The sequence below is a fragment of the Paenibacillus sp. J31P13 genome (assembly GCF_056269295.1).
Genome location: NZ_JBWDNR010000001.1, coordinates 115,344 through 173,014 on the forward strand (window position 1 = coordinate 115,344; position 57,671 = coordinate 173,014).

At 46.1% G+C, this 57,671-nt stretch carries 37 protein-coding genes and 1 other annotated feature (1 of these 38 only partly in view); of the genes, 33 read left to right on the top strand and 4 right to left on the bottom strand.

Features of this window, described 5'->3' with window-relative positions:
* Positions 1-187 precede the first annotated feature (187 nt).
* The 22 genes from AC0YOD_RS00410 to AC0YOD_RS00515 all read left to right on the top strand — a co-directional run bounded on the left by AC0YOD_RS00410 (position 188) and on the right by AC0YOD_RS00515 (position 34,291).
* The gene (locus AC0YOD_RS00410; protein ID WP_475798318.1) at positions 188-1,579 is read left to right on the top strand and encodes an ABC transporter substrate-binding protein; all 1,392 of its coding nucleotides are present in this window, start codon (positions 188-190) and stop codon (positions 1,577-1,579) included.
* A 133-nt stretch (positions 1,580-1,712) separates the two neighbouring features.
* On the top strand, positions 1,713-4,616 hold the full coding sequence (locus AC0YOD_RS00415) for an extracellular solute-binding protein (protein ID WP_475798319.1): 2,904 nt from the start codon (positions 1,713-1,715) through the stop codon (positions 4,614-4,616).
* A gap of 42 nt (positions 4,617-4,658) precedes the next feature.
* A complete protein-coding gene (locus AC0YOD_RS00420; protein ID WP_475798320.1) occupies positions 4,659-5,594 on the top strand; it encodes a carbohydrate ABC transporter permease in 936 nt (311 codons plus the stop codon).
* Positions 5,595-5,599: 5 nt separating this feature from the next.
* Positions 5,600-6,463, top strand: a complete 864-nt coding sequence (locus AC0YOD_RS00425; RefSeq protein WP_475797286.1) for a carbohydrate ABC transporter permease — start codon at positions 5,600-5,602, stop codon at positions 6,461-6,463.
* Between the two features lie 20 nt (positions 6,464-6,483).
* Entirely contained in the window at positions 6,484-7,902 is a 1,419-nt protein-coding gene (locus AC0YOD_RS00430) for a gluconolactonase (protein ID WP_475797287.1), read from the top strand.
* 6 nt (positions 7,903-7,908) lie between these two features.
* Positions 7,909-8,532, top strand: a complete 624-nt coding sequence (locus AC0YOD_RS00435) for a Yip1 family protein (protein ID WP_475797288.1) — start codon at positions 7,909-7,911, stop codon at positions 8,530-8,532.
* A 16-nt stretch (positions 8,533-8,548) separates the two neighbouring features.
* On the top strand, positions 8,549-11,131 hold the full coding sequence (locus AC0YOD_RS00440) for a DUF5696 domain-containing protein (RefSeq protein ID WP_475797289.1): 2,583 nt from the start codon (positions 8,549-8,551) through the stop codon (positions 11,129-11,131).
* The gene (locus AC0YOD_RS00445; protein ID WP_475797290.1) at positions 11,128-12,027 is read left to right on the top strand and encodes a carbohydrate ABC transporter permease; all 900 of its coding nucleotides are present in this window, start codon (positions 11,128-11,130) and stop codon (positions 12,025-12,027) included. Before AC0YOD_RS00440 ends, AC0YOD_RS00445 begins: the two co-directional genes overlap by 4 nt.
* A gap of 63 nt (positions 12,028-12,090) precedes the next feature.
* Entirely contained in the window at positions 12,091-13,107 is a 1,017-nt protein-coding gene (locus AC0YOD_RS00450) for a carbohydrate ABC transporter permease (protein ID WP_475797291.1), read from the top strand.
* Positions 13,108-13,116: 9 nt separating this feature from the next.
* Entirely contained in the window at positions 13,117-16,065 is a 2,949-nt protein-coding gene (locus AC0YOD_RS00455; protein ID WP_475797292.1) for a glycoside hydrolase, read from the top strand.
* Between the two features lie 245 nt (positions 16,066-16,310).
* Entirely contained in the window at positions 16,311-16,604 is a 294-nt protein-coding gene (locus AC0YOD_RS00460) for a hypothetical protein (RefSeq protein WP_475797293.1), read from the top strand.
* Between the two features lie 325 nt (positions 16,605-16,929).
* Complete coding sequence (locus tag AC0YOD_RS00465; protein WP_475797294.1) at positions 16,930-19,380, top strand: discoidin domain-containing protein; 2,451 nt, start codon at positions 16,930-16,932, stop codon at positions 19,378-19,380.
* 292 nt (positions 19,381-19,672) lie between these two features.
* On the top strand, positions 19,673-22,066 hold the full coding sequence (locus AC0YOD_RS00470; protein ID WP_475798321.1) for a glycoside hydrolase family 95 protein: 2,394 nt from the start codon (positions 19,673-19,675) through the stop codon (positions 22,064-22,066).
* A 180-nt stretch (positions 22,067-22,246) separates the two neighbouring features.
* Positions 22,247-23,140 carry an ABC transporter permease gene (locus AC0YOD_RS00475; protein WP_475798322.1) on the top strand — a complete coding sequence of 298 codons (894 nt, stop codon included), beginning with the start codon at positions 22,247-22,249 and terminating at the stop codon, positions 23,138-23,140.
* A gap of 19 nt (positions 23,141-23,159) precedes the next feature.
* Positions 23,160-24,023 (top strand): carbohydrate ABC transporter permease, encoded by an 864-nt coding sequence (locus tag AC0YOD_RS00480; RefSeq protein WP_475797295.1) that lies wholly within the window; start codon positions 23,160-23,162, stop codon positions 24,021-24,023.
* A gap of 230 nt (positions 24,024-24,253) precedes the next feature.
* A complete protein-coding gene (locus AC0YOD_RS00485) occupies positions 24,254-25,264 on the top strand; it encodes a response regulator transcription factor (RefSeq protein ID WP_475797296.1) in 1,011 nt (336 codons plus the stop codon).
* Positions 25,264-27,132 carry a cache domain-containing sensor histidine kinase gene (locus AC0YOD_RS00490; RefSeq protein WP_475797297.1) on the top strand — a complete coding sequence of 623 codons (1,869 nt, stop codon included), beginning with the start codon at positions 25,264-25,266 and terminating at the stop codon, positions 27,130-27,132. The genes AC0YOD_RS00485 and AC0YOD_RS00490 overlap by 1 nt, the downstream gene beginning before the upstream one ends.
* A 215-nt stretch (positions 27,133-27,347) precedes the next feature.
* Entirely contained in the window at positions 27,348-28,907 is a 1,560-nt protein-coding gene (locus tag AC0YOD_RS00495; protein ID WP_475797298.1) for an extracellular solute-binding protein, read from the top strand.
* A gap of 62 nt (positions 28,908-28,969) precedes the next feature.
* Complete coding sequence (locus AC0YOD_RS00500; RefSeq protein ID WP_475797299.1) at positions 28,970-30,169, top strand: glucuronate isomerase; 1,200 nt, start codon at positions 28,970-28,972, stop codon at positions 30,167-30,169.
* Between the two features lie 16 nt (positions 30,170-30,185).
* Positions 30,186-31,217, top strand: coding sequence for a glycoside hydrolase family protein (locus AC0YOD_RS00505; protein WP_475797300.1), 1,032 nt, complete (start codon positions 30,186-30,188; stop codon positions 31,215-31,217).
* A 47-nt stretch (positions 31,218-31,264) separates the two neighbouring features.
* Entirely contained in the window at positions 31,265-32,431 is a 1,167-nt protein-coding gene (locus tag AC0YOD_RS00510) for a glycoside hydrolase family 88 protein (RefSeq protein WP_475797301.1), read from the top strand.
* Positions 32,432-32,476: 45 nt separating this feature from the next.
* The gene (locus AC0YOD_RS00515) at positions 32,477-34,291 is read left to right on the top strand and encodes an alpha-L-fucosidase (protein ID WP_475797302.1); all 1,815 of its coding nucleotides are present in this window, start codon (positions 32,477-32,479) and stop codon (positions 34,289-34,291) included.
* A gap of 308 nt (positions 34,292-34,599) precedes the next feature.
* Here AC0YOD_RS00515 and AC0YOD_RS00520 read toward each other — a convergent pair whose 3' ends face one another.
* Both AC0YOD_RS00520 and AC0YOD_RS00525 read right to left on the bottom strand, forming a co-directional pair.
* Complete coding sequence (locus AC0YOD_RS00520) at positions 34,600-35,661, bottom strand: NAD(P)-dependent alcohol dehydrogenase (protein WP_475797303.1); 1,062 nt, start codon at positions 35,659-35,661, stop codon at positions 34,600-34,602.
* Positions 35,662-35,712: 51 nt separating this feature from the next.
* Complete coding sequence (locus AC0YOD_RS00525; protein WP_475797304.1) at positions 35,713-36,504, bottom strand: Nif3-like dinuclear metal center hexameric protein; 792 nt, start codon at positions 36,502-36,504, stop codon at positions 35,713-35,715.
* A gap of 425 nt (positions 36,505-36,929) precedes the next feature.
* Between AC0YOD_RS00525 and AC0YOD_RS00530 the strand changes: the two genes are divergently transcribed.
* The gene (locus AC0YOD_RS00530) at positions 36,930-40,352 is read left to right on the top strand and encodes a glycoside hydrolase family 2 TIM barrel-domain containing protein (RefSeq protein WP_475797305.1); all 3,423 of its coding nucleotides are present in this window, start codon (positions 36,930-36,932) and stop codon (positions 40,350-40,352) included.
* A gap of 309 nt (positions 40,353-40,661) precedes the next feature.
* Entirely contained in the window at positions 40,662-42,062 is a 1,401-nt protein-coding gene (locus AC0YOD_RS00535; RefSeq protein ID WP_475797306.1) for an alanine/glycine:cation symporter family protein, read from the top strand.
* 105 nt (positions 42,063-42,167) lie between these two features.
* Here AC0YOD_RS00535 and AC0YOD_RS00540 read toward each other — a convergent pair whose 3' ends face one another.
* Positions 42,168-43,067 (bottom strand): AraC family transcriptional regulator, encoded by a 900-nt coding sequence (locus AC0YOD_RS00540; protein ID WP_475797307.1) that lies wholly within the window; start codon positions 43,065-43,067, stop codon positions 42,168-42,170.
* 183 nt (positions 43,068-43,250) lie between these two features.
* On the opposite strand from AC0YOD_RS00540, the gene AC0YOD_RS00545 reads away from it, so the two are divergent.
* From AC0YOD_RS00545 to tyrS, 6 genes are all read left to right on the top strand, one after another.
* Positions 43,251-44,636, top strand: coding sequence for an alpha-L-fucosidase (locus AC0YOD_RS00545; RefSeq protein ID WP_475797308.1), 1,386 nt, complete (start codon positions 43,251-43,253; stop codon positions 44,634-44,636).
* Between the two features lie 408 nt (positions 44,637-45,044).
* Complete coding sequence (locus AC0YOD_RS00550; protein WP_475797309.1) at positions 45,045-45,992, top strand: glycoside hydrolase family 43 protein; 948 nt, start codon at positions 45,045-45,047, stop codon at positions 45,990-45,992.
* Entirely contained in the window at positions 45,985-46,896 is a 912-nt protein-coding gene (locus AC0YOD_RS00555; RefSeq protein ID WP_475797310.1) for a family 43 glycosylhydrolase, read from the top strand. The genes AC0YOD_RS00550 and AC0YOD_RS00555 overlap by 8 nt, the downstream gene beginning before the upstream one ends.
* Positions 46,889-49,285, top strand: a complete 2,397-nt coding sequence (locus tag AC0YOD_RS00560) for an alpha-L-arabinofuranosidase C-terminal domain-containing protein (RefSeq protein WP_475797311.1) — start codon at positions 46,889-46,891, stop codon at positions 49,283-49,285. Before AC0YOD_RS00555 ends, AC0YOD_RS00560 begins: the two co-directional genes overlap by 8 nt.
* A gap of 134 nt (positions 49,286-49,419) precedes the next feature.
* On the top strand, positions 49,420-50,814 hold the full coding sequence (locus tag AC0YOD_RS00565) for an alanine/glycine:cation symporter family protein (protein WP_475797312.1): 1,395 nt from the start codon (positions 49,420-49,422) through the stop codon (positions 50,812-50,814).
* An 80-nt stretch (positions 50,815-50,894) separates the two neighbouring features.
* Positions 50,895-51,118: a binding site (T-box leader), on the top strand.
* A gap of 118 nt (positions 51,119-51,236) precedes the next feature.
* Positions 51,237-52,496 carry a tyrosine--tRNA ligase gene (gene tyrS, locus AC0YOD_RS00570; protein WP_475797313.1) on the top strand — a complete coding sequence of 420 codons (1,260 nt, stop codon included), beginning with the start codon at positions 51,237-51,239 and terminating at the stop codon, positions 52,494-52,496.
* Between the two features lie 106 nt (positions 52,497-52,602).
* Here tyrS and AC0YOD_RS00575 read toward each other — a convergent pair whose 3' ends face one another.
* Positions 52,603-53,550, bottom strand: coding sequence for a helix-turn-helix domain-containing protein (locus AC0YOD_RS00575; RefSeq protein WP_475797314.1), 948 nt, complete (start codon positions 53,548-53,550; stop codon positions 52,603-52,605).
* 210 nt (positions 53,551-53,760) lie between these two features.
* On the opposite strand from AC0YOD_RS00575, the gene AC0YOD_RS00580 reads away from it, so the two are divergent.
* From AC0YOD_RS00580 to AC0YOD_RS00590, 3 genes are all read left to right on the top strand, one after another.
* The gene (locus tag AC0YOD_RS00580; protein WP_475797315.1) at positions 53,761-54,492 is read left to right on the top strand and encodes a ThuA domain-containing protein; all 732 of its coding nucleotides are present in this window, start codon (positions 53,761-53,763) and stop codon (positions 54,490-54,492) included.
* 204 nt (positions 54,493-54,696) lie between these two features.
* Positions 54,697-56,958, top strand: coding sequence for a helix-turn-helix domain-containing protein (locus tag AC0YOD_RS00585; protein ID WP_475797316.1), 2,262 nt, complete (start codon positions 54,697-54,699; stop codon positions 56,956-56,958).
* Positions 56,959-57,255: 297 nt separating this feature from the next.
* Positions 57,256-57,671: the 5' portion of an ABC transporter permease gene (locus AC0YOD_RS00590; RefSeq protein WP_475798323.1), read on the top strand. Its footprint extends 502 nt past the window's final position; 416 of the gene's 918 nt are visible here — the first part of the coding sequence; it begins with the start codon at positions 57,256-57,258; its stop codon lies off the right edge, out of view.

Genomic DNA, 57,671 nt, shown 5'->3' on the forward strand with positions numbered 1-57,671 from the left:
TTTATTATTGACCAGTAATTGGAATCGAGCTATAATGAAATGGGTTTCATGAAAACCCTTTCATAACCGAGTTAGCGATCAGGATGTGCTGTTTTGGGAGGAGGATAGAATCGAATTTTTAACCGAAACGTCTTGTTTTTATTCGTTTAATCATTCATTAAGGGGAGTGTGTTTAACAGTGAAACAGATGAAAAAAGTGAAACCGATGTTGATAGTTTTATTAACAGCCATGTTGATGATTATGTCTGCATGCAGTAGCAACAGCGGAGGAAATACACCGGCAACCAAGGCACCGGCAACTGAAGCACCAGCTGTAACCGAAGCGCCGAGCGAAGAGCCTGAACCGTCTGCCCCTGATTTGGGCGGCAGAGAAATTCGGATTTCGCATTGGTGGGATGCAACACCAGTCGGAGATTCGGAAGCGGATGAATTAGCGCGCGAAAGAATCAAAAAGGTCGAAGAGAAATACAACGTCAAAATTAAATATCTAAACACGGAATACTGGTCGACTTCTGAGAAACTGTCGTCCTCCGTTATGGCCAACGATCCTTTTGCGGAAATCGTCCGCTTGCCTGACGGATTCATATGGGGACTTATGAATGGCGGATTCCTAACGCCATTGGAAGATTACCTGAATAATACGCGTGTTGCCCCGGACGTAATCGATTCCATGCGTTTTGGCGGTGAGCATGTATTCGGTCTAGAAGGCTGGTTCAACGCCAACGATTCCGGCATGTACTACAACAAACGTATCTTCAAGGAAGCTGGCTTAAAAGATCCTCAACAATTGCTGGACGAGGAGAACTGGAACTGGACGACAATGCTTGATGCTGCGAAGAAACTAACTGTAGACAATAACGGTGACGGCAAAATTGACCAATATGGTCTTGCTGGCGCACATTATATTTTCTCGGAGCAGTTGATCGCAAGCAACGGCGGCCTTATCTACGATGAAGCTTCCAAAAAAGTAGCTTTTGATTCTCCAGCTGCGATGGAAGCGCTTAATTTCGAGTACGAGCTGTACAACACACATAAAGTTGTGAAAGAGAACGAAGGAAATGACTGGGAAGATCCGGCGAAATATTTCGCGGAAGGCAAAATTGCTATGTACCCAGGCGGTCTGTGGGAAATCGAGGGACGTCTGACAGATAAGATGAAGGATGAGTGGGGTTACGTTTACTTCCCTAAATCACCGAATGCAGTATCCTATACAGATCCGCTCGGACAAACAGCTGCTTATGTCATCCCTAAAGGCGTCAAGGATGCGGAAGCTATCGTGAGAATTTGGGAAGAGCTGCAAGATTTCGATAACTGGCAGCCAAATCGCCAGCTTTGGCTTGAAAATGTGCTGCCGGATGAAACCTCCATTGCCAATGCAATGAATGAAGCTGGCAAGGTACAACGGGTATTCGGCGGACGCTTCGGTGGTTTGGGCGTTAAAGATCTGCTCGATTCCGTGACAGGCAAGTTCGTTAAAGGTGAAATTACACCGTCGACGGGTATCGCTCAAGTTATCGGACCCGCACAAGCGGCTGCTGATAAGGTGTTAAGAGGTGAAGTTGAAGAGAAGAAAGAGTAGATTCAAAAAATAATAAAAGTGTACAGGCAGACTGCCCGGTTTTCCAACTACGGACGACCGGGTGGCTGCTGACAAAATAAGATTCCGCTAGTTTGCAAAAGGGGGAAATTAGGTGAAAATCGCCTTTTCCAGAATGACCGTCTCTTGGCTGATTGTCATCACTATGCTGATCTCGATATTGGTTTTCCCTATACCTCAGTCCAACGCGGCAGGTACTGGGGCCGCAACAAATACAGAAGCCGATGCAATCATCGATCAGAACGCCTTGAAGAACGCATCGGAGAAAAGCTACGACCATTATTTGCAGCAGTACAAAGATGAAGAACGGCCGAGTGATGAGGTCGTGATCCAAGGAGCGGACTATACAAGCGCTAATGAAATGAACCCCGAAATCGTAAGCGAGCTAGGCGGAATATCGGGCGATTTCGTCAAGACGGGGGAAAGCGGTTCAATCGGGTGGGAACTCGAGGTACCGAGATCGGGTTTATATCATATCGCCATTCGCTATTTTCCGATAGAAGGCAAAAGCTCCGCAATCGAAAGGGAGTTGTTGATCGATGGAGAGTTTCCGTTCTCCAGTGCCAAAAACCTGACTTTTAACCGCGTATGGAAAAACGAGAGCGAGCAAATCGAGCAAGATAACAGGGGCAATGAGCTGCGGCCGCGCCAAATCGAATCGCCGATGTGGCAGGAATCGCTGCTAAGAGATACAGAGGGATATTACGAAGATCCGTACATGTTCTATTTCTCAGCTGGCAAGCACACGTTGACACTCGTGTCTTCCAGAGAACCGATGGCAATCGACCACATCAAATTGTATCGATATGATGCGCCTGCTGCTTACGAAGAGGTGAAGGCTGACTATGACTCTAAAGGTTATAAACAGACTAGCGGGCATCTGATCAAAGTTCAGGGCGAGAACGCCATATACAAATCATCTCCGACTTTATATCCCATTCCCGACCGTTCCAGTCCGTCTACAGAACCTTATGACGTGTCGAAGATCAGAATGAATACGATCGGCGGCAACAACTGGCGAGTGCCAGGTCAATGGATCACTTGGGAAATCGAGGCACCGGAGGACGGATTATACCGCATTGCTCTTAAGAGCAGACAAGAATTGCTGCGGGGTATTTACTCCACACGCTCGCTATGGATTGACGGGGAAATCCCGTTTAAGGAAATGACGCAAATTCCGTTTTATTACGACTCGGATTGGCAGATGAACGTGCTTAGCAGCGAAGAAGAGCCTTATTTATTCTATTTGACCAAAGGTAAGCACGAACTGAAGCTTGAGGTAAGTCTAGGTGCGGTCGCATCACTGATTCGCCAAGTAGAGGCAAGCGTGCTCGAAATTAATGCCATGTATCGAAAAATCTTGATGATTACCGGTAATGTGCCAGATCCTTACCGAGATTATCAATTAGATAAACAAATTCCCGACATGGTTGAAGTGTTTAAGAAACAAAGCGACATTTTGTATGCCGTGTCGAAAGAGCTAGTACGCTTAACGGGCGAGAAGAGCGACAAAACCGCTGTATTGAACAAAACGGCTTATCAGCTGGCAGATTTGGCGAAAAAACCGGATACGGTTCAAAAGCGGCTGGGTCAATTCAAAATCAATGTAGGCAGCGTCGGTGCCTGGCTTCTCGAAGTTAGAGAGCAGCCTCTCGAAATTGATTATCTGCTTCTTGCTTCATCTGACAAAAAGCTGCCTAAAGCGAATGCTTCTTTTGGCAAAAAAGTCGTTCACGAGGTATCGTCTTTCTTCCATTCCTTTTTTGAAGATTACAATACGATCGGAAACACGGCTGAAGATCAGGAGTCCATAACGGTATGGATCGGAACGGGACGCGATCAGGCGCAAGTGCTGAAAGCGATGATTGACGATTCGTTTACACCGCTTACCGGAATTGGCGTAAATCTTAAGCTGGTTAATCAGGATGTACTTCTTCGTGCGTCGCTCGCGGGTGAAGGCCCCGATGTGGGCATGCAGGTTGGAAACGATGTGCCGGTCAATTTCGGTATGCGGAGTGCAGCGGAGGATTTGACGAAATTTCCGGACTACGAGACGGTTGTGAAACAGTTCAGAGACAGTGCGACTGTTCCTTACCAGTTTGAGGGTCAAGTATTTGGTCTGCCTGAGCAGCAAATCTTTAATATGCTCTTTTACCGGAAAGACATTTTGGAGGAGCTGAATTTGGACCCGCCGCAAACGTGGGAGGATGTATATGCGATGATCCCGGTTCTGCAGAAAAATCACATGGATTTCGCCCTTCCGGTTGCACAGACAACGGGTGTGCCCGTGCTGGAGGCGAACCGTGCCTATGCGATGATGTTATACCAGATGGACGGATCGTTCTACTTGAACAACGGTGCCAAGAGCGGTCTGGATACGGAGATTGGGTTAAGCGCATTCAAGAAATGGACCGACTTCTATACGAGCTACAAGCTTCCGTTGATCTTTGATTTTCCAATGCGTTTCCGGACGGGCGAAATGCCGGTTGGCATTCAGGATTACACCTTCTACAACTATTTGACTGTATCTGCGCCGGAAATCAAGGGCTTATGGGAATTCATTCCAGTTCCGGGATTGAAGCAACCTGACGGTACCATTCGCCGAGATGTCGCCAGCAGCGGAACAGCCGCGATTATGCTCCAGGGGGCCAAGAACAAGGATGCGGCCTGGGAGTTTATGAAATGGTGGGTAAGCAAGGACGCGCAGGTACGCTTCGGCAGAGAGATGGAAGGGCTGATGGGCGCCGCAGCGCGTTATCCAACGGCCAATATCGAAGCGCTCAAGGAGCTGCCGTGGCCGGCTCGCGATTATCTCAATCTCGAAGAGCAATGGCAATGGGTGCAGGGTGTGCCAGAGGTGCCGGGCGGTTATTTCACAGGAAGGCATCTCGACAACGCGCTTCGCGAAGTGATCAACAACGGTACGAACACGGCCGACGCCTTGTATGACTATGTTCAGGAAATCGACTATGAGATCACGGAAAAACGTAACGAGTTCAAGTTGGACGGGAAGGACTAGGGAGGGACTCTTTTGCAAAAAACGAAAATCGCGGCCGAGATTATGATGCAGCCGAAGGGCCGCTCTGCTCGGTTGCAAGGGAAGTGGGAGTTGTTTGTCAAGGACATAAAGCGGGATCGGCATGCTTACGTCCTGCTGGCTCCATATGTGCTATTGTTCCTGTTATTTACCGTACTCCCTGTCGTTATATCGATTTTTTTCAGCTTTACGAGTTTCAATATGCTGGAGGCTCCCCGCTGGATTGGCTGGGAGAACTACTCCAAGCTGTTGTGGAATGATGACGTATTCCTGATCGGGCTGAAAAATACGATGATCTTTGCCGTTATTACCGGACCGGTCAGCTATATTGCCTGTTTCGTCTTTGCCTGGCTCATTAATGAGCTTAAACCGAAGGTCAGAGCATTTATGACGCTCGTATTTTTTGCGCCATCGATATCAGGCAACGTGTTCTTTATATGGCAAATTATTTTTTCCGGCGATTCATACGGTATCTTGAACGGATTGCTGATGAAGATCGGGATCATCTATGAGCCTATTCTATGGCTTCAGAATACCAAATACATGCTTGGGATCATTATTATCGTCCAATTGTGGCTGAGTCTGGGCACCAGCTTTCTGGCGTTCATTGCCGGCTTGCAGACCGTTGATCGTACGTTGTACGAGGCGGGGGCGGTGGACGGAGTCAAAAACCGCTGGCAAGAGCTTTGGTTTATTACGCTTCCTTCGATGCGGCCTCAGTTGATGTTCGGCGCCGTCATCCAGATCACGTCCTCCCTTGCAGTAGCGGACGTCGCGATGGCTCTAGCGGGTTTTCCGAGCGTGCAGTATGGAGCTCATACGATCGTTACCCACTTGGTGGATTACGGTACGATTCGGTTCGAAATGGGTTATGCATCCGCCATTGCAACGGTGCTGTTTATTCTGATGCTAGGCTCAAATCTGGCCGTTCAAAAGTTGCTGAAGAGGGTGGGGGAATAGGCTAGATGAAACTGGCAGTGCGTCTCAAAAAAAGGGTGAACCGCTCCTGGCAAGTAGATATCATGCTGTTCCTTTTGCTGGGCTTGTTCGGTGCCTTTATGGCAGTCCCGTTGATATATGTCATTAATAATGCATTCAAACCACTGGATGAGTTGTTTGTATTCCCGCCTACGTTATTTGTGAGGAATGCGACACTCGATAACTTCTTGGATTTGTTTCAAGTGATGAAAAGTTCTTGGGTTCCATTTTCCAGATATATTTTCAATACATTTTTTATTACGGCGGCAGGCACCGCAGGACATATTCTGCTCGCTTCGGCTGCGGCTTACCCGCTGGCCAAGATCAGATTCCGTGGTCATAAAGTACTGTTCACGGTCATTGTCCTTTCGCTGATGTTCTCTCCGCATGTAACGGCTATTCCGAACTATATGATCATGTCTGTCTTGGGATGGATTGATTCGTATCAGGCTGTCATCGTTCCGGCGTTCGCGTATCCGCTCGGCTTATATTTAATGAAGCAATTCATGGAGCAAATACCGGATGCGCTGCTGGAAGCGGCGAAGATCGACGGTGCCAGCGAATACCGTATTTTCTGGCAGGTCGTCATGCCGCTCGTCAAGCCAGCTTGGTTGACGCTGCTCATCCTGATGATGCAAATGCTGTGGGGAACGGATGGAGGCAGTTTTATTTATAGCGAGCAGCTTAAGACGATGCACTACGCCATGGGACAAATTGTTCAAGGCGGTATCGCCCGCGCAGGGGTGGGAGCCGCAGTTGCGGTTATTATCATGACGGTGCCGATCGTAACGTTTGTTTTGTCTCAAAGCAATGTGATTCAAACGATGGCTTCGTCCGGCATGAAGGACTAAAGCGATGGAGGCGTATAGGTTTGATTATTAAGCGATCGATTCTGATCCTAGCAGCAGCGATGATTATATTCGGCCTAAGTCCGAAGCCGGCTCAAGCATCGCCGTATGAGGGATATACCTATTCGTATTGGGGAGATGACGTTAAATCGCCGATTGCTTATCTTCCTTCCAGGGCGATAACGGGACAGGAATTAGGTATTGGACCATTGACGACGCCGAGCGATATGTTTGCGGCGTCAGACGGCAATTTGTACATTCTGGATTCTGGTAACGGACGGATTGTAGTGCTTAACAGCGAGTGGAAGGCGATCCGCCAAATTCAAGGCTTCGACAATAACGGCAAGCAGGATAGCTTCAACAAACCGGAAGGCATTTTCGTTAACGGTGGGGGACACATTTTTGTGGCGGATACCGAAAACAGGCGCGTAGTCGTACTGGACGGCAACGGAACGTTCATCAGAGAAATCGGCGCTCCGAAGTCGGAGGTACTTAGCGACAATTTCGAATACATCCCACGCAAGGTTATCGTAGATAAAGCCGGCCGTATCTACGTTGTCGCGAGAGGCGTCTTTGACGGCATTATCGAATTTGACAGTGAAGGTGACTTTACTGGTTTTATAGGAACAAATCCTGTGCAATTCGATCCAGTGGATTTGTTCTGGAAAACAGTATCAACCAAAGAACAGCGGGAGAAGATGATCCGGTTCGTCCCGATTGAATTTAATAATACGGATGTAGATGCAGATGGATTTATTTTTACGACTACGGCTGATAAGAAAACTTCAGTACCCGTCAAAAAGCTGAATCCGTCCGGCATTGATGTGCTTCGCGTAAACGGGGGATGGGGTCCAATAGGCGATTTCAGTAGAAACCGATCGGCTTTCATCGATATCGATGTCAGCAGCAATGGGGTGTACCGGACGCTTGATTGGACTAGAGGGCGAGTTTTTACTTACAACGAGGACGGCAATCTGTTGTACGTGGTCGGTCAACTCGGCAATCAACTCGGCACGTTCAAAACTCCGATCGCAATTGAAAGTTTCGGCAATCGAATTTTCGTTCTGGATCGCGATCTTGGAATGATAACCGAGTTTACCGCGACCAAATTCGGAAGCCTGGTTAACGAAGCGAACGGATTATACAGCATAGGGAAGCACGATGATGCGGCGAAGCTGTGGGAACAGGTGCTGAAGCTTGACGCGAATTACGAAATGGCTTATGTCGGAATCGGCAAATCGATGCTGCGTCAAGGCGAATACAAGCAAGCAATGAAATATCTGAAGCTTGGCAACGACAGAGAATATTATTCCAAAGCGTTAACGAAATACCGCAGGGAGTATATGCGCGAGTATTTTGGGATCTATATGACGATTATGATCGCATTCATAGTGGTCATAATGGCCGTGCGCCGGGGCCTGAGGCTTAGAAAGGGGGCATGAAACAGAATGCAGTTTCTCAAGGACGCTAAGTACACGCTGCACGTCGCTTTTCATCCCTTTGACGGTTTTTGGGATCTGAAATACGAGAATAAAGGGAAGCTTAGAATTGCGCTAACCATCTTGTTTGGCGTGACGGTTATGATGATACTAAAACGCCAGTATTCCGGCTATGTAGTCAACTTTAATTACCCGCTTGATTTAAACAGCATTGACGAGTTGAAATACATTGTCCTCCCATTCCTGCTCTGGTGCGTCGCGAATTGGTCGCTCACCACACTGATGGATGGGGAAGGGAAGTTTAAAGAAATTGTCATCGCCACAGGCTACGCGATGCTCCCTTTGATTCTGATCTATCTGCCTAATTTATTGCTTAGCAATGTCATTTCGCTGCGTGAGTCTTCGTTCTATTATTTGCTGGAATCAGTGGCTACCTTATGGTTTGTTTGGCTGCTGTTTATCGGAACGATGACGGTTCATCAATATACAGTTATGAAGACGATCATGACGATGTTGTTAACTGTCGTGGTTATGGGCGTCATCATCTTTTTGGGGCTGCTGTTCTTCAGCCTCATTCAACAAATCATTGGCTTTGTTTACACGATCTATCAGGAACTTTCATTGCGAGCATGAGAAAGGGGGCCAAGCGGTGAAGCGGAGACTTGCGATCATCATGACTGCAGTCATTATCGGCTGCTTGCTAATATCCCAAGGCACCAATTTCGCGGAACCTAAATCGGGGGCGGTGTCCGATTTAGAGGCAGAGGCGGTGTCCGCATCCACGCCAGGTGATGAGCAGACTGTTGAGGTTACGGCTGCGAGTGTCGATCCCGGCAAGGCGGCGAGTATAGCCGAAGGTATGGAAATGGCGGCAGAGAATGAATTTTTGATTTTGTACGTTAACACGGCAACGACGGAAATCGCTGTTCAGGACAAGCGCAGCGGAGTGATCTGGTATTCCAATCCGCAAGATCGCGAAGACGACAAGGTCGCTACCGGCTATAACAAAGCGAAGCTGAATGTGCAGGTCGAAATATCCTATTTGGACAGTACGGGAAATTCATTAAAGTATGACAATTATACACACAGTGTTCAAAACGGCCAATTTGGCTTAGAGAAGGTAAAAGACGGCTTGAACATCGATTATACGCTAGGGGAAGCAAAAAGCGATATCGACGCGATCCCTAAGTATATTAGCGAGGAAAGATTTCAAACGCTAATCCTAGACAAACTCGAAGATGAGGGAGAAAAAAAAGAAGTTGAAAAACGCTTTAAACACAATGAGCAAGAGAAGCATTATGAAAGAAGGGACTCCTCGCTCAAGGGAGTTGGATTAAAGAAGGTAACGGATGCTTTCGCAAAGGTCGGCTACAATGAAGAGCAGAAAGCGATTGATAACGCTGCGTTTGGCATAACCGCAGCCGACAATCTCACTGTTAAGATCCCCCTCCATTATCGGCTTGACGGAGAGCAGTTGAAGGTGACGATTGAGTCGGGCGGGATCGAATATCCAGAATCGCTGAAAATTCAATCGCTGTCCCTGCTGCCGTTCTTTGGCGCCAGTGGACGCGAGGATGAAGGCTATACGCTCGTTCCTGATGGTTCGGGTTCACTAATCCACTTTAACAATGACAAAACGTATGCGGCACCGTTCCGCAAAGAATTATATGGAACGGATTCGTCTATTAGCCAGCAGATCCGAATTCAGAATGATGAAGCTGCGCGATTGCCTGTATTCGGGATGAAATACGAGGACCGGGCATTCGTCGGTATCATTGAAGAGGGAGATGCGGTCGCATCAGTCGAGGCTGACATAAGCGGCAGGCTGAACGTCTATAACACGGTGTCCCCTAGTTTTACGCTCCGTAAACTTGAGGAGGTTACGCTCACGAACGGGTGGCGCTCCAGTACCGTTAAGAAGTTTCAAGCAGAGCCTTTCCAAGGTGATATTAGCATTCGATACGGATTTCTCGGAGCCGAGAATGCCAGCTACTCCGGGATGGCTGCGCATTACCGCGATTACTTGATCAAGCAAGCGGGACTAACAAGGCTTAAGGACGAAGAGGGTGTTCCGTTCTATGCTGAGCTTATAGGCGGGATACCGAAAAAGAAATTTTTCCTGGGCATTCCTTATAACGCCTATGAGCCGCTTACGACCTTTGATCAGGCCGAATCCCTATTAGGTCAAATGCTGGAATTAGGAATTGGCAACATCAAGCTGCGATATACGGGCTGGTTCAACGGTGGTATAAACCATGACCTTGCGAAATCCATATCCGTCGACAAGAAGCTTGGCGGAAGTAAAGGATTGAAAGAGCTGAAAGCTTATGCTGATGCGAACCGCATCTCACTGTTCCCTGATACAGCCTTCCTTGAAGCAGCACCGCAATCGGATGGTTTCAAAAAGTCGCAGGCTTCCCGATTTATTACGGGCAAGCTGGCAAAGGTCTATCCGTACAGCTTTGCCGATTTCAAAGAAGAAGACTATCTGGAGCCTGGTTATGTACTCAGTCCGAAGTCGCTTCCAGAAGTGGTAGGCGGATTTATGCATGATTACGAGAAGCTTCAGCTCACTGGATTGTCGCTTAGCGATCTTGGCAACAAGCTGAATTCCGACTATAACCGTGCCAACGTCATCGACCGCGAAGAAGCGAAGGGTATCGTCGATGAACAGCTGCAAAAAATAAGCGGCTCCGTCGAGGAAATATTGGTGGAAGGCGGTAACGCCTATGCAGCCTCCTATGCGCAGCATATCGTGGATGCGCCGATGACAAGCAGCAACTTTATCATTACCGATGAGTCCGTTCCCTTCTTTCAGTTGGTGTTTCACGGTTATGTTAATTACGCGGGAACGGCTTGGAATATGGCGGATGATCAGGATTCTACGTACAACTTCTTGAAGGCGCTCGAAACGGGCTCTGCTATGAACTATACATGGTTTAATGCTGATTCGTCGGCGATAAAGATGACGGCGTTCGATCATTTGTATTCCGCCGATTACCGCCTATGGATCGATGAAGCGGCACAAAGATATCGCGAACTAAACGATGTACTCCATGATGTACAGTCCCAAACGATTATCGATCATCGGCTGCTGGCGAGTGGTGTGTATCAAACGACATTCGAAAAAGGCAAAACGATTATCGTCAATTATAACGATAAGGAGTCGAATGTGGACGGCATTATCGTGGGGGCAAAGGATTATTGGGTTGGAGGTGAAATGCAGCGATGAGGTTCAAGAAGCTTTCGCTTGAACAAAAAAACAGATATTACGGACTATATTTCATACTTCCCTGGTTTATAGGCTTCTTGTTCCTGTTCATGATTCCGTTGCTGTCCTCTTTCCGGTACAGTTTAAGCAATCTGCAGATCACCGATGGGGGCTTCAGCCTGAAGTTTATCGGCTTGTCCAACTATCGGGAGGCCTTGCTGTCGCATGAATCATATGTCAGGATATTGACGGAATCCGTGATTAACATTGCGGTCAACACGCCGCTTATTATTATTTTCAGTTTATTTTTTGCGGTTCTTCTCAATCAGAAGTTTAGAGGACGGGTGCTCGCCCGGGCAATCTTCTTCCTTCCCGTTATTCTGGCATCGGGAATTATCGCCAGCATCGAGAACGGAGATTTGATGCAGTCCGTCGTTCGAAGCGCGAGCGATACGACCGGTGGCGGTTTGTCCGTTATGAAAAATTTGGAGCTGACCGTCATGCTCGTCGAATCCGGGATAAATATTACCTTTGTCGAGTACTTGACTGGGGCTGTCAGCCGAATCTATGAGATCGTCAGTCAATCCGGTGTCCAAATTTTGATTTTCCTAGCAGGGCTTCAGTCTATTTCTCCCTCCTTATACGAGGCTGCCAAGATCGAAGGCTCGACAGGTTATGAGGCTTTTTGGAAAATTACGTTCCCCATGATCAGCCCGCTGATTTTGACGAATCTGGTCTACACGATAATCGATAGCTTCATCAGCGATGATACCAGCCGGCTAGTGGTGGATACGGCATTCAAAAGCTTCGATTTTGGTCTCAGCGCCGCGATGGCTTGGATGTATTTTGCCGTCATTGCGCTTGTGCTGTGGATCACGACGTCAATTGTGTCGCGTAAGGTCTTTTACCAAGATTAGCTAGCGGTTTAGGTGAATGCTTACGAAGTATGTTTGCTCTGCAAACATTTAAGGAGAGATTACATGAAGACAGAAAACGCAGTGCAACAGCGGCAGGCGAGAGAAGATCGGATACATCGTATAGCTTCTACTGCCTATTGGGTTGAATTCGTAAAGAAATGGATATGGGTCATCGTCCGCTTTGTGCTTATTTTCGGCATATCGTTTGTCATCATCTACCCGATTCTGTTGAAGTTATCGATTGCGTTCAAAAGTATGGACGATTTATACGATTCCACCGTCATTTGGGTGCCAAAGGCGTTTACACTCGATAACTTCAAACTCGTGTTCAAAGCGATGAACTATCCGCGCGTTCTGCTCAATACGTTATTTCTATCTTCCGCAGTTATGCTGCTGCAAACGATAACCTGCGTGCTTGCCGGATACGGTTTTGCGAGAGTGAAGTTCAAAGGAAGCGGTCTTTTATTTGGGGCAGTTGTTTTTACGATTTTAGTACCGCCCAATACGATTATGATTCCGCTCTATTTAAATTTCAAAAATTTCGATTTGTTCGGAGTAATTGAGTTGATTAGCGGTCAATCCGCCAATTTAATCAACTCCTACTGGCCGTTTATTATTTCTGCGGTTCTCGGCATGGGCGTGAAGACGGGGTTGTATGTTTATATTTTTCGCCAGTTTTTTAAAGGGATTCCGCGAGAAATTGAAGAAGCCGCTTATGTTGACGGAGCGGGCTACTTTACAACTTTTAGTAGAGTTATTTTGCCCAATGCGATCCCTTCGATGGTGACGGTCATGTTGTTCTCTTTCGTATGGCAATGGAATGATTCCTTTTTTACAAACATGTACTTGAATGAACCGAAGATCATGTCTTCGATGATGTCTTCTTCCGGGTATGCAATCGCAACTTACCTTAGCGGAGGGGAACAGGCAGCAACGGCGTCCTACGTTCAGGATCCGTTCTTTATGTCCATGATGATGAATACCAGCGTCTTGATGGCTATACTGCCACTCATTATTTTATATTTGTTCGTACAAAGACATTTTGTGGAAAGTGTAGAGCGTTCAGGATTAGTAGGTTAGGAGAGGCGGATGAAGAAAAAATTGATAGTCATCACACTTGTTGCCTTTACATCAGTGCTCGGAATATATTTTGGATTCACATCGGGAGGCTCCGAGAGTCCTAATAAATCTAATAGCGTGAAAGAGACGGAGGAGCCCATGCAGCAGCCGGTCCCTCTGGACGCTAATGTAACGATCGATGGATCGGTACGTTATCAAACGATTGATAACTTCGGCGCATCCGACGCATGGTCAATGGAGCCTCTTGGAAAACATTGGACGGAAGATAATAAAAATCGCGTAGCGGATCTTCTTTTCTCAAGGGAGAAAGGGATCGGGCTATCGGCTTGGCGCTTCAATATCGGCGCTGGCTCGACGGAAACGGACAAGACGATTATTCCCGATCCGTGGCGGCGGGCGGAAGCGTTCAAGAATTCGGAGGATGAGGATTACGACTGGAGCAAGCAGGCAGGCCAGCAGTGGTTTCTGCAGGCAGCCAAGGCTCGCGGCGTGGATACCTTGATCGCATTCTCGAACAGTCCTCCAGTCTGGATGACGAAGAACGGACACGCTCAACCGGATCCAGATATCGGCTCCACCAATTTGAAGGATGGCTATGAGGATGAATTTGCAACTTATTTAATCGATGTCTTGGAACACTTTCGACAGGAAGGCCTGGCCTTCCAATATATAAGTCCCATTAACGAGCCGACCTGGGATTGGAACAAGGCGCAGCAGGAAGGGAACCGTTATAATAACGACGATCTAAAGCGTGTCATTCTCGAATTGCACCAGCAGTTAAAGGAAAGCAGTCTGGATGCGCAAATCAGCGCTCCGGACGGCGTGGAAGTTACTTCGCTGCTAGATGATGAATATTATCAAATGTTTGCGGGCGGCGGGCAATATTCGAGTGGGGCCAACAGTCTGGGAACGGGAAAATACCGCGAATATATTAAGGATTTGCTAGGCGACCCCGTTCTCAAGGAAGCGGTTGGCAATAAAATTGCCTCGCATTCCTATTGGTCCGATTACAGTAAGCCGGGTGACGACCGGTTGGGTAAGCTTAGAGAATTGCTGGATGCCAATTTGAAGAAATATGATGCGGAAGCAAAATATTGGGTCACGGAATATTGCATTCTTGGCGATTACGGTCCTGGCCGCGATCTCGGCATGGATCCCGCTTTACATGTAGCCCGTACCATTCATTTTGATTTGACTGAGGCGAATGCAGCCGCATGGCAGTGGTGGACAGCGGTATCCAAGGTCGATTATAAGGACGGACTAATCTATACCGATTATAAAGAAGCCGGAGACGAACAAAATATTTTGACTTCTAAAATCATGTGGGCTCTCGGCAATTACAGCAAATTTATACGTCCCGGCGCGGAGCGCATCTCGCTTGCGGGGCTGGATGAGAATTCACGGAACGGTTTGCTGGGATCGGCTTACGTTCATGTTGGAGAGCAGACGGTTACAGCCGTGTTCGTAAACGATAGTGAAGAGGATAAACATATTCAGATTTCACTCGACGGCGTGGACAAGAAACATGCCATTGCAGTCATGCAATCGTATACCACATCGGCTGGCAAAGACCTTGCCCGTGGAGAGGACGTACAAGTACGGGACGATCATTCGTTTGAAGCGGTTATTCCTGCAAAATCCGTTGTCACCTTGACGGGAGGCGGGACAGACGGTACAGTCGAAGCTAACGAACACAAGGAAAGTGATGTGACGACGGATATGGTTGATGAGCTTGGCAGCGATGACGTAGTGGTTCAACAGGTTAAAGAAGCGCTAACGGTATACAATATCGACAATGTGCGCGGAAACTTGACTTTGCCTGAGAAGGGGGATAATGGAACGTCGATAACTTGGCAATCCGATAACCCTGGTGTCATTGCGGCGTCTGGGGCAGTAACACGTCCCAAGCACGGCAGCGGAAACCTATCAGTGACGCTTACAGCGGCCATTACAAAGAATGACGTCATAGCGAAGAAAGAGTTCAAGGCAACGGTAATGGAGCGTCCGGCCAAGGAAGAGTATGCCGGTTACCTCTTCTCCTACTTTACGGGCGAAGGGACGCCGGATGGTGAGCAAGTCTACTTTGCGCTTAGTGAGGGGAACGATCCACTGCATTGGAAGGAGCTGAATGGCGGGAAGCCTGTACTTACATCCACCATGGGCGAAAAGGGTGTAAGGGATCCTTTTATCATCCGGTCCCCAGAAGGCGACAAGTTCTATATGATTGCCACTGATCTGAAAATAAACGGTGACTGGAACTGGGATCGAGCTCAAAAACAGGGAAGTCGCTCCATCATGGTTTGGGAATCGGACGATCTTCTGAAATGGTCGGACTCAAGAATGGTCGAGATTTCACCTGCTGAAGCTGGAAACACCTGGGCGCCCGAAGTGTTTTACGATGAGACGACGGGCGAATATATCGTATTTTGGGCTTCCAAGCTGTTTGCGGATGAAAGCCATGTCGGGGATGCTTATCAAAAAATCATGTACAGCAAAACCCGGGATTTCCATGTCTTTACGGAAGCGCAAGTATATATGGATTTCGGATATTCCATTATCGATACCACTATGATCTCTCATAAAGGGAAGATTTATAGGTTTACGAAAGATGAGAGAGACAATCAGCCTTTATCCGCTTACGGTAAAATGGTATTTCAGGAGGTATTAGGCTCCGTATTCGATCCCGGTTATAAAATGATCAAAGAAGGCGTCGGCAGCGTTACAGGCGTCGAAGGGCCAACCGTTTTCAAATCCAATAGGGAAGAGAAATGGTATTTGTTCGTCGATGAATTCGGCGGCAGAGGGTATGTTCCCTTGGAAACAACAGATCTCGACTCTGGCGTATGGAAGGTTTCTCCCGAATACGATTTGCCAAACAGTCCTCGCCACGGAACGGTTATTCCGATAACGAAAACCGAGTACGATGCGATTAATGCTAAATATTTTCTTAAGAGTTGATGGTTTAGAAAGATGGGTCTTAACAGACCTGTCTTTTTTTATGCGCTTGGAAGGTAATTGAGAGCTTTCAGTGGAAGGGTGCGAAGCTGGTGATTTTCAAGGTATGATGTATTGAGAATGAAATTTTATGCAATGTCACACAAATGTTAACGTTAAAAATTCTAAAAGCAATGGGAAAGCAGGACCAGTAATCATGGAAAAATAGCTTTCCTAAAAAATAAATTGAAGAAAACTGAGGTGGGAGAATGAGTGTATCGCATGATTGTTTAGCAGGGGATAAAATATATGTAATTGAGGGTTTTGTTGCGAAACTTATGTTTGATGAGGAAGGAAATTTTGATATAACAAATTCTATTAAGCTAGAAGTTGGAGAGGCTGTAGAATATGTTGATTGGTATGATGAGCATGTTGGGGATAATATATTTAAAAAAATAAAATATAAATACCATTTATCTGAAGAAATACTTTCTGCAGTAGAAAGTTATTTTGTTACTGAAGAAGTTTGGAATGGACTTATAGATTATTTTAATCAAAACTAAACCCTGTTCTTACTATTAAGTTATTGAAATTTTGGAGTATAACAACTCTGAAGTGACCTCTTACTATTAGAGATGTTATATAACGTTCTCCGTTTCTATAGGACTGTCTCAAAGGTCGCCAAACCTAAGAGACAGTCTTTTTTTACGATGAACCGTTCCAATAGAAACATGAAATACACAGATTGATTAAGAAAACACAATTCAATCGATAAAAATGACATGTTAATTCCGATAGAGGAAAGGTAATATGTATGCGATAAGCTGTGGTTTTTTAGTGGTTGGATAAATAAACCCGATGCCGAGGACAGAAAGGATGGTTATCAATTTGTCATTTTCCGTTGACTTAGGGAGCGAAGTAATCTTCAACAAAGTGATGTTTAAACTGAATCATGCCGACAACTTGAAGGGTTACCAGCTCATGTATTCGAATGACCAAACCATCTGGAATGAAGCTTGCAGCAAAAACAAAAATATGAGCGCAGAGGAAACAGTCAGCTTTGCCGCTGTAAGCGCTAGGTATCTTAAGCTGAAATTAAAACCGAGCAACGACTTAAGTGTTGAATTGTCTGAGCTCGCTATATACAACAATACGGAAGCGCCGGTACCGACAGATCTTGTACGTATCTTTATTGCGGATGCAGCGGGAGCAGAGTACCCGAACAACAGCGAGCTCCAGCTGAATAAAGGAGAGGAGGGTATGTTGTACCTGAAGGGGGAGCTGAAATCTGGCAGCATCGTTGACCTTCAGGACTTGGCAAAACTCTTTAAGTCTTCTACGAGGAACGTAGCGGTAGCCCCTTCAGGCAATGTTATGGCAAATCAGGCTGGGGCTTCATTGGTACAAGCGGAGGTACAAGCTCTCGAAACTCTAAAATCAAACTCTCTTTGGATTGTTGTGGATGATCCCGCAGCATTTCAGGATGAAGCTTATGTAGCCAATTCCATGCTGAAGCATCCACGGATGACTACGGAAATTGGATTGCCAGCGGTCCTCGAGCCGAAGGATATCTATCCGACGGTTTCCTTGACTTCGACCGTAAATGGACAGGTTGCCGGCGAGCTGATCTTTAATGAGACACAACTGGTTGCCAAGCTGCCGGATACCTCTTTAGTCAAAGGCCATGCGGTGCAATGGACGCCGTCCGGCTCGGCAATGAGGCAGGGCTCTTATGAGCTGCGCATGATCATTAAGCAGGAAGGAAAAGCCCTGAGTTATGATTCTTTCTATTTTACTGTGCTGGATCCTAAATGCATCCCCGAGGGACATAGCCAAATTGCCTTTCTGGGAAAAGACGGGAGAATGGTGTATATCTGCGATTATCGGGGCAATCGAATTTTGGACTTTTCTAATGCTGGTTATAAGGGAGGCGGCGTCAAAATTCCGCATGTGCCTGTAAAAGCGATCATTTCCCCGGCGGACGGTGACGCAACAGCACGGATTCAGGCGGCGATAGACGAGTTAGCCAAACTGCCGCTGGACAAGGACGGATTTCGCGGCGCGCTTTTGCTGGAAAACGGCAGGTATGATGTCGGAGGCACGTTGGTCGTCAAAGCGAGTGGAATTGTCCTGCGGGGTGAAAGCCAAGATGAAGGAGGAACACTCCTCTATGCTACTGGAGCGATTCCGCGAAACCTGATAGAGATCGGGAAAAACGTTGATCTCGTGCTCGATATCGGCTCAAAGCAGACCATTACAGATTTGTATGTGCCGTCTGGCTCGCGTACTTTCCATGTGGAGGACGGCAGTGCCTATAATGTTAACGACCAGATCATTATTCGCAGAATCGGGGATGAAAACTGGATTCACGAAATTAGCATGGACTACATTTACAATCGCCCGGGCGGCAGCGTAATCCAGTGGTCGCCGTTCAATTTGGATTTCGACAGGGTCATCACCGCCATTGAAGGGAATACGATTACGGTTGACGCGCCGCTGGCCACCGCGATCGAATTACGATGGGGCGGTGGTGAGGTCTATAAATATAGGGATTGTACCCGCATTCAACAGGTGGGTGTTGAGAATATGAGGGTAGAGTCTGATTATGACCCGAGGATCATCGATACAGCGGTTGATAGCGATACAACCGATCCTTATTATGCGGATGAGAATCATGCCGAGCGCTTTGTTGTGTTCAACAGCGTGAAAAACGGCTGGGTTCGGGATGTAACCGGCTATCACCTTTCTTATTCACTCGTTCAAATGAGCCGCCATTCCAAATGGATTACGATTCAAGACAGTCAAATGTACGATATGGTCAGCAAAATTATCGGCGGTCGCCGTTATGTCATCCACCAGATGGGCCAGCTAAATTTAGTGCAGCGGATTTACACGGAGACGGCGCGGCATGCCATTTCCGTGGATAGCTGGGTACCGGGTCCAAACGTATTTTTGGACTGCGAAGCCGTTAATAATTACAATACAAGTGAGCCGCATCACCGCTGGTCGGTGGGCGGTCTGTTCGATAATATCAAAGCTCCGATTTCCATTCGCGACCGGGCATGGCTGGGCACTGGACACGGCTGGTCAGGCGCGAACTATGTGACCTGGAATACGGAAGGAGAGCTCACTTCCCAACAGCCGCCAACCGCCCAAAACTATGCCATCGGCCATGTCGGACCAAAGGTGCCGGGACTGGTGCCGAATGACTATGATCCCCGTCCGCGCAGCGATGGGTATTGGGACAGCTGCGGCCGACATGTCATGTTGCAGAGCCTGTATAAGCAGCAGCTGATAGAACGATTGGGAAGACACGCGATCAATAATATAACAAAATAAATGCAGTAGAATTCACATTAATATATCATTCATTTGCAATATGGAAGCCATGAAGCTCCCGTCACTATCCTCTTAATGAGAATAGGACATCAGGGCAAGCATGGCTTTTTGATTTGACATCATAATAAAACACAACCTCCAGCAATCTATGCCATGGAGAGATCGCATGATCAGGGGTAGCATGGAGTCAGGAGTCAATTCCGAAATGACGGAGATGACGATCAAGGCGATCATTACTTAAGCGGAAATGTAGGAAAGGCCAGGTGAATAAGAGTTGATCGATAGAAAACAAATGGAACAAGAAGCAGCTTTACCAGCAGGCGAACGAGCAGCAGACCGGCTTCGATTATGGTTTACAAGTCCGGCGGCCGATTGGAATGAAGCTCTTCCCATCGGCAATGGGAGGCTCGGGGCTATGGTGTCCGGCGCAATTGAACAGGATAAAATTCAGCTCAATGAAGATTCCATATGGTATGGCGGCCCCGGACGGGCAGCCAATCCTGCGGCTCAGCCCTATTTGGAGGAGATCCGGAAGCTGCTGAAAGAGGGCAGGCAGACGGAGGCAGAACATTTGGCCCGAATGGCGATGACTTCTTCGCCAAAATATGAACAACCGTATCAACCGCTCGGCGATCTGATTCTAAAGTTTCTGGATGCCGGCGAGACCATAGAAGACTACGAGCGCGAGCTCGATTTGGAGCGTGCGATCGTTACAGTATCGTACCGTTCCCGAGGTGTCCGCTACTCTCGGCAGTATTTTGTAAGCGAGCCGAATGGCGTGCTGGTCATCCGATTGACGGCTGATGTGCCGAGGAAGCTCACGCTGGCTGCCAATCTCATGCGCCGTCCGCTCGATTCGGGATGCAAAATCGGTCCTTCCAATACCATTCTGATGAACGGGGAATGCGGAAGTGACGGAGTTCGTTTTTGCGCCGCATTTAGGGCGGTTATCCAAGGAGGCAGGCAAAGAGTGATCGGGGACTTTATCTCGATCGAAGGGGCGGATTCCGTAACCCTGCTGCTGGCAGGACAAAGCACCTTCCGTGTGGACCAGCCAGAAAAGGTTTGTTTAGATCAACTGGAACAGGCAGCAGCTCAGCCGTTTGAAGCCTTGTTGAATAGGCATGCGGAGGAATACCAATCTCGGTTCAAACGCTTTACTATTGATTTGACAACGGATGGTGATCCGTACGCCGGACTTCCTACTGATAAGCGGCTGCTGCGGTTACAGCAAGCAAGAAGTAAAGAAATGGAACAGACAAGCCAAACCGAAATGCGCAATCCCGCGGAGCTTAGTGATCCAGGACTAGCTGCGCTTTACGTTCAGTATGGGCGCTATCTGCTGCTATCCTGCTCCCTGCCAGGTACACTGGCGGCTAATCTGCAAGGAATATGGAATGCCAGCTTTACCCCGCCATGGGAGTCGAAATATACGATTAACATTAACGTTCAGATGAATTATTGGCCGGCTGAAGTGCTCGGCTTGCCGGAATGTCATGAGCCGCTGTTTGATCTGATTGAACGGATGCGGGTGAACGGACGGGCAACCGCTAGGGAAATGTACGGCTGCCGCGGTTTTACCGCTCATCATAACACCAATTTATGGGCGGAGACCCGGCCTGAGGGCATCCTGACTACCTGTACAATCTGGCCGATGGGCGCCGCTTGGCTTTGCCTTCATTTGTGGGAGCACTATCGCTTCGGCCTGGACCTTACGTTCCTTAAGGAACGTGCCTATCCAGCCATGAAGGAAGCGGCACTGTTCCTCCTCGATTACATGGTTGAGGAGGGAGGCTGGAGAGTAACGGGACCGTCGGTGTCACCAGAGAATCGGTTTATTCTTAAGGACGGCAGCAGCGGCAGCCTGTGTATGGGGCCATCGATGGATTCCCAAATCGCGCATTCACTCTTGTCAGCCTGTGCGGAATCTGCGGTACTCATTGGAGAAGACGATGAGGCGTTTCTCTTCGAACTGCGTGAAACGCTAAATCGCATTCCGTTGCCGGCAGTCGGCAAACATGGACAGATAATGGAATGGCTGCATGACTATGAGGAGCAAGATCCCGGTCACCGGCATATCTCACAGCTGTTCGCTTTGCATCCGGGGGAACAAATTGACATGCGGCACACACCGAAGCTTGCAGCGGCAGCCCGTAGGACCCTTGAACGTCGCCTTGCTGGAGGCGGTGGACATACCGGTTGGAGCCGGGCATGGATCATCAACTTTTATGCCCGGCTCGGTATGGGTGAGGAAGCGAATGAACATTTAATGAAACTATTTACCTCGTCCACGTACCCCAATCTGCTGGACTGTCATCCGCCTTTTCAAATTGACGGCAATTTCGGCGGGGCTGCAGGGGTGGCGGAAATGCTCCTGCAATCCCACCGTGGAGAGATTCGGCTGCTGCCTGCCCTTCCGAGGGAATGGGCCTCCGGCAATGTAAGCGGGCTGCGGGCAAGGGGCGGATACACCATCGATATTTCTTGGAACAATGGGATGCTCTCCAAAGTTACGATTCACTCTTCATTTGCGGGTGAGTACCGTCTGTGGTCAGCTGTTCCACTCGATCTGCCGGGATGCGAGAAGCCGGGTACGGCTATTCCGAGAGTAACTTCAAGCCTTGAAGGATTCCAATATACGGTTTCTTCGGTATCTGGTGAATCTCACCACATTCACTCACGATAGGCAATCATAATAAAACACAGGTGAGGCGACAAATTTCCATTTTGATGCTCAGGACAAAGGATTAAGATTAGCGATGTAACGATATAACGATACGCATACAAAGGAGCGATACCTATGCCACAGCAAGTGCCCATCGCCTTTCCAAAGAGCCCCTCGACCCTTTCGCCATTCAAAAAGCGAATGAATAATCTGCGCAAATATAAGGCGCTGTATCTCATTTCACTGCCGGGAATCCTTTTCTTTATCGTATTCAAATACCTGCCCCTTGCGGGCTCCGTCATGGCCTTTCAAAACTACAACATTTACAAAGGCTTTACTGGCAGCCCGTGGGTCGGGCTCGACCAGTTCCGCCGAATGTTTACCTATCCGGAATTTTTGCGAATTCTCGAAAATACCGTCCTGATCGGCTTATATGATATGGTCTTTGCCTTTCCAATACCGATCATCTTTGCATTGCTGCTTAATGAGGTGAGGAAAGCGGTCTATAAACGGATTTTGCAGACCGTCGTTTACCTGCCCCATTTTCTCTCCTGGATCATAATTGGAGGGATCATGATCGGCATACTGTCCCCGACGACGGGGATCATTAATCAAGTCCTGAATGCATTTGGCATCGATCCGATTTACTTTCTAGGTGAAGAGTCGTATATTCGAAGCATTTTGGTTGGAACCGGTATATGGAAAGACAGCGGCTGGGGTACCATTATTTATTTGGCAGCGCTTGCCGGTGTGAATCCAGAGCTGTATGAAGCAGCCAAAATCGATGGTGCAAGCCGTTGGAAACAAACACTGTCCATTACGATACCGACAATCTTGCCGACCATCACGATCATGTTCCTGCTGCATATCGGCAACTTCCTTGATTTTGGCTTTGAACGGGTATTCGTCTTTATCAATTCGCTCAATGAGAGCCATGGCGATATCCTAGATACGTATATTTACCGGGTCGGTCTTATTGACCAGCAATACAGCTACACGACAGCAATCGGGCTCTTTAAATCAGTTATCGGTCTGCTGCTTGTCATGATCGGAAATGCGCTCAGCAAGAAGGCTTCAGGAGAAGGATTATACTAGAGGGGAGATAGATGACAAAATGAAAAACAAAGGTCGCTTATTCGACATTTTCAACTATATTTTCCTGACGCTGGTCGGATGTTTGATGATTTTTCCTCTCCTTCATGTACTCGCCAAATCGTTCAGCGGTACTCATGCTATTAACGCGGGAAAGGTTACTCTGCTTCCGATCGATTTGACCCTAACAAACTATCAGGTTATTCTCGGTGACAGCTCCATCTGGCGGGCATTTCTAGTCAGCATATTCATTACTGTTGTGGGCACATTGATTAATCTCATTCTAACGTCATCGCTGGCCTATCCATTATCCAGATCCGAATATTCGATCCGTAAGGTCATACTGATCTTAGTGTTAATTACGATGATCTTCCATGCGCCGCTTATTCCAAATTATATGATTATCAAAAATCTGCATCTGATCGATTCCTTATGGGTTCTTATCATCCCATCTGCCATCAGCGCGTATAACTTGTTTATTATGCGGTCCTTCTTTACGGCTCTTCCTTCGGAACTGATCGACAGCGCACAAATTGACGGAGCGGGAGAGCTGCGCACGATGTGGAGCGTGATTTTGCCCTTGTCCAAGCCAGTCATGGCAACTATGGGCTTGTTCTACGCGGTTTCGCATTGGAACTCCTATTCGTCGGCATTGTACTTTATCAATAACCGTTCGCTCTATCCACTTCAGCTTAGGCTCCGTGAAATCGTGTTGAGCAATGATCTGGGCCAGGCAGGAAGCTTGCTCGAAGGTGTAAATGAGGTATCACCAGCGGGTGTGCAAATGGCGGTTATCATCGTCTCGGTCCTACCGATCGTTATCGTGTATCCTTTCCTGCAAAAGTATTTTATCAAAGGTATGCTAATCGGTTCGATTAAGTCATAAGGGTTCTGCCTGTATCCTTGAAAAGAAAGCGTTATCCAATTGTCGAGATATGTTAAAATAGAGAACTACGGGTCAATCCCTATTCAGCCAAGATTTATGATCCAGCCGAGAGTAAGAGGGACCGTTATGTAAGCGTTGACAAATATGCAATTTCAAATTAAGTTCATACTGCCAGGCGGCTGGATCCAGACATTTCAGGAAAGGACTTGATGCAAGTGCGTGTATTGATTGTGGAAGATGAACCTGTTATTCAAAAAGGTTTGGTCAAAATGGTCCAGCGTTACCCGGCATCATTCTCCGCGATTTATACGGCCGATGACGGAGAATCGGCCTTTGAAATGATTCAGAAACTGGAGCCTCATCTAGTTCTGACGGATTTGCGCATGAAGCGGATGGACGGTCTTGAATTGTGCGAGAAGATCCACCGTGAATATGGACATGTTCAGGTGGCGATCATTTCTGGTTACAATGACTTTCAATACGCACAGCGGGCAATGGCATACGGCGTCAAGCGATATTTACTGAAGCCAGTCATCCAGCAGGATGTGCATGATATGCTGAAGGAACTGATTTCTGGCATGACCGACAATATTATCCCTGTTCATAAATACGTGGACTTCGCAGAACAGCTTGAGCATAGCATCTGGCTGATGCAGCGGGACGAGACCAATCATCTTCTTGAAGAGGGAAAACAATCTGGGTTATTTGAAGGATTGAACGCCATTCGTATGGAAGCGATGCTGAATGACTGTCTAACTATGATCGTAGATCGGCTGGAACGCAGGGGATGGAAACCGAAGTCCCAATGCCGCGTAGAAAAGGGGACCGCCAATACGAAGGTGGAGACGATGGTCGCCTTTGCCGAAAAGATAAGCGGGATTTTGGATGAGCTGCAGCTTACAAGAAAAGGGAACTTTAAGGATCCAATCGAGGAAGCCAAGGCGTTCATTGATCGGCATCTCGCCGAGGATATCACACTCGAGGAAGTGGCAAAACGGGTAGGGCTAGCTCGTACCTACTTCAGTGCGCTTTTTAAAAAAATGACAGGGGAGACCTTCGTACACTACCGGATCAAAAAACGGATGGAGGAAGCGCGCAAGCTGGTTGCCGTCCCGACTCTGACGATCACGGATATTGCTATTCTAGTAGGTTACGAGGATTACCCTCACTTTACGAAGACGTTCAAAAACTTCTTCGGGGTGTCGCCTTCCGAATATCGCGCTTCGTTTGGCATTGAATAATGAGAGCAACCCTCAGCCTAAAGCTGCTCTTTTATTTTACCATTGTCATTCTACTTTCCTTGTCTGCGGTGGGGATCTCATTTTATAGTATTTCAGCGAAACAGCTGCAAGAAAGCACCGAAAGTCAAATGACTCAGATCGTGGACAATGCGGTTCATCATACGAATCTGTATCTGTCCTCCTATGAACGATCTACCGTGGCACTGTTGTCTGATCTGAGAGTCAAACGGTATATTGACCTGCCGGCAGATCGTGAGGAATATGAAAATTATCGCTATACGACCGATATCCGAGATGCAATCGTCGAACCGGTCTGGATTCGGAATCCCGAGATCGCAGCCTTGTACATCATCGGCTACTCTGGGAATGCGCTGTATTATTATAACGGCGGTTCAGCGCCATCCTTTACGCCCAAAGATACAGCCGAACAGATCCAATATTTCAAGGCGCATACGGATGACAGCGGTGCTCTTACGATTATGAATTACAGTATCCTCGGAAATGATACGCCGATGCTGACCCTAAATCGGAGCATCCGCGGTCTCCAGTCGCCGGAGATGAAAGGATTTGTAGGCATCGAAGTCAAGGCGGAGGAGCTTTCCACGCTGTGGAAAGGAATCAACCTTGGTCCGGACAGTTATTTCTTCATTGTAGACGGCGAAGGAAGAATCCAATACCATAACGATCAAGGGAAAGCAGGGGCTGTTGTCCCAGAAAGCCTAGGCAAGCAGATCGGACAAGCTGGGACCGCAATGTTCCGCAGTTCGGCTGAAGGTATGGAACGCGCCTATATCAGCCGCCAAGCGGACTACTCCGGCTGGCATCTGGTTGTATCTATTCCGTACGATCAGCTGCAAAGGCCGCTTATTACGATCCGAAATTCTATTATCGTTGTAGCGGTGTTGACCTTGATGACGGCACTGTTCTTGGCAAGTCGATTCGGCAAGTCCATTACCACTCCAATCCGTACGCTAATGAAAGGGATGAGCCAGACGGAAAAGGGGAACTGGAAATTCATCCCTCTTCCGAAACACAAGGATGAGGTTACTGAGCTTATGATTCGTTACAATCTAATGGTAAATCGACTCTCAGAGCTGGTGGAAACGGTCTATCAAACAGAACTGAAAAATAAGGAAATACAGGCTGAACGGCAGAAGGCAGAATTCCAATCCCTTCAGCTGCAGATCAACCCGCATTTCTTGTACAATACGCTTGAGACAGTAGTCTGCTATGCTGTTATTCAAGATTCAGATGAGATATCGGAAATCGTCAAAGCTCTGTCCTATATGCTGCATTATTCGGTGCGCACCAATCTGGAAGAAATAACGGTGGCGAATGAGCTGAAGCATGTGATGTACTATATGGTCATTATTAATCACCGTATCGGTCGTTCCTTTGAGATCGATGTGCGTATCCGGCCGGAGCTGCTTCTGCGCAAAATGGTCCGTTTGACGCTTCAGCCGCTGGTGGAAAATGTATTCCAGCACGGTTTCCGTCACGGCGTTGAAGATCATCACATGATTACAATTGATGCCGGAGAGGATGACGATTCCTTCTGGTTCAGTGTCGAGGATAACGGCAGGGGGATGACTCCCGAGCGGCTTGAGGAGCTTCGTACCAAGCTTAGCGAGAACCGATTGGCTGACGAGGAAGAAAACAATGGAGGTCCAGGTGGAATTGGCGTACCCAATGTTCATCGGCGGATTCAGCTCGTCTTCGGAGAAGAGTATGGGGTGTCCGTAGAGAGCAGTCCTGCTTGGGGAACCCGTATGATCATGAGAATGCCGATTACCGGCGATAAGGAACAATATGGACAAGCAGAGCTTTCGTATGAGAAACCTCTCTTTCCTACAGCAGCGAACGGCTAGACGATGAGCCGAGCTCGATCGGGAGAGAGGAATATGAGGTTGTCCTAGGGTCTATTATTGGACCGCTTAGGGCAGCCTTTTCTTTTGTTCCTAAACGACCACAAAAAAACACATGACCACAATAATCCACCCCATGGGAGTTGCGAAAATTAAGCATTATGATGATAACAGGAAGACCGAATACCTTTTTACACGAATGAAAGGGGATAATCCAGATGAAGAAATGGGCCAGTCTTATCCTGTCGGTGGCGCTTGTCACGGGTCTCACGGTAGGTTGCGGAAGCAAAGAAACATCGGGCGGCAATGCCGATGCGGGGGATGAATCAAAACCGCTGAAGTTCAGTATTTCATTAAACACAAGTGGAAACGCTTACGCGGAAAGCTCCAAGGACATTAATAACGATAAGTGGGTCAAGGAGCTTGAGAAAAGAGCAAATGTTGATTTGGACATCCAGCTGATACCTCTGAAGGATTTCGATTCCAAAATGGCTGTCAAGTTTGCCGGCGGCGATATTCCAGATGTCGTTCAGAATGTCGGTGGAGCCACGGACAAATCCATGGCCGGGTCAGTTCAAGCCGGTGTCTTTATGCCGCTGGACGATCTGTTGAAGGAGTATGCACCCAACCTGATGAAGGCTGTGCCGAAGGAAGCATGGGATGAGGTCAGCTACGAAGGGAAAATATATGGCATTCCAACCTGGCTCAGCAATCCGTCTCGACGTGCCACATTTATCCGCACCGACTTGCTGGAGAAAACGGGTCTTCCGGTACCCGAAACGATGGATGATTTCTTAAACGTTCTGCGAGCATTTAAGAAGCTCGGCTTGAGCGCTCCCTATCAGATGAGGGAGAACTTTAAGTATGCGGATATCGTCTTCGGATCGTATGACGCGCTCGGCTATCAGTTTACTGAGATGGACGGACAGATCGTACCGAAATTTTTTAATAGCGAAAACATGGAAAAAGCACTAAATGTATACAAAACGATGTATGACGAAGGCCTCATTCAGAAGGACTTTGCTACTATCCAAGCAACACAATACAACGAAAATATTGCTGCGGGAAATGCAGGGATATGGACGGCTAACGCGCAAAATCTACTGGATCTGCGGACGCAGGTAGCTGCATCGAATCCAGGTGCGAAAGTGGATATTATCCCGTCGCCAATCGGTGACAATGGTCAAAAAGGCTATGGTTTGTACAGCTCGGTTAATACATCTCTGTATATTAACAACAAAGTGAGCAAAGAGAAGGCTGGCCGGATTATCCAAATGTTTGAATGGATGCAGACGCAGGAAGCGAAACAATTCTACAGCTTTGGTATTGAAGGCGAGAATTACACCGTAAAAGACGGAAAAATCGATTATAAACTGCCGGAAAACAAGGCTGCTCAAGACGAAGAAAAATTCCGCAACCAGATGCGCTGGGTTGGCGACGGAACGATTAATCGTGAACGGACTGAACTGCTTCCGGGCGGACAGGATGTGCTGAAAGCGCTGGATGAAACACTGAGCAAAGAAGGCGTAGGCGGTATCGGTTTCGTACCGGATCTTGAGTCATTCAGCAAGTTCCCTGATCTTGCTTCCAAACGTCCGGATCAGGCGCCGAAATTGATCGTAGATCATATGGTCAAAATGATCTATGGCAAAGAGCCTATTAGCGATTTCCCTAAAGTTATTGAGGATTACAAGCAAAAGGGCGGCGATGAGATCGTGAAGGAAGCCACCGAGCGCTACAACAGCAAAGAAGGTATCGTTGAGCAGCAAAACCGTTAATAGATAAATTCTGGGGAAGCCTCTTCTTGCGAAAGGCTTCCTCCTTGTTAGGAGGGAGAAAAATGAGTCAACCTTCTTTATATGAAGAAATCATGTCTTTGCCCGTCATTGATACGCATACCCATTTGGTGGGGAATAAGCTGTGCGCGACCGATTTTTGGGAAATCGCCGATTATTTCTGGTTGAACCGTGAGCTTCAATCAGCGGGATATCCAGCCCATGCGAACCAGCTTCCGGATGACGAACGAGCTGCCGCCTTTGTTCGGGCATACCAAGCCTCTCGAAATACGATGATGAACCGAGCCTTTACGGCGATCATGATCGATTTATACGGGATCGCAATCACGGATACAGCGTCGGTGCAACGGGCAAATAAAGCGGTAAAAGAGCAAAGCAGCGCTCCCGGTTGGGCACAACAGGTAGCCGATCGGCTCCATGTAAGGCGCTTCATCGTTAATCATCCGGATCATGCCGCCTTTGAAGGCATGCGGGAGGATGCTCTTCTGCTTCCGCGAATCGATGGATGGCTGCCAGAGCTGTCTAAGAATATTGCCGATTCCGCCGGTTCCAGCCGGCAGTCGGCATTTGTTCATTCGAAGAAGGTCATTAAGGATCGATTGCAGTCCTATGGAGCGATGGGCTGCCCGGGAATTATGACGACGCTTTCCGCTCTTAATGCTGCGGCTCATGAGGCGTGTGAGCTTAGCGACGATACAAGTACGGATGAAATCATGCTGCTGCTTCTTCATCAAGTTTGTTCCGATCTTCAAGAGCTGGGAATGTTTCTGCAGCTGTTTCTCGGTGTCGAACGCGGTTGGAGCGCTTCGTCGGCAGCTCCCGTGAACAATCCGCTCCGAATCATCCAGCTGTATGGTCTTTTCGAGAACTATTCCATTCCGTTTGAACTTGTGGTCGCTTCAGAATTGAATAATCTGGACGTCGTACAGGCGGCATGGAATTTTCCAAACGTCCATGTAGGAGGCATGTGGTGGTATAACTTCCGAGCGAGCACTTATTTGCAGAGCATGCAGTATCGGGTGGAGGCAATTGCCCCGCTCAAGAGCTCGCTCGTTGTCTCGGATGCGCGCTGCATCGAATGGACATATGGCAAGCTGCTGCTCGTCAAGCAACTGCTGGCACGCTTTTTGGATAAGCAGATTGAGGATGGATGGATCACCCGCGAGGAAGCTCTGAAAGTCGCTGCGGAATGGCTGCATGGAAGCGCCGCGAAACGTTACGGATTAACGGATGAGAGCCGATGAAGGAGTGGGGGAGGGAATGACTTTTTCACTGATGGATCGGATGCTGCCTGCTCCCATGAACGGAGGATTCCGCATGGAGGACTGGTGGGTATGGTGCGGGTCGGTTGTGCTCGGGGAGGACGGTCGCTTTCATATGTTCGCATCCCGCTGGCCAAAGTGGCTGCCGATGCACCCGGGATGGCTGCTAAGGTCGGAGATTGTCCGCGCTTCGTCCGATACCCCGGAAGGTCCCTATACGTATGAGGAAACGGTGTTTCCTGCGCGGGGGGCGGAATACTGGGACGGGCTAAGCACCCATAATCCGCATATTCTTAGTTATGGAGATAAATATCTGCTTTATTATATGGGTACAACTCATCCTTTCGCTGAACGAAAGCCCGGTGAGACATTGGAAGAGAATGACTACCGTGTTATTGCCGCTCGTGCCAATAAACGAGTCGGGTTAGCTGTTGCCGATAGCGTCTATGGGCCATGGAAGAGACTTGACGCGCCTATTCTGCCTACGCGGCCTGGCAAGTTCGACAGTTTTCTAACGTCTAACCCTGCTCCGTGTATTCGCGAAGACGGCTCCGTGCTGCTAACGTATAAAGCTCGCAAATACGAAAGGAATACTTATGGACAGATGACTCTCGGGGTTGCAGAGTCCATTGGTTATGAAGGACCGTATCGCGTCACTAATGAAGCACCACTCTTTCCACCGGAACAATTACACATTGAGGACCCGTACATCTGGCGGACCTCAGATGGATATAAAATGATTGCCAAGGATATGGACGGCCGTGTATGCGGTGAAAAGCATGGCGGAATACTTGCTGTCTCCAAAGATGGAACTGATTGGTGTATAGCGGAATCCACCAAGTCGTATTCTCGACTGGTTCGCTGGGAGGATGGCACAGAGCAGTGGATGGGCAGCTTCGAGCGGCCATTCCTGCTGTTTCAGGAAGGGGTTCCGACTCATCTATTCGGAGCAGTAGCGGATGGGTCCGGAGGATTCCGAAATGCGAAAAATACTTGGAATATGGTTATTCCGCTAAATACAATGCCCTGAAAAAGGATATCTCATCATCATCATTCACATAAATAGGAGGAAATCATATGAGAGAGACAGTATCCAAGCAACAAGTTAGCGAACTAGAAGTGCCGGATTCCATGCAGGAATGGGCTGAACGAGCATGGCAGCAAATTGTGAATAAGGTTGAACAGACCAGCAAGCGGATTGGCGTCAGCTTTCCACATGCTTCTGTCAACGGGGTATACGACAACATGCGCCCATCATGGTGGACCGCAGGGTTCTGGCCAGGTATTTTGTGGCAGATTGCTGCTGACGGGAACCATGCATCGCTGCAGCAGATCGCCGAGCAAATTGAGGAAAAACTGGATGAACCGTTGTATGCTCTCGCCGTTCATCATGATGCCGGTTTTATCTGGACGCTCTCGGCTGTGGCGAATTACCGCGTGACCGGCAATGAGCGCTCCAAGCAGCGCGGGCTGATGGCAGCCGCTCAATTGGCAAGCCGTTTTAATTTGAAGGGGAAATTTATTAGAGCCTGGCATGACACGGAGCAGGTGAACCGGTCTGGCTGGTCTATCATAGATACGGTAATGAACCTGCCGTTGCTATACTGGGCATCGGAAGTTACGGAGGATCCGCGGTTCCGGCATATCGCCTCAGCGCATGCGGAGACGGTATTGGAATATTTTCTTCGTCCAGACGGCTCCAGTTATCATATTCTAAATTTCGACTCAGAATCGGGAGAAAGAATAGGCGCCATGTCAGGTCAAGGTTATGCGGAAGAATCCGCTTGGGCAAGAGGCAGCGCTTGGATGATTTATGGACTTGTCTTGTCTTATCACTATACCGGAGATGATCGATTCCTGACGGGAGCCAAAAGAGCAGCTCATTTCTTTCTTGCAAATCTTCCGGAAGACAAGGTGCCACACTGGGATTTCAGGGCATCGGAAGGGGGCGGAAAGCCGCGTGACACTTCGGCTGGCGCTTGTGCAGCATGCGGCTTGATCGAGCTGGCAAAGATCGTACCGCAGGCGGAAGCCTCCTTGTATCTCCGTGCCGCAGAACAAATCATTCGCTCCCTTCATGAGCATTATGGTACCTGGGACCTTCCGGGAGAAGAAGGGATGATCCTATCCGGCACTTCCAATCTGCCTGGAGGCGTGCATATCGATACGCCGCTGATTTATGGTGATTTTTTCTTCGTCGAGGCCGTATCCAAGCTCAGGGGATCCTCTTTGCAGATGTGGTAGGGACTATACGTCAAGGAAGTCTAATGTAGGAAATGGAGATAAATGATGAACAAACGGAATCAAGCAAAAGCGGATACGGAAAATTTGCTCGATGATCCATTTAATATAGGAACGGACGAAGTACCGCCGCTAGACGACGAACAAAACCAGCGCATGGAGTGGTGGCGACAGGCGCGGCTGGGCTTGTTCATTCACTGGGGACCATATGCCCTGCCTGCCGGAGAGTGGAAGGGGAAAGAAATACAGGCGTCATACAGCGAGCATATTATGCTTCGCGCCCGGGTCCCGATTGCCGAATATGAGGAAATGGCGAGAGGCTTTCATCCGTCAGCCTTTGATGCGGTGAAGTGGGTGCAAACGGCGAAGCGGGCAGGTATGAAATATATCATCTTTACAGCCAAGCATCACGACGGCTATGCGATGTACGACTCTAAGGTATCCGGTTATTCGATCACCAACCACAACGCATTTGGGAGAGACCCGCTTAGCGAACTGGCGGATGCATGTCGAGCAGAAGGGATGGTGCTCGGTATTTACTACTCCCATGCCATGGATTGGCATGATCCGGGCTCCCAGGGGAATACCTGGGATTATCCAGAGAATATTGGCGCCTATGACGAAGTAGAAACATGGATACAAGATGCGGGTAAACGAATGCGCTTTGAAAGCTATTTGCAGAACAAATCGATCCCTCAAGTCCGCGAGCTGCTAACGGACTACGGAAAGGTTGGTCTCATGTGGTTTGATTGCGGAGGCAAGCTGACACAGGAGCAGGGAGAGCAGTTTTTGGCGTCCGTTTACGAGCTTCAGCCAGATTGCTTGGTCAACAGCAGGGTATGGAAAGCCCCGCTCGGAGACTATTCCAATACATCCGATAACCAGCTTGCGACTCGCACCATCAGGCAGGATTGGGAAAATATTATTACGTTGAACGACTCGTGGGGGTATAAAAAATCCGATCACAACTGGAAATCCCCGGTAGCGATTATCCAGCAGATCGCCGATGTCGTGAGTAAAAACGGAAATCTAGTCATCAATATCGGCCCGATGGCGACAGGCGAATGGGATCCGGTATCGGAGTCGATTTTGCTTGAAATCGGCAGCTGGTTGAATACCAATGGCGACAGCATTTACGGTGCCGGAGCGGCGCCCACAGCCAGACCTTTCTGGGGAAGGTGCACCCTGAAAGAAAACACGCTGTATCTGCATGTCTTCGATCGCCCAGCAGGGCGAAAACTGATCATTCCCGGCTTGAAGTCCAGCGTTCAGAGTGTGTTTGCGCTGGATGGCGGCAAGGAGTTGGCTTTTTTACAGGTATCCGATCAGGATCTGGAAGTAGAACTCCCTGCCTTAACAGACTCTAGCGAATCTTCTAACGCCAAGCCGCTTGTCATCGCAGTCGTCTGCGCAGGCAAGGTAGAGGGTAATCCGATCCGTCTGCTGCATTCGGGAGAACATACCTTGCATGAGCTTGGGGTATTTGAAAGCGAAATCTCCGGCTCTTCACTCCGTTATGATACGGGGAAAAAAGACCGAGATAATCTGCTGGATTGGAGGGAACAGGAGGATGCTGCGGTTTGGAAGGTCCGTACATTAGGACCGGCGAGATTTCAGGTTAGTATCGAATATCGCAGCGAAGAAGGAGAGAATGGCGGCGGTGGAGCATACCTAATCAAGGCAGCAGGACAAACGCTGCAAGCTGAAGTGCAGTCTACCGGAGGATCCCATGGTTTCCAAGCATTTAACGTTGGGGAACTGCATTTTCCTGCAGCAGGAGAGTATACGATTCTTCTTCAGGCAGAACAAATTACAGGGACCTATTTGATGCAGCCTAGATGTTTAAAACTGCTGCAAGTATGAGCAATACAGGACTAAATATCGTTGCAAGCACACAAGATCCGATAAACACGGAGTGCTTGGTCATATCTAGAGGGTAGCCAAAGAACGTGATATAATGGTTGCCCTCTTTTTTTTTGCCTTAATCCTATTTTACGAATGAGCACTTATGAAAGCCCTTTAAGCCACTGGCTAATCGGGCGAGCAGGATTGATCGGTAACAATTAAAATAGAAAAGGAGAGAGATCCTCTCATAAAAGTAGTCATTTTGACAGTTTATCATGGCTGCCTCCCGGTCAGTTAGCTCGATCGGGAGGCAGTCTTTTGTTCCTCTATTCACTAACAAAATTCGGATATATCATAACTTTAATGCTGGTATCCTTACTTGTTCGAGCTGTCTCCACGGCTTCCTTAATATCTGTAAGCGCGTACCTGTGCGTAATAATGGACTCGAGGTCAACAGCGGATCGCTGCAAAGCCTGAATTGCTGCTGGATAAGTATTGGCATATCGGAATACCCCATAGGTGTCGATCTCGCCGTCAATTAGACTGGCCATGTCCATTGGCACGGTGTCGGCTGAAGGCAGTCCGACAAATACGATTCGACCGCCTCGCTTGACCAGCTTCACCGAGTCAGCCATCGCTCTGGCATTGCCCGAAGACTCCACGATGAGCGTAATACCCGCACCTTCGGTAAGCTCATTAAGCTTCTCGCCAATCTCATCCTTTGCAGGGTCGAACACCGCTGTAAAGCCCATTTCCATGGCAAGCTCCCTCCGAAAAGCGACCGTATCCGTTCCATAGATTTCGGTTATGCCGAACAGCTTAGCTGCCTGTCCGACGAGTAATCCAATTGGACCGAGTCCCGTAATCAGCAAGCGATCAAACGGCTTCGCGCTGCCGCGCTGCATCGCGTGAAATCCAACTGAGAAAGGCTCCAGCAGCGCTCCTGTCTCATAGCTCATTGAATCTGGAAGCTTGTACAGATAATCCTCCGGCATAACAATAAATTCTGCCCAAGCCCCATTAACAGGCGGAGTCGCGAGGAAGGCTACATCCGGGCATAGATTGTAACGCCCTGATTTGCAATAATCGCAGCGACCGCATGCTACTCCCGGCTCAACCGCTACACGGTCGCCCGGCGATAAACGGGTGACCGCTTTGCCGACCTGTACAACTTCACCCGCAAGCTCGTGTCCGAGAATAATTGGCTCCTTCACGATATATCTTCCGATTTGACCATGCTCATAGTAATGAACATCGGAACCGCATACACCGATGCAGTAAACCTTAACCAACGCCTCGTGATCTCCCGGAATAGGAATATCCACCTGCTCGACTGCAATGGATAACGGCTTGTCCATTATAGCTGCATTCATTTTGCCTGACTTCATTCGTATTCGCTCCTTTAGAAAAAAGATTATTTTTCACAGCCGAATTCGTACTTACAACAGCTGAAAAACCGGATTGACCGGTAAAAAGTGAATGGGCAGCTCAGGGTATGTTTCTCGCAGCCTTTCAGCTAAATAACGCATACCAGGCTCTTCGCTCTCTGCGTGCCCCAATACGAGCAGTGATTTTGAGATGCCCTGATACGAAGAATCCCTCGCATATTCTGGCGTTTCCCATTCAGGACCCTCGCCAGCGATTATCAAATCGACTTTATCGCGAAAGAGTGGAATCGCATTCTCGCCTCCCCCTCTGTAGCCCACAAGGATCCCGATACGACTGCAAGTCATATGAGGATCACCCGCGATTCGCACATAAGGGATGGAAAGCTGTGATTTGACGTATTCTCCCACTTCAAGCGCACGCATCTGAGGTATACGGAGCACTGCCGCCGTTGGCCGCATTTCTTCGACGCAATCTTGCCATTTTAAAGCTTGAATCAAGCCCATCATAATGGGATCTGGCTCTGACCTATGGCAATAGTCATGGTGTCGGTAGACAGCGAGGCCTGTTTGCTCTAGACGGTTTTTCTTATGCAGATATACCGGATCGCTGCCCAGTAGATCATTCATCATGCGATGACTGTAACCAATAGCTTCATGGGATATAAGCAAGTTCACGCCCAAGGAAACGGCTTGTTCAATGATCTCCTGTGTTGCCATAAACGTTGTTGCAATGCCGAGCACTTCAGTATCAGGACTGCCACTCTCCAAACCATCGACTGAATTCTCGATCGTTTGGATGGAGGCATGCAGCGAATCAATCACATTCTTAATGGTTAGCGTCAAGGGTCATATTCCTCTCTGATTGTGTATATCCCATCTCTATTACTCTTCGATATTCGGAAGCATACTCCTTTCAAGGAAGTAGATGCATTTGATCATGTAGACTTGTTTTAACTTGCAGATTGACGTGCTTCCAAATTTCCGCTTAAATCATGATATAGTAGAATAGAGACGTACATAAAATGGTTAAAAGTGTAGAGTATGCAATGCAGCAAGAATAAATAACATCCTATAAAGTTAATTCATTATCCTACTCATTGTAAGCGCTATCGTGTATCTGTAAAAGACAAAATGGTTGAATACGAGTTCAGTACTTTACTTTTCTAAACATGCGCTATGATAAACCCGATTCTAATGCTGTACCCGTTCCTGCAAAAGGTAATTCGTGAAGGGCGTATTAGTTAGGGCATTGAAGGGATGAAACGACTATGAATACTAAAACATTATTTAATGATGGATGGGAATTTGCCAAAAGCAGCCTGGAGGCCCAATGGGAGGAAATCGCTTCCTTGAGCTTCGAATCGGTTGATATCCCTCATGATTGGCTGATTTACAATACATTAGATCTTTATGAGAACAGCATTGGCTGGTATCGAAAGAGATTTGCTTGCACGAAGGATGAGGAGCAGCTTCTACTCTGTTTCGATGGGGTTTATATGGATTCATCCGTATATGTCAACGGTCGGTTTATAGGAGAATGGAAATATGGGTATTCCTCCTTCGAGCACGAAATAACAGAGGCCATTGTAGACGGTGACAATGAAATACTCGTGAAGGTCGTGCATCAAAGCCCGAATAGCAGATGGTACTCGGGAGCAGGAATATATCGGAATGTATGGTTGAAGACAAGAAATCGCAGTCATATTGTGACGGATGGCATTTATATAAGCATGAAACGGGCTGATGATGGCTGGCAGGTAGAGATCGAGTCGGAGCTTATCCTTGGGCAGGACGCCCAAATTAAGCATACGATTTTATACAAGGATCAGGTTATTGTTAGCGCAGCCGACAAGGTTAAAGCGGAGTTCTATTCACCTTCACACCACCGGATAAGCCTGTCTGTACAAAATCCATTGTTATGGAGCACAGATAATCCTCAATTGTATGAGCTTGTAACGGAACTGCAGGCGGGAGCAGGGGAAGTCATAGAAACCAATACGCAGCGGATTGGATTCCGAGAAATAGGACTTGACCCTCAGCAAGGTTTTAGTCTAAACGGAATAAAAATGAAGCTAAACGGCGTTTGCGAGCATCATGATTTTGGTGCACTTGGTGCGGCGTTTAACATAGAGGCACTGAGAAGAAGATTCCTAATTCTGAAGGAAATGGGAGTTAACGCGATACGAACGGCTCATAATATGCCTGCAACGGAGCTTATGGATTTGGCTGATGAAATGGGTTTTCTGATTGTATCAGAAGCCTTCGATATGTGGGAACGACCAAAGACGCCATACGATTACGCAAGGTTCTTCAAGGAATGGGCTCATGCTGACGTGAAGGGCTGGGTCATGCGGGATCGTAACCATCCAAGCTTATTGTTATGGGGAATTGGGAACGAGATTTATGATACCCATGCCGATGAAAGAGGACAAGTGTTAACGAGAATGCTGATGGATGAAGTGCTGAAATATGATCCCAAAGGGAATGCCAAAGTGACCATCGGCTCAAATTATATGCCTTGGGAGAACGCTCAGAAGTGTGCGGATATCGTGAAGGTTGCAGGATATAATTATGCTGAGAAATATTACCACAAGCATCATGAGGAGCATCCAGATTGGATCATTTATGGAAGCGAGACGGCATCGGTTGTTCAAAGCAGAGGGATCTATCACTTCCCATTCGACAAATCCATTCTTGCCGATGACGACGAACAGTGCTCTGCTTTGGGGAATAGCTCGACGAGCTGGGGAGCAAAGTCTGCAGAGGCATGTATTATTGCAGAAAGGGATGCGCCGTTCTCGCTCGGCCAATTTATTTGGACTGGATTCGATTATATCGGTGAGCCTACTCCTTATCATACGAAAAACGCTTATTTTGGCCAGATTGATACGGCTACCTTTAAGAAGGACTCTTATTACATCTATCAAGCAGCCTGGACCAATTATAAGACCAAACCGATGATTCATATTTTCCCTTACTGGGATTTTAATAGGGATCAATTGATCGATGTTCGAGTTTGTTCGAATGCGCCTGTAATCGAATTACAGTTTAACGGGGTTACGATTGGGACTCATCATATCGATCATCAGCATGGAACGGAGCTTACCGGCTGGTGGAAGATCCCTTTTGCAAAAGGAGAACTCAAGGCGATCGCTTACAATGAATCTGGCAAAGTGATTGCGGAAGATATAAGAAGATCCTTTGGGGATGCAAAGCGTATTTGTTTGCAAACGGACAAGGAGAACCTTACAGCAAATGGTACGGATCTGATCTTTTTAGAAATTACGATGGAGGATGAAGAGGGTCATTCCGTAGAGAATGCCAATAATCGTGTCCATGTAGAAGTAACGGGTGCAGGACGTTTGATAGGTCTGGATAATGGCGACAGTACGGACTATGATCCGTACAAAGGATTAAGCAGAAGACTGTTCAGCGGAAAACTGATGGCCATCATTGGGGCGACGACAGAACCTGGCATGGTTCGAATTGAAGTTTCTTCTTCTAGTATGGAAAGTCTTGTTCTGGAACTAGAGTCTATTAAGTCAATGAATGGCGTCTCAAAGGGAAGAGCTGCAAATATAAGAAATCAGGAGCTGCCTTGTGTCATGGGAAGCTTGGAGGAAATACCGCTTCGTAAGATTGAAATCATAAGCGATGCGGGACAAGTATTTAATGAAGCTAACCTAGAAATGATTATGCGAGCAAGATTATATCCGGAAGACGCATCATATGAAGAAGTAGAATGGAGTGTTGTGAACGATACGGGCATCGTTTCCAATATCGCTAAAGTAGAGGCACAGGGTCAAACGGTGAAGATTACGGCTATCGGTGATGGGGAATTCAGAATTCGCTGCATGAGTAAAAATGGCAGTGATAAGACGAAGATCATCTCACAACTAGAATGCAAGGCCGTTGGGCTGGGAACAGCTTATAAGAATCCATATGAACTCATATCGGCTGGCCTGTATGATTATAGCAAAGGAGAAGTTGGGAACGGAAATGAAAGAGGAGTAGCGACAAGCAGAGACAGCGAAACCCAAGTAGGCTTTCGTGACATCGACTTTGGCTCTTATGGCTCTGATCTGATTATGATCCCGATCTTCGCCTTAACAAGCGAGCCCTATTCCATTCAGATTTGGGAAGGTATGCCGGATGAAATGGGCAGTGAACTGCTGGTAGACGACATCTATGAGAAACCATCTAAATGGAATGTGTATCAGGAAGAAACGTATCGCTTGTCGCGAAGAATTCGCGGCATCGCTTCGATTTGTTTTGTCGTTCAAAAGAAACTGCATATCAAAGGATTCTATTTCAAGCTTATGAATAGAGCCTTGGAACTGAATTATGCAGCGGAATGCGACCACATTTACGGGGATACGTTTGCCATTCAAGGATCTAATGTGGAAGAAATAGGGAATAACGTTTCGCTGGAGTATGAGGAAATGGATTTTACGAGCGAAGGTGTAACCAGGTTGGTTGTTTGCGGCCATTCGCCTATCAATCAGAATACCATTCATATCCGTTTCTCGAATGGGGAAGGCGAAAGCAATCAACTGATCGAATTTACCAGAACAGAAGGATACGAGGAGCGGGTATTTTCCTTAGATAGAATAACAGGAGTGCAAAAAGTAACCTTCATATTCCTGCCGGGAAGCCGGTTTAACTTCAGTTGGTTCCGCTTTGAAAGATAGAAGATTTGGAGCAGAAATAGGCAAGATTGCACAGATATCTCTAGAATTCAATACCACAATGGAAAAGGATTCTTGAATTTGAAACATTCACCATGGGAGAGGCTGCTCCTATATGAAATAAACCGCTCAAGGCTGTTCTTGAGCGGTTTGTTTGCTTTTATTGAGGTGAGTTATTATAATAAAACCTCGTGGTTTAGACGCCCTTTTTTACAAAACGATAGAAATAGGTGAACTTAATTTGGTTTTTCTCTGAAATGAGGATGTCTAGCTTTTGAATTGATTCTAAGAACAGCAGCGAGAGGGTAGCAGATGGAACATATCATACATAATTTAGTTGGCGGTTTAAATGATTTTCTTTGGTCTAAATTATTAATTATTATGCTTATTGCAATTGGTCTTTATTTCACCTTCCGATCGAAATTCCTGCAAGTACGAATGATAAAAGAAATGTTCCGCTTGTTATTTGAGTCTAACAGTGGTCCCCGCGGCAGTATCTCTCCTTTTCAGGCGTTCTGCATTAGTATGGCGGCTCGTGTGGGAACGGGAAATATTACAGGTATCGCTATTGCTATCGCGTTAGGTGGACCTGGAGCCGTGTTCTGGATGTGGATAATCGCCATAATAGGTTCCGCCTCGAGCTTTGTAGAGAGCACACTCGCACAGGTCTACAAGATCAAAGATGGGGACAGCTTCCGCGGCGGCCCTGCTTATTATATGCAAGCGGGCTTGAAGAAGCGGTGGATGGGAGCTTTATTTGCTATCTTAATTACGTTGTCTTTCGGTCTTGTATTTAATGCCGTGCAGTCGAATACGATTACGATTGCTTTTGAGAACTCTTTCGGAACGAACCGTCTCGCACTGGGATTGATTATGACGGCGATATTTGCTGTTATCATTTTTGGCGGTGTCAAACGAATTGCCAAGCTTTCCGAATACATTGTCGTTGTATTAGCGGTTATCTATATTGGTGTGGCTCTAATTATTGTTATTTTGAATATAACGGATATGCCGGCTGTACTTGCTCTGATTGTGAAGAACGCATTCGGAATTGAACAAGTAGCAGGGGGTTCGCTCGGGGCAGCACTTATGCACGGTGTGAAGCGAGGACTATTCTCTAACGAGGCAGGTATGGGTAGTGCACCAAATGCTGCTGCTACCGCAACGACCAGCCATCCAGCGAAGCAAGGATTGATTCAAGCATTAGGTGTGCTTTTCGATACCTTAGTGATCTGTACGAGTACCGCATTTATTATTTTGCTCTCAGGGGTGTATGACCAGCAGGGTATAGGCGGAATTGAGCTCACACAAGCAGCACTAAGTGTACACATGGGTTCATGGGCATCGGGATTCCTTGCTATAATGGTCTTCCTATTCGCCTTCAGTACGCTGATGGGAAATTATTATTATGGGGAAACAAATATTGAGTTTCTGAATACTAATAAAGCCTGGTTATGGTTATATCGTATATCTGTACTGGCAATGGTTATCTTCGGATCCGTTGCACAAGTACAGCTTGTCTGGGATTTGGCGGATTTGTTCATGGGGCTGATGGTAGTGGTCAATCTCATAGCAATCACTCTATTATCTCGAGTCGCGTTTGATGTGCTGCGCGATTATATGAAGCAGAAGAAAGCTGGTCTTGACCCGCGTTTCGTGAAGAGCAATGTCAAAGGCTTGGATGACGTTGAGTGCTGGGATGACAAAGGCTAGCAAATAGATGCAATAAAAGGAATAGGGAGCATCCGATGAGTCATGATTAGTGACTTGTAGGATGCTCCTTTATTTGTATGACTGAAGATTATAAGTTAACCGTAATTAAAGCGAATTGCAATAGCTCTTACGATAGGAGCTGGGTGTTTGCTTATGTATTTTTTTGAAGGTTTGACAGAAATGCTCGGGTGTAGCGAAGCCGACTAATTGTGTGATATCACTGATAGATCGTTTTGTCGTGGTTAGATAATAGGCGGCGGCGCTCATTCTTGCTTCTGTTCGCTTCTGTGAAAACGTAATTCCATAACGGTTTTTTATCGTTCTCTCGGTTTGCCGTATACTTAAGCCAAGACGAGTGGCAAGATCCTGTAGTGTAACGGTTGCATAGTTGCCCAGAAAGCAATTCTCGATAATAACGAGCCGATTGTCATCCAGCGTTTTTAGAGGAATAGGGTGAATAGAGCGCTGGTTGCTCGTATAATTGCGTATTAGCTTAATGATAAGCTGTTCAATGATTCTCTGAACCATCTTGAAATAACCTATATATTGGAGAGAGGTTTCTTCTGCAAGCTGGAGGAATAAAGGCAACATATCCTGAGAGTCCTGCCCGATCCAAAAGTTTGTATGAATTAATCGTTCAGCAATTTTGAAATAATCTTGTTCTTCAGTAGATGAGCGTGATTTGGGATTCTCGTTTTCTCTCAGTATTTCAAAGCATATACAGTATTCAGCCATTGGAGCTTCCGGATTTGTAATTTGCTCATGTGCAATTCCCGGGCCCGTCATGAACAACGTATTAGCATAAATAGGGTAGCTTACACCGTTGGCGATAAGGGTACCCTGGCCATGCGGGACAAAATGTAGCTCGTAGCTTTTGTTGCTGTGCGTGTGCGTCTGAATAGATTGATAAAAGTAGCCGAATTTAACGTAGAGAATGTTTAGTTTAAGCTGGCCAAGCCATACTTTGATGTTCATATGATCCATGTGGATGGAAGGGAAATTCATTAGCGACCTCCTTCATGAAAGCTTAAGCCTATCGTATGGCCAAACATCTTTATGTGCAAGTCAAAACTGCGTAATTACGACACTTTTATGTGTATAGATGTCGCTTTGGCCTATTCAAGCTAGTTAGAGGATTAGCTATAATGTGTTGGTAGTTAGAGAATAACGTATAGGGGTGTTGATAGCATGAGCCAGCATTTTGATCAAAAAGGCCAAAATCTTAGCGATTATGTTGTCCCAGAGTGGTTCAGGGAGGCTAAGCTCGGTATATTCATTCACTGGGGTATTTACTCGGTTCCGGCATATGGTGATGAGTGGTATGGACATTGGATGTACAAAGCAAACTCCAAGAGCTGGGCTGGCGATGATATCTACACCTATAACCAGGAGAAGCACAAGGGCTTGGGATACAAGGATTTCATAGCCGGATTTAATGGTAAGTGCTTTGACGCGAGGGAATGGGTCGAGCTGTTTAAAGAAGCGGGAGCCAAATATATTGTACCGGTAGCCATGCATCATGATTCTTTTGCGATGTATGACTCCAAGCTCACGGAATGGAAATCGACGACAATGGGACCTAGAAAAGATATTATGAGAGAACTTGCGAATGAAGCGAGGAGAGAAGGCATGCATTTCGGGTTATCCAACCATTTTGCCGAAAACTGGTGGTTTTTCCCTCATGAGGAGGGATTGGATACATCAGACCCCGCATATGCGAACCTTTATGGTCATGGGAAGGAATTAACTGAAGAGCATTTGAACCGATGGTACGATTTGTCGGTCGAGCAAATCAATGCTTTTCAACCGGAGCTCTTGTATTATGATTTCGAAATTGCTAAGCCGGAGTTCCGTGAGCATCGGAGAAAGCTAGCAGCGTATTATTACAATAAACAGCAGGAATGGAACAAGGGTGTCATCTTGAATTATAAGTATGAATCGTATGAGGATGGCGAAGCGGTGCTTGACGTAGAGCGCGGTCAATTAGCAGATAAAAGGGAAATGCCATGGCAGGCTTGCACGTCGATCAGCAAAAAGTCTTGGGGATATATTGATAATGATTCTTTTAAAACGGTAGAAGAAATCATAACGAACTTAGTGGATATTGTTAGCAAAAACGGTTGTCTTCTTCTCAACGTGGGTCCGAGGGCTGACGGTACTATACCAAGTGAACAGCAAGAGGTGCTTCGACAGCTGGGAAGTTGGCTTTCTGTCAACGGCGAAGCGATCTATAACACTCGTCCGTGGCGTGTCTTCGGCGAAGGACCAACGATGGTGGGTGGAGAAGCGCTCACTGAAAAAGAGAATGTCCCATTTTCCTCTGCTGATCTTAGATTTACGGTTAGCAAGGACAATCGCAGTATTTATGTGATTGCGCTTGGTTCACCATTGGATAAAACGCTGTCTATTTCTTCGATGAGCGAAGATTTATTTGACTCAAACGAAATTGAAGCCGTTCAGCATATTAGCGGATCGAATTTGATATGGAACCAGAATTCATCAGGCTTGCATGTTATATTGCCAAATGATGTTGATCTGGCATCTGCATTTGCATTGAAAGTAACACTAAAATAAGAATAGGGTTCTATTCTGCCACTTCAAATGAAGTGGTTTTTTGTTTTGACTGTGTTCAGTAGAGTGCGAATTTAGAGTTGAATTACTTGATGAATGATCATCGTAAATAATTTAGGTTGAGATTTTATGTAATCGCTTTTACAATAAGAATTGAATTAATATTTAATTGCATAGATTAATAAATACGTTAATTCAACTTCAATTGCACAAGGGGGTGTTTGATGCTAAATCGCTTCTGAAAAATAAGCTGATTAAGCAATTTTATATTTGATTCTCATTATGCTGACTAAAATTCTGATTACATATATTGTTCCCAACTCAATCGCGAAGAGTTTTGCTTAATTTATCAACCATAAATGTTTCTTCGTCAAACGTGTTTGAGTAGAATCAGCGAAAGGATAGGGATAAATGATGAATGATCAAGAAGAGTATGCTGGTTATTTGTTTGCCTACTTTAAAGGCGAGGGCTTCGAGGACGGCGAACAAGTGTATTTTGCGCTAAGCAAAGGCAATGACGCGCTTGCATGGCGGGAGCTGAATGGTGGGCGGCCGGTTCTTACTTCAACGCTAGGCGAGAAGGGCGTGCGTGATCCGTATCTCGTTCGCTCACCGCTTGGCGATATGTTTTATTTGATTGCGACTGATCTTAAGATTCATGGAAACGGCGATTGGAATCGAGCCGTTTCGGCAGGCAGCCGCTCGATTATGATATGGAGGTCGGAGGATCTCATTCATTGGTCTGACCAGTCTATGGTAGAAGTTGCTCCAGCTGATGCGGGCTGCACGTGGGCTCCCGAGGTTTATTACGATCATGACGAAGATGTCTACAACGTGTTCTGGGCTTCCATGCTTGAGGATGGAATATCGAACCATGAATCCAAAGGTTATCACCGAATGATGTGCGCCAAAACGAAGGACTTTATAACGTTCAGTAAGCCTGTCGTCTATATGGATTACGGTTATTCAATTATCGACACGACCATGATTGCGGATCACGGGAGCATTTATCGGATTAGCAAAGGCCATAATGTCATGCAGGAAGCGGGCGCTTCCTTTACCGATCCAAACTATACTTTGATTAATAGCAACGTAGAGCAATCGTTTATGGACCGAGGAGAAGGTCCGATCATATTCAAATCAAATACGGAAGAAAAGTGGTACTTATTTGTCGATGAATATGGTCTTCGAGGTTATATTCCTTTAGAAACGACAGATCTCAGCAGCGGTGTATGGACGTTGCCCGCACAGTATGATTTGCCAAAATGTCCACGACACGGTTCAGTCATACCTGTCACCATATCTGAATATGAGCGCTTGCTAGAACAATACGGCGAAGGAGTTGATTCAGGTGAGTAAGCAAAACCCGACATTGATCGGCGAATGGGCTGATCCCTATTTGTTGAGAGACGGTGACGATTATTATCTGTATCCGACGAAAGATAGTCAAGGATGGCTATATGAGAAATTTCATGTATTTCATAGCAAAGATTTGATTAATTGGGACGGGCCGTATTTGGCATTGGATTTAAATGATACAAGCTGGGCGAAAACGAGTGCCTGGGCTCCCGGCGTTAATAAATATAAGGATAAGTATTATATGTACTTTTCAGCGGAAGCTCAAATAGGCGTTGCTGTCTCCGATTCGCCGCTAGGACCTTTCAAGGATATGCTGGGAAGACCGTTAATCACTAAGAATGAATATGATTGCCAAAGCATTGACGCCGACCTGTTCGTAGACGAGGATGATCAGCCTTATCTTCTGTGGGGTCAAGGAAAATGCTGGATCGTACCGCTCAATGAAGATATGGTTAGCTTCAAATCTGAGCCTATTCTTTTATCCGATCAGTTCTACAAGTCTCAAGGTAAAGATTCTAGCGTATTTGATAGCGGTGTCTATAACGAAGGACCGCATTTGCAAAAAATAGACGGAACTTACCTCCTTACATGGAGCAATTACGATACTCGCGACCCGAGATACCAAATTTGTTATGCAACTAGCCAGCATATTTACGGACCTTATCAGATGCCTCAGGATAATCGTGTAACGCAAGCTTCTGAGATGTATTTTGGTACCGGTCATGCATCTATGGCGGAATATCAAGGGGAGTGGTACCTGTGTTATCATCGTCTGATTGATCCAGCAACAACGCTGCTGCGGGAGACATGCATCAGTAGGATTGACAATATAGCGAACAAGCCGGTAGTTGACGTAGATCATTGGATTTCGAGCGAGACAGGAGGAGACAATCCGAATGAGTGAGGATCTTGGAACACTTCGTATCTATACGCAGCAGCGCGGAGCTGGACTGGGTGACTTATTCGGCATATTTTTTGAAGATTTGAATCATGCAGCTGACGGCGGACTCTACGCGGAGCTCATTCGCAACCGTTCATTCGAGTTTGATCCAATTGATCATTCGGACTACCATTCCTTGACGGCTTGGGAGAAGGTCGAACGTGGCCAAGGCAAAGGCGAATTGAAGATTGAAGATACACTGCCTATGAATGAACGAAACAAGCACTATGCGGTCATTGAGATTTTCTCGGAAGGTGATGGGGTAGGAATCGTTAATTCGGGCTTCAATTCCGGCATTCCAATACGTGTTGGGGAAGCCTACAAGTTTTTCTTCTATGCAAAGCGTGATTCTAGCTTTCAAGAGCCGGTACGAATAATGATAGAAAGCTTGGATGGTAAAGTACACGGTGAAGCAGCCATTAAGGTCGATTCCACTGAGTGGCGGAAATACGAAGCGATCATTGTCGCAAATCAAACGGATAGCAGCAGCAGACTATCGATCGTAACTCGTGGTTCGGGTAAGCTTTATCTTGATCTGGTGTCCTTGTTTCCTGCTAAAACATTTCGTGAGCGTCCTAACGGCTTGCGAGAAGATATCGCAAAGCTGCTTGCGGATATGAAGCCTAAATTTATGAGGTTCCCGGGTGGATGCTTGGTTCATGATGGCTCACTGAATCCCGATGACCGCGATTCGATGTATCGCTGGAAAAATACGATTGGTCCAATTGAGCAAAGACCCGCAAGACGAAATAATTGGCGTTACAATCAGACATTGGGATTAGGCTACTATGAATATTTTCTCTTCTGCGAGGATATTGGCGCAAAGCCGATTCCGATTCTGCCTGGCGGATATGATCCGCATCATAAGCGGATCGTACCTATTGATGAGCTATCGCCATGGATAGACGATGCGCTGGATTTAATTGAATTCGCTAATGGCGATTCTACAACGAAGTGGGGAGCAGTACGTGCCGAATTGGGTCACACAGAGCCTTTTGGTCTTGAGTACATAGGTATCGGCAACGAAGAAGTCGGCGAACCGTTTTTCGAGAGATATACCTATTTCCACAAGGCGATTAAAGCGAAATATCCAGCTATTAAAATCATTAATTCCAGCGGTCCGTTTGCCGCAGGCGGGGAATATGATCGAGGCTGGCAGTCGGCGAAGGAGAACCAATCCGATCTTGTAGACGAGCATTATTACCAATCACCGGAATGGTTCTTGGCTAACTATGACCGCTACGACCATTTTAAAGCGGACGAGCCAAAAGTGTTTTTAGGCGAGTATGCATCATGGGGCAATACGTACTATAACGCGCTTGCAGAAGCAGCATTTATGACGGGTCTGGAAAAAAACGCCCATGCGGTAGGGCTCGCCTGTTATGCGCCAATGCTCTGCAACGTCGATTACGTAAACTGGAAGCCGGATCTTATTTGGTTCAACAATCATGAGGTATTCGGCACGCCGAACTATTACGTACAGAAGCTGTTCATGCATCATCAAGGCGATCAATTATTGAATATCGAAGCAAGCGGATTTATGCGAAAGAAACAGAATACGGTAAAACCGATTAACGGTGCCTTTGAATTAGGAACAGATACAAATTCAGTCTACTATTCGGATGCTAGAATTGTTAATAATGATACGGGTGAAGTCAAAGCCTTTGAAGGCTGGTCCGTGAACTTATCGGATTCCAAGGAAGATCGCTTGAATGGGACGGCAAAACGAGCGGCGCCACTTGGGAATACGGAATGGGTGAATTACACCTTATATATCAAGGCAACAAAAATAAGCGGACCAAAAGGATTCGTCATTTCCTTTGGGAAAGATGATGAGGACAATCAGCTGTTTTGGGAAATTGGCGGTTGGCAGAACCAGGACTCTACGATTAGCTCCCGTGTAAACGGGCGTAATTCCTGTTTAACGCAAAGCTTGTTTACCGTAGACGCTGACATTCAATATGAGCTTGCGTTGGAAGTTTCGGGCAGACGGATTAAGGCGTACATTAACGGCAATCAGATCCATGATACGGAGGACAGGCTTGCTGTCATTGAGCCGCTCTATTATTCTGCCAGTGTTGAAGATAGTACGGGAGACATTATTGTTAAAGTCATTAATCTTCAGGAAAGCAATGTCGAAGCAAAGGTTGAAATTATGGATTTGCCTAATGCTTCGTCGTATACAGCGGTAGTCTATGAACTGTCCGGTCACGCGCTTGAAGATGAAAATAGTTTTGAAGAGCCTGAACGAATTAAGCCAAAGGAAAAATTGATGCATATGGACGAACATCGTTTGCTATATGATTTTCCAAAGCATTCTATTACTATTTTCAGACTTAAGAGAATCGATTGATTCACGCGCTATAAATGACTGAGCAATGTATCCACGAAGCAATGATATCAATAAAAATGAATTGGTATTATTCCTGAAATATGGGAACCCTAATGGTTGAGTTGAATCTTAGAACGATATCGAGAGGGTAGCGAATGGAGCAGGCGATTCAAGATTTTATTGGCGTTGTGAATGATTTTCTTTGGTCAAAGCTGTTGATCATCATGCTTATTGCAATCGGTCTCTACTTCACTTTCCGGTCGAATGTATTGCAAGTAAGAATGTTAAAAGAAATGTTTCGCTTGTTGTTTGAATCCAACAAAGGTCCGAAAGGCAGTATCTCTCCCTTTCAGGCGTTCTGCATTAGTATGGCAGCTCGCGTGGGAACGGGAAACATTACGGGAATCGCTATTGCTATTGCTTTAGGTGGACCGGGAGCTGTGTTCTGGATGTGGGTTATCGCGATTATAGGCTCCGCTTCAAGCTTTGTAGAAAGCACCTTGGCGCAGGTCTACAAGATCAAAGACGGAGACAGCTTCCGCGGAGGACCAGCCTATTACATGCAATCGGGATTGAAAAAGCGGTGGATGGGAGCCTTATTTGCCGTTTTAATTACGCTTTCTTTCGGTCTTGTGTTCAATGCTGTACAGTCGAACACCATTACGATTGCTTTTGAGAACTCTTTCGGTACAAATCGTCTGGCTGTGGGACTGATTATGACGGCGGTATTCGCTGTCATCATTATCGGCGGGGTTAAGCGAATCGCTAAGCTATCCGAATATATCGTCGTTGTATTAGCCGTGATCTATATTGGGGTTGCTCTATCCATTGTTATTTTGAATATAACGGATATGCCGGCAGTACTTGCTTTAATTGTGAAGAACGCATTCGGGATTGAACAAGTAGCAGGAGGTTCGCTCGGGGCAGCACTTATGCATGGTGTGAAGCGAGGACTATTCTCTAACGAGGCAGGTATGGGTAGTGCACCGAACGCTGCTGCTACCGCAACGACCAGCCATCCAGCGAAGCAAGGCTTGATTCAAGCGCTAGGTGTGCTTTTCGATACCTTGGTGATCTGTACGAGTACTGCATTTATTATCTTGCTCTCAGGGGTGTATAACCAGCAAGAGCTTGGCGGAATTGAGCTCACACAAGCAGCACTAAGTGTACACATGGGTTCATGGGCATCGGGCTTCCTTGCTATAATGGTCTTCCTATTCGCGTTCAGCACTTTGATGGGAAATTATTATTACGGGGAGACCAATATTGAGTTTCTGAATACTCGCAAAATATGGCTTTGGTTATATCGCATATGTGTACTGGCAATGGTCATTTTCGGTTCCGTTGCAAAAGTGCAGCTTGTGTGGGATTTGGCGGATTTGTTCATGGGGCTAATGGTAGTGGTCAATCTTGTAGCGATCACCCTATTATCACGAATCGCATTTGACGTTCTGCGAAATTATATGCAGCAGAAGAAAGCTGGACGCGACCCTCAATTTGTGAAGAGCAGTGTTAAAGGTCTGGAAGAAGTCGAATGTTGGGATGACTGAATAGCAAATAGCCGCTCCAATATATTTGTCTTATTGACAATGAATTTGCAGTTCAGCTATACTGACTGTAATCTTATAATCATTATACGTTGAAAGAGCCCAGTAGCAGCTTTGTCCATGTTATAGAAAGTCAGGGGTCGATGGAACCTGATACACACAAGGACTGCGAATTACACTCTGGAGTATCTTGGGTAATGCCAAGCGAAACTAGCGATCGATATCTCGCTGAAAAGTGGCATGAACAGCGCTTATAGGCTGTTAATGCAATTTGGGTGGTAACACGGTTTATTCAATCGTCCCTATGTCTACAATAGACAAGGGGCGATTTTTTATTTGGAAATTTACCGATAAACTGCTTGCGCTCATGTTATTTCAACGTTAAATCATAAGAAAACTAATTTATAAAAAGGGGCTGTATCGCTTTGAACATTATTGACGAACTCGAGTGGCGCGATGCCATTAACCAGCAGACGGATGCGGAGGGCTTGCGCGAATTAACCAATACGAAGGCGGTATCGCTCTATTGCGGCGTTGATCCAACAGGCGACAGCATGCATATCGGTCATTTGATTCCGTTCATGATGCTGAAGCGGTTTCAACTTGCGGGACATCGTCCTGTTATCCTAATTGGCGGAGCTACAGGCACAATTGGCGATCCAAGCGGTCGTCAAACAGAGCGCTCGCTGCAAACGATGGAGCAGGTGCAAGCGAATGTTGATGCCTTAACGGCTCAAATGAAGAAGCTGTTTGTAACCGAAGGCGACAATCAGGTTCGTATGGTCAACAACTATGACTGGACACATAAAATTAATGTGATCGACTTCTTGCGTGATTACGGTAAAAACTTCAGCATCAACACGATGCTGGGCAAAGATGTTGTATCGAGCAGGCTCGACAGCGGCATCTCGTTCACTGAATTCTCCTATCAAATTCTGCAGTCGCTTGATTACCTGCATCTCTTCCAACATGAAGACGTACAGCTTCAAATCGGCGGTTCTGACCAGTGGGGCAACATAACGAGCGGTCTTGATCTTATTCGCAAAAAAGAAGGCTCGGAGGCAAAAGCATTCGGTCTTACGATCCCGCTTATGCTGAAGGCAGATGGTACGAAATTCGGTAAAACAGCGGGCGGAGCAGTATGGCTCGATCCGAATAAAACGACACCATTCGAATTCTATCAGTTCTGGGCGAATACGGATGATCGTGATGTTGTGAAGTACCTGAAATTCTTCACATTCTTAGATAAATCAACAATTGAATCACTCGCTGAAAAGGTGCAAAGCGAGCCTCATAAACGTGAAGCACAAAAAGCATTGGCGGAAGAGATGACGAAATTCGTACATGGTGAAGAGCTGCTGGAGCAAGCGAAGCGAATTACGGCAGCATTGTTCAGCGGAGATATTCGTTCTCTGACAGCCGATGAAATTGAGCAGGGCTTTAAGGAAATGCCAACCTACACGGCGGATAAAGAATCGAAGAACATCGTTGATTGGCTTGTCGATCTTGGTATTGAGCCGTCTAAGCGCCAAGCGCGCGAAGACATTACTAAAGGTGCTATATCCATGAATGGTGAAAAAGTAAGTGATGTAGAACTTAATGTTACAGCTGAGCATGCTATCGGCGGTCGATTTATTATTATCCGTAAAGGCAAGAAAAACTACAGTCTTGTGAAATTGACATAAGAGTAAGCATTGAATCAATGATGTTAACCAGATATATTTGGTTAACATCATTTTTTATATGACCGAATACGATCCATTCCATTTAAGGAGAGCATTAAGAATCCTGTTAATCAATAAATGATAGGTCTTCTAAACTGCCTTTGGACTCGCTTCGCATGCGGAGTTTGAATTCTCTGGGCGAGCACTGATTATGCCGCTTGAAAAGCTTATAGAACTGAGCCATGTTAGAGATACCGACCTCGTAGCTCACATCCATAATACTAAGCTCACTCGTCAGCAGTAAAAGCTCGGATTTCTTTATTCGTTTATAGTTGACGTATTCCACAAAGGAGATGCCCATTGTTTTTTTGAAATATTTTATAAAATAGTGATAGCTCAGATTAAGCAATGTGCAAGCATCCTCCACACTGAGCTTTTCTTTCAAATTAGCATTTACATAATCGAGAACCGGTCTTAATCGGTTTAATTCGGTTTCCCCGGTATAGTTTAGTACATTACGACTATCGCTTCTTAACATTAATAGGATAAGTCTCTTGATTATAGAGCTAACCGCAATTTCGTAGCCTCTAATTCGTGTATGCGTTTCTTTGAAAATTTCCATAATAAAAGCATATGTTTCCCGTTTTGCCGACTCGTTTATATCAAAAATATAGTTTAGAGTATCCAGCGGTTGAGTCAGTTCGGAAAAGCAGTACAGATAGGGCATGGTGCTCTGATCAAAATGTTTCCCCAAATCAATTTGAAACACCACATAGTGCAGGTCTTCTGTAAGTGGTTTATGGGAACGATGTGCCTGTGAGGCGCCCAAAACCATAACGTCACCAGGCCCGAGGATTACATAATTGTGATTGGTTTGTACACCTAGGTTGCCTTCTATGATAGCAAGAAATTCTACTTCTTTATGATAGTGCCATGGATGTTTCTCCACAATGCTAGTATGACTGGCATCTGCGGATATCTCCCATATTTTTAGAAACAGCAGCGGATTCTGATAAATGACCTCTTCATTTATAGCTTCAGAATGCGTATCCATTTTAGTTTCTAATACTGACATGAGCATGGCCTCCTTTTTTGGAGTATATCACTTTTGGAAATGTTGGATCAAATAAATCATCCCCATTTGGCGTTTTTTTAAAAAAATTAAGAAAAGAAGGACACTTTTGAATACAAAGGTGGCATGATTAAGCATTTCCCCTGCGGTGCGGTTTTTCTATACTGAGATTAAATAGCTTAAATAAATTTTTCACTAAGGAGAGTTTATATAATGGTAAAAGTAACGGTATGGAATGAAAATCGTCATGAGAAAAAGAATCCGCTTGTAGGTGAAATCTATCCGGCTGGTATTCATGGCGCAATTGCAGGCTTTTTGAATGAAGCAGGATTTCAAGCTGGCACAGCAACTTTGGATGAGCCCGAACATGGTTTAACAGATGATGTATTGAATAATACGGACGTACTCGTTTGGTGGGGACATCTTGCTCACGGCGAAGTAACGGATGAAGTTGTACAAAAAGTTCAGCAGCGTGTGCTTGATGGAATGGGTTTGATTGTTCTTCACTCCGGTCATTTCTCTAAAATTTTCAAAGCTTTGATGGGTACTAGCTGTGATTTGAAATGGCGTGAAGCGGATGAGAAAGAACGCCTTTGGGTTGTAGCGCCAAGCCATCCGATCGTTGAAGGTATTGGAGAATTTATTGAATTAGAAAAAGAAGAAATGTATGGAGAGCACTTTGATATTCCTGCGCCAGATGAGCTTATCTTTACAAGTTGGTTTGAAGGGGGAGAAGTGTTCCGCAGCGGCTGCACCTTTACACGCGGTAACGGTAAAGTCTTCTATTTCAGACCGGGACATGAAACGTACCCAACATATTATAACAAGAACATTCAACGTGTTATTGCGAATGCCGTGAAATGGGCACAGCCTGTAGATCGCAAGCGTCCAATCTATGGGAATGCACAGCCGTTAGAAAAAATTAAGGCTAAAGTAAACGAATAAGCCAGTCAAAGGTAAAGAAATGTTGAGAGCGTCTGCGAATTTGCGGATGCTCTTTTTTTATTTCCACTTTGTTTTTTATATTCGGATTTGAACAATATGGCATGCGGACTATTCATTTTATAGCGGATAAGATATATATTGTATATATCGTCATTTTTGTATACGCTTTCTAAAATGAAGCGGACTAGTCGTTTGGAGGCGAAAATGAGAAAAAAAACATGGTTTTATCGTCAGCTTTTATCGTATATCCCTGCATTTTTTATCATGATAACATTTATTTTCTTCGTGTTTTTTCAATTGCTTAGTGACCAAAATCGCAAAGAAGCGATCAAAGCGAACGAGACTTTGCTATTTCAGGTCAGAAGCTCGATTGATTCATCCTTGAAAACAATGGAACAAATGCTTATGACGGAATTGTTGAACAATAAGGATCTAACTGCATTTTTTAATGTAGGAAAGCAAAATGACTATTATTTGAATCTTCAAGTTGTAGAATTTATGAGGGATTTTAAAACATCTTATCCTTTAGTTGATTCTATGTATCTCATCCGAACGAGTGATCAGTTTGTTCTTAGCAACGCTACGAGCTCAGATCTGCAGCAATATTCAGATTATGAATTCATCAAAAATTATCTCACACAACCGAAAATGGAGACGAGATGGACTGGAATCAGAGATTTTCAGGAATTCGATTTTCAGTCACCTCAGCATGTTGTCACACTTGTGCTTAAAGCGCCATTTATAACGGATGGGCAAGGCTTTTTCGTACTTAATATAGCTTCTGATTCTATTAAAAATATAATAGAGAGTATGTACAACAAAGATATCAGCTATATTCATATCATAGATTCAAATGATAGCTATATACTTCCAGCTAACGACTCCGAGCAATCAAACAAAGAGATCGTTTCTCTCGATACCTCTCCCTTAACTGGCTGGGAATATCAGAGCGGCTTTATAAATGGAAAATGGATTAGCTTCGTTGATCAATTGTATAATGTCTGGTTTTTAATTGGTATTCTGATGGCCATTGCAGGTTTATTTTGGATTGTACTTATAACAAGAAGAAGCTATAAACCGATTGAGCAGATCGTTTCTCAAATTCAAAAATTTTCACAAAATAAAACGAGCACATTGCTCCAAGGAAATAAGCAGGATGAATTTATATTCATAGAAACAGCGCTGAACAGCATGTTGGAGCAATCCAACAGCTTTCATCAGCAGAGCCGTGAAGATTTGATACTAAAAAAATCTTACTTGTTCCAGCAGCTGCTTGAAGGACAATATCCTTCGAATTTGATGCAGTGGGATACACAGCGAGAAAAGATGCAATTGAATGATTTAAGAAAACATCAGGTTGTATGTATGGTGAAAATGGATAAATATACTCGCTTTTGCAGTGAGTATACACAAAAAGATCAGTATTTGATTAAATTCGCTTTAAATAGTGTTATCCAGGAAATCGCTCATAAGTATGATACTTTCGTTTGGACAGAATGGACCTCTAACTCTGAACTTGGTATTTTGCTGCAGATTGAGAATGGACAGGATGCTGAGCAGCATGTGTTAATGGTTTTGGAGAATGCGCGCGCTTGGATTGAAGAGCATCTCAAGATGACAATTACGGTAGGTGTTGGAGAAACAGCAGCTGACTATACACAAATTCCTGAATCGTATGAACAAGCTTTACAAGCATTAAAATACAAGATGATTCTTGGTGAAAATAGAATTATTCTCTATGCAAGGATGGACAAAGAGAAACAAGATAGCACATCCTTCGATTCATTTGGGCTCATATCCTCTATGACACAATCATTCCGGCTTGGCAAAGAGGAGTGGCGGGACCAATACAAAAGGATACTGCGTAATATTGAGCAAGATGTACTCGATAGAGACAGTGTTCTAAGTTTAGCGGAATATATGATTTACTCCTTCGGGAGAGAAATGAATAGGATGGCAAAAGAGTTCCAAGACCTTTGGGCTGCCTTAGGTCAGCCGTCCTTAAATGAAGCGCTAAAGCAATCGGATACGCTTGAACAGATGGAAAATCATTTTGGGCAGGCGCTCGAACAGCTATATGAACAGATAGGATTGCTTCAGGAATCTCGCAATCACTCGGATACGATACGTAAAATCCGTTCCTATATGGAGCAGGAGTCAGCTAATCCGAATCTTTCTCTCGATTATTTAAGTGATCTTTTTGATATTAGTTCAAAGTCTCTCAGTAAGTTATTTAAAGAAGAGACGGGGCAAAAGTTTGTTGATTATTTAATTGAGCTAAGGATAAGGCACGCGCAAAATTTGCTTGAAGAAACCCATTTATCCATTCAGGATATTGCTGAACAGGTCGGCTACGCGAACGTCATATCATTTGGACGCATGTTTAAGAAGATCGTGTGTCAATCTCCTGGCGAATATCGCGAGCGGATAAGCACGTGTAAAACGGAGACGGATTCGGCTGGATAATAAAACAATTTCCCAGGAAATTCAAGGCAAGTCCCGCAGAGCAGCAGCCTGCGGGACTTGCCTTTTTTGGTGGTTGATAGGAAATAGGTTTAATGGAGGAAAAACATTTATCCAGCCAAAATGTCATTTCTTTGTTCACAGTGCCTAATGATACGGAAATAAGTTGTTCGACGGATTATTGTATATTGTTTGGAGTTACGGTTCTTGTTTAACATGATGCTATCACAAAGCAAAGGAGAGCGGACGATGGGAAGAACAAGCAGTGAAGCCGTTTCACGAAAAAAATGGTCTTTTAACATGAATAAATCAACGAACCATGTTAGAAAGAAAGTGCTCAGACATTGGCAGTTTTATCTGCTCGCATTATTGCCTCTTCTCTATATTATCATTTTCAAGTACATTCCAATGTTCGGTGTCGTAATCGCTTTCAAGGATTACAACGTCGTTCAAGGTATTCTTGGAAGCCCTTGGGTGGGATTGAAATATTTTGAACAGCTCTTTCAAGCACCGTTTTTCTTACAGTACTTGAGGAATACATTAGAGATTTCATTGTATGGGATGCTGATCAATTTCCCTTTACCCATTATTTTGGCGATTGCTCTAAATGAAATACGAAATGGTTTTTTCAAAAAATCAGTGCAGATGGTTACCTACGCACCTTATTTTATTTCAACAGTGGTTATTGTTTCGATCCTTATTGTCAGCCTCTCACC

Coding starts and splice junctions, on each gene's coding strand:
- AC0YOD_RS00480 (WP_475797295.1), top strand. CDS start 23,160: ATGAAAAACAAAGGTCGCTTATTCGACATTTTCAACTATATTTTCCTG.
- AC0YOD_RS00540 (WP_475797307.1), bottom strand. CDS start 43,067: ATGAATTTCCCTTCCATCCACATGGATCATATGAACATCAAAGTATGG.
- AC0YOD_RS00585 (WP_475797316.1), top strand. CDS start 54,697: ATGAGAAAAAAAACATGGTTTTATCGTCAGCTTTTATCGTATATCCCT.
- AC0YOD_RS00580 (WP_475797315.1), top strand. CDS start 53,761: ATGGTAAAAGTAACGGTATGGAATGAAAATCGTCATGAGAAAAAGAAT.
- AC0YOD_RS00475 (WP_475798322.1), top strand. CDS start 22,247: ATGAATAATCTGCGCAAATATAAGGCGCTGTATCTCATTTCACTGCCG.
- AC0YOD_RS00415 (WP_475798319.1), top strand. CDS start 1,713: ATGACCGTCTCTTGGCTGATTGTCATCACTATGCTGATCTCGATATTG.
- AC0YOD_RS00510 (WP_475797301.1), top strand. CDS start 31,265: ATGAGAGAGACAGTATCCAAGCAACAAGTTAGCGAACTAGAAGTGCCG.
- AC0YOD_RS00505 (WP_475797300.1), top strand. CDS start 30,186: ATGACTTTTTCACTGATGGATCGGATGCTGCCTGCTCCCATGAACGGA.
- AC0YOD_RS00545 (WP_475797308.1), top strand. CDS start 43,251: ATGAGCCAGCATTTTGATCAAAAAGGCCAAAATCTTAGCGATTATGTT.
- AC0YOD_RS00565 (WP_475797312.1), top strand. CDS start 49,420: ATGGAGCAGGCGATTCAAGATTTTATTGGCGTTGTGAATGATTTTCTT.
- AC0YOD_RS00495 (WP_475797298.1), top strand. CDS start 27,348: ATGAAGAAATGGGCCAGTCTTATCCTGTCGGTGGCGCTTGTCACGGGT.
- AC0YOD_RS00575 (WP_475797314.1), bottom strand. CDS start 53,550: ATGTCAGTATTAGAAACTAAAATGGATACGCATTCTGAAGCTATAAAT.
- AC0YOD_RS00470 (WP_475798321.1), top strand. CDS start 19,673: ATGGAACAAGAAGCAGCTTTACCAGCAGGCGAACGAGCAGCAGACCGG.
- AC0YOD_RS00560 (WP_475797311.1), top strand. CDS start 46,889: ATGAGTGAGGATCTTGGAACACTTCGTATCTATACGCAGCAGCGCGGA.
- AC0YOD_RS00445 (WP_475797290.1), top strand. CDS start 11,128: ATGAGGTTCAAGAAGCTTTCGCTTGAACAAAAAAACAGATATTACGGA.
- AC0YOD_RS00530 (WP_475797305.1), top strand. CDS start 36,930: ATGAATACTAAAACATTATTTAATGATGGATGGGAATTTGCCAAAAGC.
- AC0YOD_RS00435 (WP_475797288.1), top strand. CDS start 7,909: ATGCAGTTTCTCAAGGACGCTAAGTACACGCTGCACGTCGCTTTTCAT.
- AC0YOD_RS00425 (WP_475797286.1), top strand. CDS start 5,600: ATGAAACTGGCAGTGCGTCTCAAAAAAAGGGTGAACCGCTCCTGGCAA.
- AC0YOD_RS00490 (WP_475797297.1), top strand. CDS start 25,264: ATGAGAGCAACCCTCAGCCTAAAGCTGCTCTTTTATTTTACCATTGTC.
- AC0YOD_RS00410 (WP_475798318.1), top strand. CDS start 188: ATGAAAAAAGTGAAACCGATGTTGATAGTTTTATTAACAGCCATGTTG.
- AC0YOD_RS00460 (WP_475797293.1), top strand. CDS start 16,311: ATGAGTGTATCGCATGATTGTTTAGCAGGGGATAAAATATATGTAATT.
- AC0YOD_RS00450 (WP_475797291.1), top strand. CDS start 12,091: ATGAAGACAGAAAACGCAGTGCAACAGCGGCAGGCGAGAGAAGATCGG.
- AC0YOD_RS00535 (WP_475797306.1), top strand. CDS start 40,662: ATGGAACATATCATACATAATTTAGTTGGCGGTTTAAATGATTTTCTT.
- AC0YOD_RS00420 (WP_475798320.1), top strand. CDS start 4,659: ATGATGCAGCCGAAGGGCCGCTCTGCTCGGTTGCAAGGGAAGTGGGAG.
- AC0YOD_RS00455 (WP_475797292.1), top strand. CDS start 13,117: ATGAAGAAAAAATTGATAGTCATCACACTTGTTGCCTTTACATCAGTG.
- AC0YOD_RS00550 (WP_475797309.1), top strand. CDS start 45,045: ATGATGAATGATCAAGAAGAGTATGCTGGTTATTTGTTTGCCTACTTT.
- AC0YOD_RS00515 (WP_475797302.1), top strand. CDS start 32,477: ATGAACAAACGGAATCAAGCAAAAGCGGATACGGAAAATTTGCTCGAT.
- AC0YOD_RS00520 (WP_475797303.1), bottom strand. CDS start 35,661: ATGAAGTCAGGCAAAATGAATGCAGCTATAATGGACAAGCCGTTATCC.
- AC0YOD_RS00500 (WP_475797299.1), top strand. CDS start 28,970: ATGAGTCAACCTTCTTTATATGAAGAAATCATGTCTTTGCCCGTCATT.